The following is a 56,967-nucleotide window of genomic DNA, read 5'->3' on the forward strand; positions in this document are numbered from 1 at the left end:
TCGCCCGCCACCGCATCAGCGTCCTGTTCGCCATGCTCCGCGACGGCACCTTCTACGAACCACGCCTCCCCGAAGCAACCGCCGCATGACCAGCTCAGGCTTGACGAAAGACATAGAGGCACCCCCCGGGTCCTGGTGTTGCCCACGGCCATGGTCAGGTGCGTGGAGCGCTGCTGTACAGCACATCCTGTGATTGCACTGCGGCGCCCGCATCGAGGACTGCGACTGAAGATAGCCGGATCACATCCGTACCTGCCTTTTGCCTGCGCACTTCATTCGGGCGACGCTAGTCTGGAGAGTCAGTGATTCATGCTCTCAGGGGGACTGGCAATGCTTGAGGTGCTGGCAGGAAAGATCGCGGGGGCGGCGCTGGGCGCGGGCGCTGGTGCTGTCGTTAGGCGCGTAGTGCCAGGACCCGGCGCTGGCCTGGCACCCGGTCCCACGTTTCCACGCTTGCGACTAAGGCAACCCACCTCAATTGAGTCTGAAGACATTGACAAGCTTGCTAAGCACGTAGCCAAACGGCTGACTGAACTAGTTGCCAAAGAATTCAGAGAGCTTGCAGAGAATGAGAAGCAGGCCGCGGCGCATCTGGCTACCGACACTATTCTTGCTTCTGGTGTAGATATATGGGAATGCGATCTAAACCCGGAGCTTTATAGTCAAAAGGTCCTGAGAGGGTCGATAGCGTCCCGCGAATCAGCCGGACTGTCGGAATCGGCGCAGTCATTTTGCGAACTCCTTATCAGGGATATCGCAGTTCAGTTGGTGCAATTTGTTACCTCCTGGCCCACCTTTGCGGCGACGGTTGAACTGGAACAGCTCAACAGGCTACGCGTTCTGGCCGATGCTGTAGAAAGCGTCAACGCCAAAATGGGGCCTGATCTGCGTTTGGAGGATTTGGATTTCGAGAGTCGTTATTCCTCTCTAGTCGTCGACGCCCTAAACCGCTTGCAGATTTTCGGCCTCGACTTGGCTGACCGAAGGAATCGGTCCTACGATTTGTCGGCAGCCTACATTACGCTTAGCGTTGCTCCAGTTAGTCAACGGCGCGCGCCCACCCTCTCGGCGTCCCGCAATTCGACGAAAAATATACATGACTCGGATGATGACGACCCGACACTTCCTATGCACATGACCTCGGAGGCTGACAAAGGGGTCGGAATGCGTGCGGAGATTGCGGTCTCCCCCTATCAGAGAATACTGCTCCGCGGGGATGCTGGTTCAGGTAAGACCACTCTGCTCCAATGGCTGGCGGTTAACGCAGCGAATAGGAGTTTCCCTGCAGACCTGGCAGAGTGGAACTCGCTGGTACCGCTCATGCTGCCATTGCGCCGATACGCCAATGCTTCTCTTCCTAATCCTTCTCAGTTCTTTCCCGTCGTTGGGACTATGCTCTGTGAGGAGATGCCCGACAAGTGGGTGCATCGCATACTAAGAGCAGGGCGAGCCCTAATTTTGATTGACGGAGTGGACGAACTCCCGGATGAACAGCGCGATGTGGCTCGCGACTGGCTCCGATCTTTGATTGCCACTTACCCGAACGCTATTTATATCGTCACTTCCCGGCCAGCAGCGGCAGAGGTCGACTGGCTGGGCGAAGACGGGTTCGCGGTGCTTGATCTGCTCCCCATGAATCAAAAAGACGTGGAAAGGTTCGTCGAGCATTGGCACAATGCAGCCAGGAATGGCGAGGATGATGCAGCGGAGTTCGAATTACTGAATCAGGGTGAGACTGATCTAATCAAATCCATCCGAGAGGAGCGACAGCTGAGGAGGCTTGCGTCCAATCCGTTGCTATGTGCACTCCTGTGCACTCTCAATCGAGACCGGCATTCTCAGCTGCCTCGCGATCGCATGGAGCTGTATCGGGCAGCTCTCGATCTACTTCTTTTGAGGCGCGATCGAGAAAGGAAGATCAATTATCCTGCACCTGCACACCTGGGGGACTCGCAGAAAAAGTCAGTGCTGGGAGGCTTCGCGCACTGGCTGATCAGAAATGGCCTCACTGACGCTTCTCGCGATCAAGCAGTGAAGCAAGTGGGCATATCGCTTCAGTCAATGCCGGCGGTGGAGTCGGATGCTGCTGCAGTATTTGATTACCTACTCGTTAGGAGCGGCTGCCTCAGGGAGCCAGTCCCGGAACGTGTCGATTTCATCCACCGTACTTTCCAGGAGTATCTGGCTGCCGCACGCATAGTCGAGATCGATGATTTTGACAATCTTCTTGCCAATGCGCATCTAGATCAATGGCACGAAGTCTTCGTAATGGCAGTAGGTCACGCAAGGCCTAAAGAGCGCTCGATACTTTTGTCAGGCCTTATAAAACGAGGCGAGTGTGACACTGAGCATAAAAAACGGCTCCACTTGCTTGCTGCGGCATGCCTTGAGACGGCAACAGAATGTGACCCTCCGAACGTGTATACGCAAGTTCGTGAGATCACTGCGGAATTGATCCCGCCGCGGCGTATCACAGATGCGAAGGAACTGGCCGCCGCAGGTGACATGGTAATCCCGCTTATTCCGAAAAGAAGGCTATCAGCGAACGAGGCGGTGGCCACCATCAGAATGGCGGCAATTGTCGGCGGCGATGGTGCGCTCTCTCTGATCAGTCGCCATGCGCGCGACAAAAGAGTGACTGTGCAGCGGGAGATTCGGCAAGCATGGGAGTATTTTGATGCCGAAGAGTATGCGAGTATGGTGCTTTCGAAGAACCCTGAATACTGGGATTCCTTGGAAGTCTACCTCCCGCATATGCTTCCAGCTCTGCGTCATCTAACAGAGTTGCGTGAACTCACAGTTGTTTGTCCTTTTCAAGGGGCCGAATGGATGCGAGGGCTGGCAAAGCTTGAAGTACTGCATTTCCACAGAGGGGCTACAGGATTGGCTTTCGAGGACATAGCTGCGGCGCTTCCCCAGCTGCGCGGTTTGTCCATGATGACGCGAGAATCGGTAGGCTCCTTCAGTCACCTTTCAGGTTTGCAACATCTGGAATATCTGAACATCTTTCGCGGCAGGGGTGTGGATTTCGATTTGTCACCTTTCCCGCGTCTGCCAAGTCTGAAGCGACTGATGCTGCATAACCAGGTAGGAGATCTTGACTTCGCCAGCCTGGCCGAAGGGGCTCCCCAACTTGAGACGTTGTGGCTATCGCCCAACGGGTTCGTGGAACATCTGGCGGGTATTGGCAATCTGCGCAACCTTGAGCGACTTAATATCAGTGTGGGCGAGCAAACTGACCTAGCAGCATTGTCTGGACTTCACCGCCTGCGGTCGCTAACGATTCGCGTCAACTCGCCGGTGAATTTGGATGCTCTGGTAGAGATCAGATCACTCCGGGACGTTAGATTTTCCCCCAATGATGGGAATCGCGATATTAACCTCCCGGAGTTCGACCTCCGCCCCTTTATCGATTCGGGTCGCGAGTGGAGAATTCATGTCTCTGCGCGATTCGAGAATATATTTATCGGCAATGACCACCCTGCTGTGAGAGCTGATTTGATCACCGCAGGGACTCCGGCGTGGAGATTTCTGATCAATCAGCCCGAGGGGAACTAGCTGAGGTCGGTGGAGCGGCTTTGGGGTGGCGCTGCTTTGGCGCGAGTGATCATGGCCCCGTAAGCTTCCGGCGCGTCGGGCAGTCTGTGGACCTGCCCGGTAAAGCACGACGTTGGGGCCATGATCTTCGAGGCTCGCGCCAAAGTGGCTCCGTAAAGCCGTGGAGCCGACCGCCCCAGCCACGATGTACCCCTTCTCTGGCATCAGGCGGCTGATCGTTGTGCGCGCGGCACGGGCGCCGGCCGGGCTGGAGCGGGGCGGAGACAGGAGCGCAGGCCCGGCCGGGGGCCGGGCCGCGCGCGGGGAGCGGAGCGAGCCGCCTTGAACCCGCAAAGAAGGTTGTTACTCAGTAGTGGCTGCGATGCGCCACAAGGGAGCGTCGTACTGCTTCGGACGGCTGCTGATGAGCAGCTGGCGTAGGTCCTCGCGCAAGGAGCCGTTGAGGTTCAAGGCCTCTGTGATGCGGCGGAACGTCGTGTGGGTAACCCCGTGGCTCCCGGCCTCGGCTTCGAACTGGTCGAGCTGGGACAGTACGGCCTCAGGGTCGAGCTGCACGGGTGGCTGGTCCTTGAGCCACGCGGCCTTGTTGCGTTCGTAGTCGATTTCCGAGTAGCCGCAGATTTCGCGGCTGTGTGCCTCGACCTCGTCCAGGGTGGCGGTCGTCAGGATGGCGCGGGCCAACTGGTTGCGGGTGATCGCCTCGTCCAAGTCGACCTCATGGACCGTCGGTCCCTCGTCAGTGAGGGGCACCGGGAGGCCGGCGTCTCGCATCTCGCAGGTGCCGCGTACGCCTCGGGCTGTCGCTGCGAGCATCCCGGTTGCCTCGGAGGGGTGCCATTCCAGGACCGAGCTGATCGGCTCGGTGTCCTTCGCTGTGAGGGTGTGGATGAGCGGGCCGAGCGCTCCGCGCAGTTCGTCGAGAGGGAGTTCGCCATCGAGGGCGGGGCCCGTCACCAAGAGGCGGACGGGAGCGTTCACCTGGCAGCACGCGGCGAGTGTGACGGCGTCGGCAAGCGGGCTTTTCAACGTCGGCTCGTCGCCGCGGGCGAGGATGTCGCCGCCCACGTCCAGGAGGTCGATCGACTCTGGTGACAAGTGGTCGACCAGCTCTTCGAGTTGGCGGGTGACGCCCTCGACCCCAGAGCGCGGATCGATCAGCGCGAACGTGTGCCGGAGCTCTGCTGCGAGTCGGGGGAGAGTCGAGCCCGCCGGAGCGATCGGGCGGGCCTCGGCCGGCACTGCCCAGACTGCTGGTGTGAGGGGTTGGAGGCCGGTGAAGTTGTCCGGTCCTCGGGGACCCGGAACCGGGTCGATCAGGAGGCGGTCCCACGCGTACGTGAGGATCACCGCCTGGTCCTCGTCGCCGTAGAGGGCGGCGTGAATCATTGCGGCGGCGACTGCGTCGCCCCCTCCTCCTGCTGCGACGATCAACCGCGTCATGCGTCTCAGCGTACGGGGTGGAGGGTTGACCACTCACCCTATAGTGGCTAGAGGCCATAGCCACTTGTATTGAGAAGCAGGCCTCAGCTCGGTAGCGGGGTGCCCGACTACTCGCCTGGGGCTCGCCTTGGGTGAGGAGGACTGATGCCGCAGATCGAGGAGGCTCAGCCGAAGTATCTCCAGATCGCGCACTACATCCGTGATCAGATTCTTCGGGGTGACCTGCGACCGGGTGACGAGGTGCCGTCCGAACGGCAGTTGGCGGCGGACTGGAAGGTGTCCCGGCCCACGGCCGCACGGTCGTTGGAAGCGCTGAGTCATCAAGGGCTCGTCGAGAAGCGTCAGGGGTCGGGCACGTACGTGCGCAGCCTCGAAGTCAATCGGCGGGCTCGTGAGCTGTACGGGCGTGCTCGGCAGACCGGGAAGATCTACACACCGGGCGAGTACGCCGTGATCACCTCTGCTGGTTGGCTGGATGCGCCGGACCACGTGGCTGAGGCGCTGGGTCTGGTGAAGGACCGTCGGGCGGTGCACCGGCGGCGTGTGACCAACAACCAGGACGGGCCGATCACGCTCTCCACCTCGTGGTTCGCTCCGGATGTCGGTCAACGTGCGCCGAAGCTTCTGGAGCCGGAGCGGATCCAAGAGGGGACGCTGCTGTACGTCGAGAACATGACCGGACGGCAGGGGAGTTACGCGGAAGATCGCATGTGCGCGCGTGGGGCCACGGAGGAAGAGGCCGAGGACCTTCAACTTGAGGCTGGCTCCGCCGTGCTGATCGTGCACCACGTCGTCTTCGACCTCCAGGACCGGCCGTTGGAGTTCGCTGAGGCCACCTACCCGCCGCATCGTTGGGCGTTCGAGCAGGGCTACCCCCTCACCTGAGGGGGCCAGTTGCGGCGAATCGCTTGCGTCCGTCAAGTGGCTAATGCCACTATCCAGGAAGTGGCTAAGGCCACTTCACTGGGAGGAGGCGCGGTGTGACGAGTCAGCGGCCGGATCAGGGCACGCAGTTACCTTGCCGGGGTTGCCGGGGGCGCGGTTGGAAGCGCGTCGGCTCGCGAACGACCCTGGCGCTTGCCACCGTCGCCGACCGCACCCGCGCCACATCGAAGCGGCGCTGCCTCGACTGCGACGGTAGCGGCAGGAAGTGAGCACTTGATGGCCTACATGATCGACCGCTACCCGTCTGAGGAATCACCGCGCCTCGGTGCGATGACCTTGCACCCTGTCGCTGAGTCCGTACCGCGGGCTCGGCGTTGGTTCCGCAAGTTCATCGCCCCGTACAACCCGGCCTGCTCCGTCGACGACTGTGCGCTCATGATCTCGGAGCTGGTGACCAACGCCATCGCTTACGGCCGGTCGGACGAACCCTGGCTCGTACGGGTCGAGTGGTTCCGTGAGGGGACCTCGCTCCGGGTCGACGTGCACAACCCCGGCTTTCCGGCGAACGTGCGGCTGAGGCATCCCGACGCCAACGACTCCCACGGGCGTGGGCTGCTCCTGGTCGATTCCCTGGCCGAGTCGTGGCACGCTGCACCGAGCTGCTTCGGCGGAACCGTCGTCTCCTTCGTGGTGGCCGATGCCTGGCCCGGAAGGTAAGAGTTCGCTCCGCTTCTACTCCCACAATCGAAGATTCGCTAGTCTGGTTGACCAGTTGACTTGGCTAATCCCGACAGGCGGCGTTCATGGCGTATGAAGTGGAGCCACCGAAGTACGTGCGCCTCGCACAGACGATCCAGCGTCGCATCGAGGACGGTACGTACCCGCCTGGCACTCGGGTGCCCAGCGAGAATCAGTTGGTGCAGTCCTTCGGGATGTCCCGACCGACCGTCGTGCGGGCGCTGGAACTGCTGAAGCGTGATGGCTGGCTGGAGTCCCGGCAGGGGTACGGCACGATCGTTCGGGACCGGCCGGAAGTGGTCGAGCAGAAGGACAGGCGGGGGCGAGAGGCTCTGGAGCGCGATGAGTCCCAGACTCCGGGTCGCCTCGTGGAAGTCGCTGAAGTCGTTGTCCCGGCGCGAGTCGCCTCAGCGCTCGGCTTGCCGAAGAAGGCCAAAGTCCTCATGCGTCGCCTCCTCGTTGAGGAGGAAGGCGAAGCAGTTGAGCTGGTCTCGTCGTACTTCCCCGCCGGCCTGGCAGAGGACACTGAGCTGGCGAGCGCTGAAGTGCTCGCTGGCAGTGTGCGCGAGCACCTGGAAGCGAGGAAGAAGATCCGGTTCGACCATGTCACGGAGCGGGTCTCAGCTCGGCTCCCTGGGACAGGTGAAGCCGGGCTCTTGGGCCTGCCGGACGGTGTGCCCGTGCTGAGCGTCCTGGTCATCGCGTGCGACGCGTCAGGGCAGGCGTTGCAGGTTTCTGACGTGCTGCTTCCTGCTGACCGACAGGAACTCGAAGATACCTATCGGCTCAGCTGACGGGTGAACCGGTAACTGCGCCTCAGGCTCGAGGTCGTCGGCTGGCAAGTCGGTAGATCACGTACGTAAGCGCCAGGATGAAGTCGGCGGCTACCCAGAACGCGACGATCAGGCCCACCCCGATCGTGGTTCCGACGTCGCTCGCGTCCTCGCAGAGCTTCAGGTCCTCTCCCGTCAGGCCCCGGCAACCTTCGGGCGTACCGCTGGCCGTCGAGGCGCCCAAAATGACCCAGATCAAAAACAAGATCTGTACGGCGAGGAAGACCCACAGGAAGACCCGCCGCCGCCTCCTCGGCGGCGGTGCCGTACTGCCCTGGTACGGAGGCTGACTTGAGGGTGATCCTTGAGGCGCTCCCGGCCAGGTGCCCGGCGGCGGTGCTGCTCCTTGTGGAGTACGAGGGCCCCATGACTGTGGTTCTGGAGCGCGGTTCTTCTTACTCATTTTGCGCCCTCCCTTGCTGCTGAACTCCATGGTGCGCTCGGGGCTCCAGGGCCGCTCGCCGACCACCGCGAAGTCACTTGACAAGTCAACCTGGCATCCGTAGGAGCTTGCTAAGTCAACTTGTCAGGTTGGCAGGTTGATCGACTCAGAGGAGAAATCTGTGCGTGTGATCCGTATTGACGCCTCGGCCGCCACGATCCTGCTCACCGAAGCGCCGGCGCCGAAGGTGCGTGACCGGCAGACCGGTGAGATCGCCAAGGACGCCGTGAGCGGTGAGGCGCTGATGACGGTCGGCGTCGTGTACATCGACGAGGGCGAGTCGTCGCTGCTCCAGGTCACCGTCCCCGAGAGCGGTGTGACGGACGGACTGACCGTCGGGGCCCCGGTCTCGCTGCCGGGGCTCATCGCCCGGCCGTGGGAGAGCGTCTTCAACGGGCAGCAGCGGCACGGCATCGCCTACCGGGCGACCGCCGTTGCTCCCGGCGCCTTCCTGATGGAGCAGGCGGGCTGATCGTCGTGACCGACCTGGTGACGTGGGCCGAGCTGGGCGGGTCGCTCGCTGCGATAGGCGGCGCGGCCTACGCCCGGCATGCCCATCCGGCGGCGTACTGGTCCACGGTCGGGCTGCCCGTCTCTGTGGCCCGGCTGCTGGCCTCCTACACCTCCACCATGGACGCGTGCGGCCTGACGGTCGAGCCGCCCCGGTGGCGTGCCCTGGCCGTCAAGGCCACGACTCGCCGTGAGGTCCGGCCGGTGCCTCCTCGCCGGGGCATGATCCGGCCCACCTCGACCGGTCTGCGGATTCGGCTGCGGCTGGCTCCGGGCCAGGAACCGGCGGACGTGGCGGCCTCGGCCGAACGGCTCCGGCACGCCTGGGGCGTTCACGCCGTCTATGTGCGGGACGTCAAGCCCGGCGTCGTGGAACTGCGGCTCGTCGGCTTCGACGTCCTGCGGAACGTGCGGATGCCTCGCCGAACCGAAGCTGGTCCGCTCCGCGTGTCGGTGGCTCTGCGGGAGGACGCAACCGCCTTCGTACGGGACTACCGGGCCGTACCCCACGAACTCGTGCTCGGCGCCACGCTGTCCGGCAAGTCCATGTTCCTGCGGAACCTGCTCGCCGGGCTGGCCGCTCAGCCGGTGGTCCTAGTCGGGATCGACTGCAAGCGCGGTGTGGAGCTTGCGCCGTTCGCTCCCCGGCTTTCGGCGCTGGCGACCGACCCGGAGCAGGCGGCCGAGCTGCTGCCCGTGCTCGTCAAGGAAATGGAGGACCGATATGACCTGATCAAGGCGCGGCAGGGCGTCGCCCCTGGTACCCCGGATGAGCTGATCACCTCGGACGTCTGGGGCCTGCCGGAGGACGAACGCCCGGCTCCCATCGTGCTGTTCGTCGACGAAGTGGCGGAACTCTTCCTCGTCGCCACAAGGAAGGAGGAGGAGCGACGGGACGAGATGGTCACCCAGCTCATCCGGCTCGCCCAGCTCGGCCGTGCGGCCGGCATCTACCTGGAGGTCTGCGGGCAGCGCTTCGGGGCCGAGCTGGGCAAGGGAGCGACCATGCTCCGGGCTCAGCTCACCGGCCGTGTCTGCCATCGGGTGAACGACGAAGCGTCCGCGAAGATGGCGCTCGGTGACATCGCCCCTGAGGCTGTCGTGGCCTCCTGCGCCATCGCCGCCGAGTTGCCCGGCCTCGCCATCGTCGGCGACACGTCCGGCGGCTGGTCCCGCATCCGCACCCCTCACCTGTCCCTCGCCGACGCTGCGGCCACCTGCCGCGAGACGGCACACCTCGCCCCGGACGTTCCGGCGCTCGCACCGTTCCGCCCCTACGCCCCTCCCGTGCCGGTGAAGGAGTCCGGCCCCCTGGCCACTCCTCAGCCGATCACCGAGTAACCAACCCGCTCCCACGGTCGGCGCGGCCGTCCCGCGCCAAGTCCCTACCCCACCCATGCCCGGAACTGGAAGGAGTGGCCGTGCGCGCCCTGCCCGTCCGCGTGGACGCCGTGCTCGTTCAAGCGGTGATCGCCGCCGCGCTGTCCTTCGCTCACCTGCATGACCTGGCGCTCGCTGCCGGACAGGACGGCTGGAAGGCGTGGGCCTATCCGGTCTCCGTCGACCTGCTGTTGGTGGCGGCCTGGCGGCGCCTGCGCTCCGGTGAGTCGAAGACGGCCGGGTGGTGCTGGTTCCTCGTCGCACTGACGGCGTCCCTCGGCGCCAACGTCGCCACCGCCGGTCTGCTCGACCTGGAGAACGTACCGGCCTGGCTCCGCATCCTCGTCGCCGGTTGGCCCGCGGTCGCCTTCCTCGGCGGCACGCTGCTCGCTCACGGAGCAGCGCATCCCAGCGCGGACCCGGCGACGGCACCGGAACCACCTTCGACGGCACAGGCGCCAGGACCGACCGCCGCAGACATCGAGCCGCCCACGGCTGCGCCCGAACTGCCAGCCACCGCGCCGGAGTCGGCTTCGCCGCCTCCATCCCCGGTACCGCCCGCGCTCGTCACCCTCGCCCGCAAGGTCGCCGACGAACACCGCGCCCGGACCGGGACCGACATCGACACCTCGACCCTTCGCGCCCGGCTCGGTGTGCCCATGCCGCTCGCCGAAGCCATCACCACCCAACTCACCTGACCCGGAGGAGTCTCCCCCTTGCGCCCGTCCACGCTCCGCGCGCTGAAGCGCGCCGCCGAGCTGACCCGACAGAACCGCCTGACCGAAGCCGTGCTGATCGCAGAGCCGGTCATCCTCGCCGCCGACAGCTACGAGGGCGACGAGATCTTGCGCTGGCTGGCCGACCACGTCACCGACTTCACCGGCGAGACCGACAAGGAGATCCCCTGATGTCCGCCAACCGCCGTTTCCGCCGCGTCGTCCGCATCGGCCCCGTCCAGGTCGCCACCTACTACGACGGCCGGGGCCGCGAGAAGCACACCGCCGCCTGCACCGCTCCGCGGTGCGGCTTCTCCACCGACTACGACAGTCGCGCCGCCGCCGAGCTGGCCGCGCGCACCCACCGCTGCCGCGTCCGCTGAGGAGCTCCCGTGACCGTCTCGCTGCCGCTCGTCTTCGTCCTGGGCGTCATCGCCTGGGCCGCGATCAAGTTCCTCGGCATCCGCCTCTGGGTCGCCGTCGTGATCGCGCTGTTCGGCTTCTGGCTCTCACACACCATCCTCGCCCCGGCCATCGAGTCCGGCACCCGCTCCGGGGTCGACGTCGTCAACGGCACCCACGAATGACACCACGACCGACAAGGAGTCCCGCGATGTTCCGCCCCAAGCTGCCCGACACCCCGCACGTCCCGAGCATCACCACCCACATCCCGCAGGACCACGCCCCGGCTCCCTCCGCCGGCCGCTCCGTCGCCCCGTTCGTGGGGGTCGGCGCCGGTGCGGTGGCCGCCGTAGTGGTCGTCGGCGTCGTCCTCACCGCGCTCCTGGCGGCGGTCGCCGTCTCGGCCGTGTCCGTGGCCATCGCCGCCGTGGTCCTGCGCTCCCTCGTCACCGGCGCGAACAAGCACTGACCGGCCGCCGGGGCGGCAAACGCCGCCAAGCATCCCGCCGCCCCGGGGCCGTCCCTCCCAACCGCCGAAACAGCCGAAAGGAAGACCCATCATCACCCGGCAGACTCCGCCCCCGCTGGCGGAACTCTCCATGCTGGCCTCCCTCGGCACCATGCCCGAGCTGGCCCGCCAACTCTCCGGCCTGGGCGGCTGCACCAACCCCGTGCGCCTCGACGGCCACCGCACCGAGTACGCGGTCGACCGGACGACCGGAGAGATCGGGCGCGTCCTCCACCACCTCGACTCGTCCTCCCTGCCCGCCGGAAGTCTCCTCGTCCGCTGCAACAACCGCCGTGCCACCCGCTGCGCGGCCTGCGCGGAGGTCTACCGCCGCGACACCTTCCACCTGATCACCGCCGGACTCCGCGGCGGCAAGGGCACCGCCGAACAGGTCGGCACGCACCCTCGCGTGTTCGCCACCTTCACCGCGCCGAGCTTCGGCCCGGTCCACAACCGCCCCTCCAGCGGGCGGCCCTGCCGCTGCGGTACCCGGCACGACGACACAGACCCGGCCCTCGGCACGCCCCTCGATCCGGACACGTACGACTACGAAGCGGCCGTGCTCTGGAACGCCCACGCAGGCTCCCTCTGGCGGCGATTCTCGATCTACCTGCGCCGTGAGATCGCCAAGCGCGCCGGACTCACCCAACGCGCGTTTCGGCATCACGCGCGCGTCTCCTTCGCCAAGGTCGCCGAGTACCAGAAGCGGGGCGCTGTCCACTTCCACGCGGTCATCCGCCTCGACGGCCCGGAGGGTGGCGACACGGCTCCTCCGGCCTGGGCGTCCGCCGAGCTGCTGACCGACGCGATCCGTGCCGCAGCCACCGCCACACGCGTCAATGGACCGCACGTCGACGGCCGTGCCCACACCTTCGCCTTCGGCAGCCAGCTCGACGTGCGCACCATCCGCTCCGCCGACTTCGACGGCGGCCAGGAGCTGACCGAACGGACCGTAGCCGCGTACATCGCCAAGTACGCCACCAAGGGCGCCGAGACAGCGACCGGCACCCTGGACCGGCCGATCCGCTTCCTCGCCGAACTGGCACAGGCCCGGATCACCGACCACGCCCGCCGCATGATCCGAACCGCCTGGACCCTCGGCGCACGCAAGGACCTCGAACACCTCCGCCTGCGCGCCTGGGCCCACATGCTCGGCTTCCGCGGCCACTTCTCCACCAAGTCCCGCCGCTACTCCACCACCCTCGGCGCTCTCCGTAACGCCCGCGCCGCATGGCGCCGCGCCCAAGCCGCCACGGCCGCTCCCCAGGACGGCGAAACCACGCTCGTCCTCGCCCACTGGGTCTTCGCCGGAACCGGCCTCAGCACCGGTGAGCAATGGCTGGCCGCATCCCTCGAACCCGCCCCCGGAACGGAAGGAGAGCCCACTACATGAACGACCGGTACCTGTCCGTCGACCAGGTCGCCGAGCTGCTCGGTACGACTCCCCGCTTCCCCCGGCGGCTCATCGAGGAACGGCGCATCCGGTACGTGAAGGTCGGCCGGCATGTGCGCATCCCGGAGAGCGCCATCGAGGAGTTCGTTCGGTCCAGGACCGTCGAGCCGGTCAAGCCTCGTCGCGCCGCACTTCGGAGGGCTGCCTAATGGCGAACAAGAAGGGGAGGCGTCGCCGCTTCGGTGCGGTGCGGCAGTACAGGTCCGGCCGCTGGACCGCGTCATATCTCGGGCCCAACGGTGAGCGCATTCGCGCGGAGGATACCTTCGACACCAAGAAGGACGCCGAGATCTGGCTCTCCCAGGTAGAGGCGGACCTCAGCCGCGGGGACTGGCGCGCCCCGGACGCCGGAGCCGTCAACTTCCGCGTGTATGCCGAGAAGTGGGTCGAGGAGCGGGAGCTGTCCGTCCGTACCGACGACCTGTACAAGCATCTCCTTCGCCTGTACATCCTCCCGACCTTCGGCCCGCTCGACCTGGACGAGGTCACCGCTCCCCGAGTCCGCGAGTGGCGAGCCGAGCGACTCCGCACCACCGGAGCCAAGACAGCCGTAGCCAAGGCGTATCGCCTCCTCAAGGCCATCCTGGAGACGGCCGTGGACGACGACCTGATCAGTCGCAATCCGTGCCGCATCAAGGGCGCGGGCAAGGAGTCGGCCGCCGAACGTCGTATCGCCACCGTCGCCCAGGTCGACGCTCTCGCCGATGCGATCGGCATCCGCTGGCGCCTCATGGTCTACCTGGGCGCGTACGGTCCGATGCGACCGGAGGAGCTGGCCGGCCTTCGCCGCCGAGACGTCGACCTGGACAACCTCGTCATCCGCGTCCGCGTGGCCGAGCCCGAGCGGACGAACGGCAGACGCGCTCCCGGCGAGACCAAATCCGATGCGGGCATTCGCACGGTCGTCCTCCCGGCCTTCCTGCACAAGGAGGTGAAGCGGCACCTGTCTTGGTACGCGGAGAAGGGACCCGAAGGCCTGTTATTCGTGGGGGAGAAGGGCGCGCCCTTCCGGCGTACCTCCTTCGGCCGGAAGTGGCGCCGCGCTCGCACGGTCGCCGGTCTCCCGGACGGCTTCCGCTTCTACGACCTCCGGCACACCGGGCATACCCTTTCGACCCGCTCCGGCGCCACCCTCAAGGACACGATGGTCCGTGCCGGGCAATCCTCCGAGAAGGCCGCGCTGATCTACCAGCACTCCGACGAGGAGCGGCAGCGGGAGGTGGCCGCCGGGCTCGACGACCTGGTGCGCGCCGAGCGTGCGAAGTGCCACAAGGACGACCACGCGCGCCACAGCGAGGAGGCTGCCGGGGGCTAATGGTGCGGTTGTGGTGCGGGACCGGCTTACCGGTCTAGACAACAAAGAACCCCCGGGCATCTGACCTGGGGGTTTCACATGGAGCGGGTGACGAGAATCGAACTCGCGCTCTCAGCTTGGGAAGCTGATGTTCTACCATTAAACTACACCCGCGTAAGACGCCGACGGAGTCGGTGTCCGAACGGTCGCCACTTTACCTCATGCCAGGCCCCAGGTGTTCGCGCCGCGGGGCCTGAGGGTGTTGCAGGGGAGTGATGCGGCTGCGGGGCGCCGGAGTTGGGGCGTACGGTGGGGGCGTCGGCGAGGGTCCGGGCGGGACCGGAGTGCCGCCTGGAGGGTCGTCCCTTTGATCCCGTACTGTGGCTTTTGTCGTCAGGCAAGCAGCAGCCAGACGCGGCTCTTGGGGAAGGGACTCTTGGACTTGATGGAGCGCACCGTCGTCCGTTGTGCCGATGGGCACGTGTTCACCACCGCTTCGTTCCCGATGCAGCAGGCCGAGCGGCTCGGTCCCGGGCGGCTGCTTCGGTGCCCGCGATGCGCGCGGCTCCGGAGCGTGGTGCCCGTCAGCTATCAGAAGCGGTAGCAGCGGTAACGGACAAAGCAATAGGTATCAGGTACAAGGCGCGCGGAGACGTCCGGTTGTGGTCGCTCCGCGCGCCTTGCGTATCCTCGGGGCGTGCTTCTCTCAGACAAAGACATCCGGGCCGAGATCGATGCAGGGCGGGTGCGGATCGACCCGTACGACGAATCGATGGTGCAGCCGTCGAGCATCGATGTGCGCCTCGACCGATACTTCCGGGTGTTCGAGAATCACCGGTACCCCCACATCGATCCCGCCATCGAGCAGTCCGACCTGACCCGGCTCGTGGAGCCGGAGGGCGACGAGCCGTTCATCCTGCACCCCGGGGAGTTCGTCCTCGCCAGCACGTACGAGGTCATCTCCCTGCCCGACGATCTCGCCTCCCGGCTGGAGGGCAAGAGCTCGCTGGGACGTCTGGGGCTGGTGACGCACTCCACCGCCGGGTTCATCGACCCCGGGTTCAGCGGGCACGTGACCCTCGAGCTGTCCAACCTCGCCACCCTGCCCATCAAGCTCTGGCCGGGGATGAAGATCGGGCAGCTGTGCATGTTCAAGCTCAGCTCGCCCGCCGACTTCCCGTACGGGAGCGAGAGGTACGGGTCCCGGTACCAGGGGCAGCGCGGGCCGACGGCCTCCCGGTCCTTCCTCAACTTCCATCGGACCCAGGTGTGAGCGACCCGAAGATGAGCGACACGAGCATGAGTGACGTACGGGAGAACCTGACCTACGAGAAGTTCGGCGTCGCCGTGCGTGAGCTCGCGCAGGCCATCGCCGACGACGGCTACGAGCCCGACATAGTCCTCAGCATCGCCCGCGGCGGCGTCTTCGTGGCCGGCGGGCTCGCCTACGCCCTCGACTGCAAGAACATCCACCTGGTGAACGTGGAGTTCTACACCGGTGTGGGGACGACCCTCGAGATGCCCGTCATGCTCGCCCCCGTCCCCAACGTGATCGACTTCTCGCAGAAGAAGGTGCTGATCACCGACGACGTCGCCGACACCGGCAAGACGCTCAAGCTGGTGCGCGACTTCTGCCTCGACACCGTCGCCGAGGTGCGCAGCGCCGTCGTCTACGAGAAGTCGCAGTCGCTGGTCAAGTGCGAGTACGTGTGGAAGCGGACCGAGGACTGGATCAACTTCCCATGGAGTGTCGAAGCTCCCGTGGTGCGGCGGGCCGGCCAGGTGCTCGACGCCTGACCCGCAGGACCACGACGCCTGACCCGCAGGAATCACAGAGAAGGGGCTCCCCGTGGGGAGCCCCTTGTCCGTGCCGTCCGGTCTCTCAGACCGTGCCGAGCTTCACGATCGACAGCAGTGCGATCAGCTGGATCGCCGACGCGCCGAGGGCCTTCGGCCAGGGCAGGTCGTGGGAACGGCCGACCATGAGGGTCAGCAGGGCGCCGCCCGCGACCCAGGTGGCCCAGCCCAGCAGCTGGACGAACATCGCGTCGCCGCCCGCGAACATCGCGAAGACCAGGCGGGGCGCGTCCGTGAGGGACATGATCAGCATGGACAGGCCGACCGTGGGCTGCCAGGCACCGTCACCGCCGAGCTGGCGGGCCAGGGTGTGGGTGACCACGCCCAGGACGAACGCGCTCAGCACCATCGCGACGGCCGTCGTCAGGACGATCGGGACCGCGTTCGACAGTGTGGCGTTTATCGCATCCTTGCGGGCGCCGTCGAAGCCGAAGACGGCGAGCAGGCCGTAGAGGAACGTGACGATGAGAGCCGGGCCCCACATCGAGTAGTCCCGCATCTGAAGGAACGTCTGGTTGGGGGCGAGGACGATCCCCCGGAGCAGGGCCTTCCAGTGCAGGCGCGGGCCGACCGGGCCGGACGGCGCGGCCGCCGAGCCGGCGCGGTAGGTGTCGCCCTGGGTGTAAGGGTCCTCGCCGACCGAGAAGGCCTGGGTGTGGCCCGGGTTGTTCGCCGCGTACGGGTCGGGCGGACCCTGCGGGCCGGGCGGGTACGCGCCGTCGCCGAAGTACTCCGGCTCGCCCTGGCCGCCGTAGCCCCCGCCGTGCGCGGCGTTCGGCTGCGGCCACGTGGGGCCGCCGCCGTTGCCGTACGGCTGCGGCGCCTGCGGGTACGGCTGCGGCGCCTGCGGGTAGCCGTACGACGGCCCCTGCGGCGTCTGCTGCCCGTTCGGAGGGTTGTGCGGTCGCGTCTGAGGAGCGCCGTTGTTCCGGCCGCGTCCGATCCTGAATCCAGCCACGTCTTCGAACGTACCTGGTCCCCGGCGGTGGCGTGCCGGGCCCGGGCTTCCGGGCCCGGCTTTGCGGCCGAGCTGTGACATCCCTTAAGGGGCAGGGGCTTTGGGCGTCCGTGGGACGTCAGGGTTGGGCCGTACGGGCCTCGCCCCGGTCCCTGTTCCGTGGCGTGGGTCGGAGCACGTCCTGGCCCGGCCCCTCGGGTAGCCGGTCGTGGACATGTCGAGCGAACCGGGTCAGTGCGGCCGGCCGCCGAGCCGCGCAGCACGGTTGACGCTGCCGGCGATCTCGGCTGTGCCGACGGTCAACGCCCTCCCCGTCCGGGTTGGGCCGACCCGGGGCGGCGTGCACCGGGCCGGCCCCGTGCACGTCAGTCGGGAAGCGACCCGCCGAGCTCCGGCAGGATGATCGCGCCGGTCTTCGTCGGGACCGTGCTCGTGCCGCGCATGAGCAGCGCGCCGCTCGCCGCGCCGACGGCCAGGTCCGCCTTGCCGTCGGCGGTCAGGTCGCGCAGCCGGACGGTGTAGCCGAAGGCGGTGTGGGAGTCGGCCGCGCCCAGCACCGTCTGCGCGATCCACGAGGAACGCGCGCCACTGAGGCCGCCGGAGCCGCCGCGGAAGACGTGGACGCCGCCTTGGTCCTGGTCGCCTGCGACGTCCTCGTGCGGGACGCCGACCGCGAGGTCCGCGTAGCCGTCGCCGTTGGTGTCGGCGGCCGAGATCGCGTAGCCGAAGTTGTCGTCGGCCTCGGGGGTGCCGGAGACGCCGGAGGTGGCCTGGGTGAGGGTGACCGACGTGCCCGGGCCCGACGCCGTGCCGCGCCAGATGGTGACCGCGCCCTTGCCGTTGTCCTTGTCGGGCACGCCGAGGGCGATGTCGCCGTGGCCGTTCTTGTCGAAGTCGCCGATGACCGGGCTCGGGTAGAGGCCCTGCTGCCGGTCGCTGAGGGTCTTGGACGCGCCCGAGGAGAGGCCGGAGGAGGTGCCCTTCTTCGGCCGGAAGCGGTGGTGGTCAGGAGTTGAGTGCGGTCCCGTAGCCCGGGGCGCCGGCCGTCGAGATGCCCGTCGTGCCCGGTCCGAAGCTCGTCGAGCCGGAGGTCGTGAGGCCGGTCGCCGTGGCGCGCAGGGACCAGACGGCGCCGTCGCCGGCGTTCTCGCCCGGCGCGGAGACGGACAGGTCGGCGCGGCGGTCGCCGGTGTGGTCGGTGAGCGTGACGCGCTGGCCGAAGCGGTCGCCCTGCTCCGAGGCGCCGGGCACACCGGCGGTGTTCTGGCTGTACGACATGGCGCCCTTGGTGGTGAGGCCGGACGCCGAGCCGTACAGCACGGTGACGGCACCGGCGGAGCTGTTCTCGCCCGCGGTGCCGATCGCCAGGTCGGCGTGGCCGTCGCCGTTGATGTCGCCGAGCGAGACGCCGCTGCCGAAGCGGTCGCCCTTCTCGGAGGCGCCGGGCACACCGGCGGTGTCCTGGGTGAGGACGAGCGGGGCGCGGTCCGGGTCCGGGCCCTCCGGGCCGCCGTAGACGACGCTGACCTTGCCGCCGAGCGCGCCCGCCGGGTCGGCCGACGTCTCCCGGTCGTTGCCCACGGCGATGTCGTCGTGGCCGTCGCCGTCGATGTCCCCGACGGCGGAGACGTAGCCGGCGGGCAGCTTCCGCAGCCAGTCGCTGTAGTTGCCGATCTTCATGTCGGCCAGGGCGGTCGTCGCGTCGTCGGTGTGCGCGGCGCGGCCGTGCAGGACCACCCGGGGGTGGCCGTCGCCGGTGATGTCGCCGGCGGACAGGTGGGTGACGCCGTAGGAGGAGGCCCACCAGTCGTTGCGCGAGCCCGAGCCGCCGTTGGAGGCGCTCGTCCTGGTGATCGGGCCGCTCACCAGGGAGAGGGTGACCGGCCCTGTGGAGCCGACGGCGACGTCGGTGTCGCCGTCGCCGTCGAAGTCGCCGGCGGCGAGGGTCTGGCCGTAGCGGTCGTAGTCGGTGCTGAAGAAGCTGAACAGCGAACGGGCGCCGGACAGGCCGGAGGCGCCGCCCCAGACGATGGTGACGGTGCCGTCGTTGTTGTCGCTGCCGTCCTCGCCGGGTGTGCCGATCAGCAGGTCGGCGTAGCCGTCGGTGTTCAGGTCGGCGGAGGCGAGCGCGGCGCCGAACGCGTCGTCGGCCTCGGCGGCGCCCGGCATGCCGGCGGTGTTCTGGGTGAGGAGTGTGCGCGTGGCGCTCTTCGGTCCGCTCGTGCTGCCGTAGACGACGGTCACGGCGCCCGCCTTCGCCTGCCCGGCGACCGTGGCGCCCGGCGCGCCGATCGCGAGGTCGGTGCGGCCGTCGCCGTTGAAGTCGTAGGGGGCGGCGGCCGTCGCGGCGTGCGCGGCGGGGGCGGAGAGGGTGAGGGCGAGCGGGGTCAGGGTCGCCGCGAGGACGGCGGCGGTGATACGGGTGCGCATGGCGGTGGGTGCCTCACTGGAGGTTCGACGGGGCGTCACTGGGCGAGGACCGAGCCGAGGTAGGCGCCGCCCTTGAGGGAGACGGCGGTGGTGGTGATGCCCTGCGCGCCGCTCGTGGTCAGGCCGGAGGCGGAGCCGCGCAGGGTCCACAGGCCGCCCGTGGAGTTCTCGCCGTCGACACCGACGACGAGGTCCGCCTTGCCGTCCTTGGTCACGTCGGTCAGATCGACCGCCGACCCGAAGCGGTCCCGGGCCTCGGCGGAGCCGGGCACCCCGGCGGTGTTCTGGGTGTACGACTTCACGCCGGTGGTCTTCAGGCCGGAGGCGGAGCCGAACAGCACGGTCACCGAGCCCGCGTCCCGCGCCGAGCCGATGTCCTCGCCCGGGGCGGAGACGACGACGTCGGCGTACCCGTCGCCGTTGATGTCGCCGGTGCTCACCGCCGAGCCGAAACCGTCCCCGGCCTCGCCCGCGCCGGGCACGCCCGTGGTGTCCTGGTGGACGACGGTCGGCTGCTGCGCCGGGTCGGGGCCGTTCGGGCCGCCGTACCAGACGGTGATCTGGCCGCCCTTGTGGCCGCCGGGCTTGAGGTCGTACGGGTCCCCGTGGTCGCCGAGGACGAGGTCGCCGTAGCCGTCGCGGTTGATGTCGCCGATGGAACCGGGGTAGCCGTCGGCGTTCGGCAGATCGGCCATCTTGTACGTCGTGCCGGTCCAGCGGAAGTAGTCGATCTGGCCGCCGGTGTCTCCGTCCACGTTGAACGGGTAGACGCGCTCGGCTGCGCCGTCGCCGGTGAGGTCGCCGGCGATCACCTCGAACGTGGTGCCGAGCTCGCCGACGCGGGTGTGGGTCAGCGGGCCGCCGGTGCGGGTGAAGGGGCCCTGGTAGAGGCGGGTGTGGCTCTGGCCGGTGAGCGTGACGTCGGTGTCGCCGTCGCCGTCGAAGTCGCCGGTGGCGATGCCCCGGGAGAAGCCGCCGTACTCGGAGAGCGTGGTCGGCTGCGGCAGGCCCTTGCCGCTGGTCAGTCCCGACTTGCTGCCCCACAGGACGGTGCCGGAGCCGACGCCGTCCCGGTCACCGATGCTCTCGTTGCTCGCGCCGACGACGAGGTCGGAGTAGCCGTCCCGGTCCAGGTCGCCGGTGGCCAGGGAGGAGCCGAACAGGTCGCCCGGCTCGGCGGTGCCGGGCACGCCCGGGGAGTTCTGGGTGATGACGGCCCTGCGGGTGGCGGAGACACCGGACGCCGAGCCGTACAGCACGACGACGGCACCGGCGCAGGAGGCCGAGCCGACGGTGGTGCAGGCGGCGCCGGCCGCGATGTCCCGGTATCCGTCGCCGTTGAAGTCCCCGGCGAGACCGGAAGGGGCGGCGGTGGCGGGGGTGGTGGTGAGCAGGCCGGTGGTGAGCGTGGCGGCCAGCAGGAGGGTGCGCTTGCGCAAGGTGGGGCTCCGGGTGGGGAAGGGGCCGGACCTGGAAGGCCCGGTCCCGAAGGGGGATGCGGGGTGGCTCCGCCGGCGCGGGTGGCTGGGGCGGTGCGGGGTGGCTGCGCCGGGCGCGGGTGGCTCGGCCTGTGTGGGGTGGCTGCGCCGGGCGCGGGCGGATCGGCCTGTGCGGGGTGGCTCAGTCGCCGATGCCGTCGCCGTTGAAGTCGGCCCGCGGGGCGTGCGTGCCGTCCGCGGCCGTCGCCGTGCCGGCCGTGGCCGAGAGCAGCGTGCCGGTCAGGGCGGCCGCGGCCGCCCCCGCCAGGGCGAGCCGCAGGCGGGGGCGGCGGGACGGGTGAGCGGGTGCGTGACGGCGCCCCGAGGGGCGCTCGTGCTGCTGCATGCGGGGTCTCCTGCTGCATGCGGGGGATGCCTGGCGGACATCCACAGTCGATGGAGGGCCGGACTGTCCGTGTTCGCTGGGAGTTGTCCGGGCGTTCACGGGTGGTCGGCGATCAAGAGACCCGCGGAGGGACGTAAGGGTTGTACGTGAGTTCGGTTGGTCTGCGGGGCTGCGGGGAGTGTGCGGCACTCGGCACGCAGAGCAGCCCGGTCTCGTCGGTCAGCCCGCGCGCCCGGAGCTGCCGGCCGATGGTCGGGGAGAAGCCGTCATGGCTGCCGCCGGACCCGGTAGCGCAGGTGCAGCACCCGGTCGCCCCGGATCACGACGTGCGGGTCCTCGAGCAGGCGCCGGGCGTCGACAGACCCGAAGTACCACTTGCCCGAGCCGAAGACGACCGGCACCACGTCCATCGCGACCTCGTCGACCAGGCCGAGCGCGAGCGCCCGCCCGCCGACGTCGCCCGCGGCCACGCCGATGTCACGGTCCTCGGCAGAAACTCACGCGACCCTCGTCAAAACCGTGCGATAGAAAGGGCGTTCGGTCGTAGGGCACGGCCTTGACGCATCCCTGTGGGGGGACCTTGTTCAGAACCCGGGCGGCTTCGGCCGCCATCGGTGTCGTGGCACTACTGGTGACCGGTACTCCGGCCGCGAACGCCGCGGAGGCGCAGGCCCCTGACGTCCGGTGGGCGCACAGCGCCTCCGGCGATCTCGGCACCCTGGAAGTCGGCATCAGCTCCGACAGCGCCATCACGGGAATCCGGGCCCATATCGTCTCCGCCGCCACGCAGCAGGAGGTCGCCGTCGTGGAGTACGAGGCGTTCGGCCTCGCCTCCGGCACGGCGGACAACGGTGTGTGGCGTACGAAGCAGCCTCTCGACCTTGCCCACCTGGGTCGCTACGACGTCCGCGTCGAGGCCACGGACGCCGACGGCGACCGCACCGTCGACAACTCCGCGGGCACCCTCGCCTATTACGTCGCGGCGGTGTTCGAGGGCGTACGTCCCGACCGCACGGAGATCGACACCGACCACCGCCAGGTTCGCGTCGACGGCACCCTGAAGGGGCGCTGGCCGGCGACCCGCGAGCTGAAGCCCCTGGCGGATCACCGGGTGGACCTGGACGTGGACTACTGGACGGAGAACACCGTCCGCACCGACGTGGAGGGTCACTTCTCCGGCACGGTCACCGTGAACGACGCGGTGTCGGTCCAGGCCGTCTACCGGCACGACAACGCCAACCCGTACGTGCTGTACGGCGAGTCCGAGTCGACGCAGATCGACATCCGTCAGGTGGTCACGCGCTGGACCTTCCAGGCCCCGGCGGAAGCCCGGACGATCGACTTCGGAGACGAGGTCGCCGTCACGGCCACGCTGGAGCGCGAGACTCCGCAGGGCTGGGTCCCCTTCGAGGGCCAGAGCGGTGGCGTCCTCTACGAGGCCTCCTCCGGCGGCAACTGGACCAGCGTCGGCTACTTCACCACCGGTGCGGACGGCAAGGCCGCGGCCTTCACCCACACCCCGGGGGAGACCGGCACCTTCCGCATGGCCTCGCACAGCGACGACCCGTTCATCGCCTCGGCCTCCGCGAACAGCGCCGAGATCACCGTCCTGCGCGCCTCGTTGTTCACCTCGTTCTCGGCCACCCGCACGCAGGACCGCGGCGTGCACGTCGAGGGCTCGATGGACTTCCCCGACAACTGGACGCCCGCGGACATCCCGGTACACATCCAGTACTCGCGAGACGGCAAGCGGTGGACGGACCTGCTGACGACCCAGGCCGGGGCCGGTGACGGGCACGCCTTCTCGGCGGACATCGCCGATGCGCGGGCGGGTTACTTCCGTGCGCACTTCGACAAGACGGAGTCGTTCCGCGCGGCGACGTCGGAGGTCGTGAGGGTAAGCCGCTGAGGCCCCTGGGGTGCCGCGCTCACTGCGCCGGCACCCCCCTTCGGCTGCTGTATGCCGCCGGTGCTGCTTGCTCAAGGCCTTTCGGTGACCGGCACCGGGAGGTTCGCCTTGCGCGTGCCCCAATGGGTGGTACGGGCCTGGGTGAGGGCCCAGTGACGACGCGGGCCGTCCTTCTCGCCTGACGCAGGCTCGGCGGAATCTCTCAGGCGATGTCGTGGACGTTGTGCTCGGTCAGGTCGGATGCGTGCCGAGCTACGGCACGGTAGTCGGCATCGTCGTGGCCCCCAGACCCGAGCGCGCAACAATGCCTTCGCCTACGCTCCCTCGTCCGAGTCCGATGGCGTCTCGGGGCGCTCCGCGACGAACGACCCCAGACCGACCTCTGCCCGGACGAGTCCTTCCGCCTTGAGGTGAGTCAAGGCCTTCTGCGCTGTCGAGGCGGCGATGCCGAACTCGGTGGACAGTTCGACGACGGACGGCACCCGACTGCCCACGGGATACGACCCGTCGGCGATGCGATCGGCGATGACTGCTGCTACCTGCCGCCAGACGGGGCGGGTGCGATCAAGCTCGGGACTCATGCAGTGGACGCTAAAACTCTGCGGTAGACCGCGCGACCGCAGTAGACTGCGGTAGACCGCGATGGATGTGGAACGCAGAAACCCCCGCGACGGGTGGAGCCGTCCGGGGGCGTGGCCACCAGCGAAGCCGAACGGAGCTGATGACGTGCTCGACCTTATCCGCCGTCTCCTGGTGTGGGTGGGCCTCTTGGCCCCTCCACCCCGTAGACACTGCGCCACCGCTCATACGCTGCGGACCATGCCCGCTGCACCTTTTCCGCAGCGGGCGCCACTTCCCGCGCACCGCAGCCCGTACGGGCTGGGAGCCCTTATCGACGGTGCTTCCACCGTCACCGTGCGCCCCTACCTCGCCGCTCACGGCAGCGCCAGAGGCGTCGCGAGCTGGCCATGGCGCCTTGGGGACCGGACCTGCCGGGGCCCTACCGGATCGAGCGGACGGAGGTCGCTTGATGAGCGCGGGCTTCGAGTCGAGAGAGCCGGAGGCGGGACAGCGGTTGCGCGAAGCGCGTCTCCTGCCCTGGTCCAGCCTTGAGGGCAAGTCGAGCTACCTGATCACCGACGACCGTGGGGGACGCCTGTCCCGTCTGGCCGACCTCGCCGAAGCGACCCAGCTCGGCATGGGTGCCCGGCTCCTCGCCCATGCCGACGACATGCTTCCGAACGCCACCGAGACGCAACTGCGCTTCCTGGCCGAGCGGCTGACCGAGGCGCTGCGGGACATCCTCCGCGTTGCCGAGAGCCGGGGCCGTACGCCGTAGGGAAAACGCCGACGCCCCCTGCCCGATGACTCAGGGCAGGGGGCGTCGAGAACAACCCGCGAGAACCGCCTACTTCACCGGCTCCGGCTCCGGCGCGCTCGTAGAGTCCGACGTGCCCGCCGGCGGCTCACCGTCGTCGCCGTCGTCCTCGCCCTCCGGCACGACCGGCGTCTTCACCGAGTCCAGCAGCAGCTGAGCGACGTCCACCACCTGGATGGACTCCTTCGCCTTGCCGTCGTTCTTCTTGCCGTTGACGGAGTCCGTGAGCATCACGAGGCAGAACGGGCAGGCCGTCGACACGATGTCGGGGTTCAGCGACAGCGCCTCATCGACACGCTCGTTGTTGATGCGCTTGCCGATCCGCTCCTCCATCCACATCCGCGCACCACCGGCGCCGCAGCAGAAGCCGCGCTCCTTGTGGCGGTGCATCTCCTCGTTGCGGACGCCCGGGACGGCGGCGATGATCTCGCGCGGAGGGGTGTAGATCTTGTTGTGGCGGCCCAGGTAGCACGGGTCGTGGTACGTGATGATGCCCTCGACCGGCGTGACCGGGATCAGCTTGCCCTCGTCGACGAGGTGCTGGAGCAGCTGCGTGTGGTGGATGACCTCGTAGTCGCCGCCGAGCTGCGGGTACTCGTTGCCGAGCGTGTTGAGGCAGTGCGGGCAGGTAGCGACGATCTTCTTGGCCGACTTGGGCTTCGCCGACTCGGCGACGACCTTGCCCTCGTCGTCCATCTCCTCGCCGAACGCCATGTTCAGCGCCATGACGTTTTCCATGCCGAGCTCCTGGAACAGGGGCTCGTTGCCGAGACGTCGTGCGGAGTCACCGGTGCACTTCTCGTCGCCGCCCATGATCGCGAACTTGACGCCCGCGATGTGGAGGAGTTCCGCGAAGGCCTTCGTGGTCTTCTTGGCGCGGTCCTCCAGGGCGCCGGCGCAGCCGACCCAGTACAGGTACTCGACCTCGGACAGGTCCTCGATGTCCTTGCCGACGACCGGGACCTCGAAGTCGACCTCCTTGAGCCACTCCAGGCGCTGCTTCTTCGCCAGGCCCCAGGGGTTGCCCTTCTTCTCCAGGTTCTTGAGCATCGTGCCCGCCTCGGACGGGAACGACGACTCGATCATCACCTGGTAGCGGCGCATGTCGACGATGTGGTCGACGTGCTCGATGTCCACCGGGCACTGCTCGACACAGGCGCCGCAGGTGGTGCAGGACCACAGGACGTCCGGGTCGATGACGCCGTTCTCCTCCAGCGTGCCGACCAGCGGACGCTCGGCCTCCGCGAGGGCGGACGCGGGGACGTCCTTGAGCTGCTCCTCGGACGCCTTCTCCTCGCCCTCCATCGTCTTGCCGCCGCCGGCCAGCAGGTACGGCGCCTTGGCGTGCGCGTGGTCCCGCAGGGACATGATGAGCAGCTTGGGGGAGAGGGGCTTGCCCGTGTTCCAGGCGGGGCACTGCGACTGGCAGCGGCCGCACTCGGTGCAGGTGGAGAAGTCCAGCAGGCCCTTCCAGGAGTACTGCTCCACCTGGGACACGCCGAAGACGTCGTCGTCGCCCGGGTCGGTGAAGTCGATCGGCTTGCCGCCGGACGTCATGGGCTGGAGCGCGCCGAGGGCCGTGCCGCCGCTCGCCTCGCGCTTGAACCAGATGTTCGGGAAGGCGAGGAAGCGGTGCCAGGCGACACCCATGTTGGTGTTGAGCGACACCACGATCATCCAGATGAACGAGGTGCCGATCTTGATCGTCGCGACCAGGTAGACGAGGTTCTGCAGCGCGGAGACGCTCAGCCCCTTGAACGCGAGCACCAGCGGGTACGACGCGAAGTACGACGCCTCGTAGTGGTCGACGTGGTGGAGCGCGCCCTCCAGGCCCCGCAGCACGTAGATCGCCAGGCCGATGGTGAGGATGACGTACTCGACGAAGTACGCCTGGCCCGCCTTGGAACCGGCGAAGCGGGACTTGCGGCCGGCCCGCGAGGGCAGGCTCAGCAGCCGGATCACCATGAGCACCGCGATGCCCAGGACCGTCATCACACCGATGAACTCGATGTACAGCTCGAACGGCAGGAAGCCGCCGATGACCGGCAGCACCCAGTCGGCCTGGAACAGCTGGCCGAACGCCTGGGCGAGGGTCGGCGGCAGCGTCAGGAAGCCGACGGCGACGAACCAGTGCGCGACACCGACGATGCCCCACCGGTTCATGCGCGTGTGGCCGAGGAACTCCTTCACCAGGGTCACGCTGCGCTGGTAGGGGTTGTCGGTCCGGGTTCCGGCCGGGACCGGCTGGCCCAGCTTGAAGTACCGGACGAACTGGCCGATCGCGCGCGCGAGAAGCGCGACGCCGATCACGGTCAGTACCAGCGACACGATGATCGCGGCGAGTTGCATGGGGGCTCCTCGGGCCTGCGAGGGGTTTCGTCGGGGGGACCTGGTGTTTTCCAGGGTTCCCCGAAATTACTAAGCGGTAACTTATGCAGTCCGTCTGAGACTACCCTCATCCTCCGCCGCACTGTAGCCGGGTGGGCAGTGATCTGAATCGCTGAGGGTTGCCTCAGAAACAGACCGGATCCGGTCGGGATCTCATCGCGATCCCGCCGTGTTATTCATACCGAAATGTCATAGTCCCGCCTAACTTATATCCGTGCTCTACGGGATCACCGCCGCCGCCACCGCCCTCGTCCTCACCGCCCTGCTCGCGGCCGTCCTGCGGGCCCCCGCGCTGCGGCTGCGGCTGGTCGAGCGACGGCGGACGCGGGACGTACCGCTGTCCGGGGGTGCGGCCGTCGTGCTCGTCACGGGGCTGGTCGTCGGTGCCGGGGGGTGGCTGGGGGTCGCGCCGCCCGCCGACGGGACGCGGGGGGTGCTCGTCGCGGCGGGCGCCGTCGCGCTGCTCGGGCTCGTCGGTGACGCGTGGCGGCTGCGGCGGCGGGTGCTGGCCGCCGGCACGGGCGTGGCGGCCGCGTGTGTCGTGCCGTACGGGGAGACGGGGGTGGGGACCGGGATGCTGGCCGTCGTGTGGGTCGTGGCGGTGGTGCTCGGGTTCCGGGGGCTCGATCACGCCGACGGCCTGGCGGGTACGGTCGGGGTCGTCACCGCCTTCGGGGTGGCGGCCTGTGCGGCCGTCGAGGTGATGGACGGGATCGCGGGGCTGATGAGTGTGCTGGCCGCCGCGTTGACCGGGTTGCTGCTTCACAACTGGCACCCCGCGCGCGTGGCGCTGGGAAGCTGCGGGTCCATGGCCGCGGGGTTCGTGATCGCCGTGGGGGCCGTGCACGCCCGGGCCGGGTTCGGGATCGGGGAGAGCGCGGGGGTCCTGTTCGCGCTGACCGCCGTGGTGGGTGCCGATGCCGTGCTCGTCCTGGTGTCCCGGCGGTCGGCCCGGCGGGGCGTGCTGCGCGGCGGGCCCGACCATCTCGCGCATCGGCTGCGGCGGCTCGGGCTGACCGCGCCGGGGGTGAGTCTGCTGCTGGGAATCGGGGCGTTGTCCGGGGTGCTCGTCGGGGTACTCGCGCATGCCGGCCGGATCGGGGCCGACGCCCTGTGGTGGGTGGCGGGAGGGGCCCTCGTGGTGGTGTTCGCTCTTTCGCGTGTTCCTGTGTACGGGCCTGGACGCAGCGTATCGCCGCAGGTCGGAGCACCATTGCGTGTAAGGAACGGATAAGAGTTGAGCCTGCCCGACTCAGCTCTGTTGACCGGTTGGGGGCCGTCGTGCACACTTGAGTCCGTTCCACTCAAGTCAGCTGGAGGAATCAACCATGGCACGTGCGGTCGGCATCGACCTGGGCACGACTAACTCCGTCGTCAGCGTTCTGGAGGGCGGCGAGCCCACCGTCATCACCAACGCCGAGGGCGCCAGGACCACGCCGTCCGTCGTCGCCTTCGCCAAGAACGGTGAGGTGCTCGTCGGAGAGGTGGCCAAGCGCCAGGCGGTCACGAACGTGGACCGGACCATTCGCTCCGTCAAGCGTCACATGGGCACGGACTGGAAGATCGAGCTCGACGGGAAGCCCTTCAACCCGCAGCAGATCAGCGCCTTCGTGCTCCAGAAGCTCAAGCGGGACGCCGAGTCCTACCTGGGCGAGAAGGTGACCGACGCGGTCATCACCGTCCCGGCGTACTTCAACGACTCCGAGCGCCAGGCCACGAAGGAGGCCGGCGAGATCGCCGGTCTGAACGTGCTGCGCATCGTCAACGAGCCGACGGCCGCCGCCCTGGCCTACGGCCTCGACAAGGACGACCAGACCATCCTGGTCTTCGACCTCGGTGGCGGTACGTTCGACGTCTCGCTGCTGGAGATCGGCGACGGTGTCGTCGAGGTGAAGGCCACCAACGGTGACAACCACCTCGGCGGTGACGACTGGGACCAGCGCGTCGTCGACTACCTCGTCCAGCAGTTCCAGTCCGGCCACGGCGTGGACCTGGGCAAGGACAAGATGGCCCTGCAGCGTCTGCGCGAGGCCGCCGAGAAGGCGAAGATCGAGCTGTCCTCGTCCACCGAGACCTCGATCAACCTGCCCTACATCACCGCCTCCGCCGAGGGCCCCCTGCACCTCGACGAGAAGCTCACCCGCGCCCAGTTCCAGCAGCTGACCGCGGACCTCCTGGAGCGCTGCAAGACGCCGTTCCACAACGTCATCAAGGACGCCGGCATCTCCATCAGCGAGATCGACCACGTCGTCCTGGTCGGCGGCTCGACCCGTATGCCCGCCGTCGCCGAGCTCGTCAAGGAGCTGACCGGCGGCAAGGACGCCAACAAGGGCGTGAACCCGGACGAGGTCGTCGCCATCGGCGCCGCCCTGCAGGCCGGTGTCCTCAAGGGCGAGGTCAAGGACGTCCTGCTCCTCGACGTCACCCCGCTGTCCCTCGGTATCGAGACCAAGGGCGGCATCATGACCAAGCTGATCGAGCGGAACACGACGATCCCGACCAAGCGGTCCGAGATCTTCACCACCGCCGAGGACAACCAGCCGTCCGTGCAGATCCAGGTCTACCAGGGCGAGCGCGAGATCGCGGCGTACAACAAGAAGCTCGGGATGTTCGAGCTGACCGGTCTGCCGCCGGCGCCCCGCGGTGTCCCGCAGATCGAGGTGTCCTTCGACATCGACGCCAACGGCATCATGCACGTGACCGCCAAGGACCTGGGCACGGGCAAGGAGCAGAAGATGACCGTCACCGGCGGCTCCTCGCTGCCGAAGGACGAGGTCGACCGCATGCGCCAGGAGGCCGAGCAGTACGCGGAGGAGGACCACAAGCGCCGCGAGGCCGCCGAGTCCCGCAACCAGGGCGAGCAGCTCGTCTACCAGACCGAGAAGTTCCTCAAGGACAACGAGGACAAGGTCCCGGGCGACATCAAGACCGAGGTCGAGGAAGCCGTCGCCGAGCTGAAGGAGAAGCTCAAGGGCGAGGACTCCGCCGAGATCCGCACCGCCACCGAGAAGGTCGCGGCCGTCTCCCAGAAGCTCGGCCAGGCCATGTACGCCGACGCGAACGCCGCGCAGGCAGCCGGAGGCGACTCGGCCGGGGCCGGAGCGGCGGGTGCCGGTGACGCCAAGGCCGACGACGACGTCGTCGACGCCGAGATCGTCGACGAGCCGCGTGACCGGAAGGACGGTGCCGCGTGACGGAGGAGACCCCGGGCTTCGACGAGCAGCAGCCCGACGTCCCTTCCGGCGCCACCTCCGACGACGCCGAGCCGAAGGCCGCCTCCCCCTCCGCGGAGGAGGGGGCGGCCCCGGCCGGGGACACGGGCCAGGACGCGGCCCTGGTGGCCCAGCTGGACCAGGCCCGCACGGCGCTCAGCGAGCGCACGGCGGACCTCCAGCGCCTCCAGGCCGAGTTCCAGAACTACCGCCGCCGGGTCGAGCGCGACCGGATCGCGGTCAAGGAGATCGCCATCGCGAACCTCCTGACCGAGCTCCTGCCCGTGCTCGACGACATCGGCCGGGCGCGTGAACACGGCGAACTGGTCGGCGGCTTCAAGTCCGTCGCCGAGTCGCTGGAGGGCACCGCGGCGAAGATGGGCCTGCAGCAGTTCGGCAAGGAGGGCGAGCCCTTCGACCCGACGATCCACGAAGCCCTGATGCACAGCTACGCGCCGGACGTCACCGAGACGACATGCGTCGCGATCCTGCAGCCCGGCTACCGGATCGGCGAGCGCACCATCCGCCCCGCGCGGGTGGCGGTGGCCGAACCCCAGCCGGGGGCGCAGACGGTCAAGGCGGACGAGTCCGCCGACGCCGACGACAAGGAGAGCGGTGGCCCGGACGAGGGCTGACGTCATCAACGAAGGGAAGGAGGGGCGTCGAGGATGAGCACCAAGGACTTCATCGAGAAGGACTACTACAAGGTCCTCGGCGTCCCCAAGGACGCCACCGAGGCCGAGATCAAGAAGGCGTACCGGAAGCTCGCCCGCGAGTTCCACCCGGACGCCAACAAGGGAAACGTCAAGGCGGAGGAGCGCTTCAAGGAGATCTCCGAGGCCAACGACATCCTCGGCGATCCCAAGAAGCGCAAGGAGTACGACGACGCGCGCGCCCTCTTCGGCAACGGCAGTTTCCGCCCGGGGCCGGGCGGCGCGGGCGGCTCCTTCAACTTCGACCTGGGCGACCTCTTCGGAGGCGGCGCCCAGGGTGGCGGCGGCCAGGGAGCCGGCGGCTTCGGCGGCGGACTCGGTGACGTTTTCGGGGGCCTGTTCAACCGCGGCGGCGCGGGCGGGCCGGGGACGCGTACGCACCCCAGGCGCGGCCAGGACATCGAGTCCGAGGTCACGCTCAGCTTCACGGAGGCGATCGAGGGCGCGACCGTCCCGCTGCGGATGTCGTCGCAGTCACCCTGCAAGGCATGCTCGGGCACCGGCGACAAGAACGGCACACCGCGCGTGTGCCCGACCTGCGTCGGCACCGGGCAGGTCGCCCGGGGCAGCGGCGGCGGCTTCTCCCTCACCGACCCCTGCCCGGACTGCAAGGGCCGCGGTCTGATCGCGGAGAACGCCTGCGAGGTCTGCAAGGGCAGCGGCCGGGCCAAGTCCTCGCGGACCATGCAGGTGCGCATCCCCGCGGGCGTCAGCGACGGCCAGCGGATCCGGTTGCGCGGCAAGGGAGCGCCGGGCGAGCGCGGCGGGCCGGCGGGCGACCTCTACGTGGTCGTGCACGTCGACTCCCACCCGGTGTTCGGCCGCAAGGAGGACAACCTCACGGTCACCGTCCCGGTGACCTTCACCGAGGCGGCCCTCGGCGGCGAGGTGCGGGTGCCCACCCTGGGCGGCCCGCCCGTCACGCTGAAGCTGCCGCCGGGCACGCCCAACGGGCGCACCATGCGCGCCCGGGGCAAGGGCGCGGTCCGCAAGGACGGCACCCGCGGCGACCTCCTGGTCACCGTCGAGGTGAGTGTTCCGAAGGACCTGACGGGGAAGGCTCGTGACGCACTCGAGGCGTATCGCGAGGCGACCGCGGGTGAGGATCCGCGGGCGGATCTGTTCCAGGCCGCGAAGGGAGCATGAGTCAGATGGACGGTCGTCGGCGCAATCCGTATGAACTGACCGAGGAAACCCCGGTCTACGTCATCTCGGTGGCGGCCCAGCTGTCCGGCCTGCACCCCCAGACCCTGCGCCAGTACGACCGGCTGGGCCTGGTGTCCCCCGACCGCACCGCCGGCCGGGGCCGGCGCTACTCGGCCCGCGACATCGAACTGCTGCGCACCGTCCAGCAGTTGTCACAGGACGAGGGCATCAACCTGGCCGGAATCAAGCGCATCATCGAACTGGAGAACCAGGTCGCCGCGCTCCAGGCCCGGGTGGCCGAGCTGGAGGACGCGCTCGACGGCGCGGCGGCGGCGATGCGCCAGCGCGAGGCCGCGGTGCACGCGTCGTACCGCCGTGACCTGGTGCCGTACCAGGAGGTGCAGCAGACCAGCGCGCTGGTGGTGTGGCGGCCGAAGCGGCAGCAGCAGTCCGACTGACGCGCATGCGCCCGTGAAAGGGCCGGAAAAGGGCCGGGAGGCAACTCCCGGCCCTTTTCGTATACCTTGACCCGATTTTGCCGGGTCTCCTGTGGATGACTGCGCAGTGCATGTTGCTTGAAGGCCATTCCGCAGAGTCTTCACAAGTGCTGCGGAGCGTGGTGTTGTCATCTCGTTAAGTGCTTCCGCTTGACGCTGGGGGGCGCGGAAGCGTTGGCTTTTCAGTCACATGGGCACCAAAGCTGTGCCCACGTCCGAATCACACGCGAAGTGAGCTCCGCATGCGTCGTATCGCCATATCCGTGGCAGCCGCCACGATGTCCGTCACGCTCGCCGGTTGCGGCGCGCTCAACGCGGCGGGGAGCAGTGACGACGCGAGCCCGGCGAAGGGCAACGACATCACCGTGGGACTGCTGCTGCCCGAGAAGGCGAACACGCGGTACGAGAACTTCGACTACCCCATCATCAAGCGCAAGGTCGAGTCGCTCACCAACGACAAGGGCCGCGTCGAGTACGCCAACGCCGAGGCGAACGCGGACAAGCAGGCGACCCAGATGCAGCAGATGATCGACGACCGGGTCGACGTGATCCTGCTGGACGCGGTCGACTCGCAGGCCATCGCGAGCGGCGTGAAGAAGGCGAAGGAGGCCGGCATTCCGGTCATCGCCTACGACCGGCTGGCCGAGGGCCCGATCGACGCGTACATCTCCTTCGACAACGAGCTGGTCGGCGAGGTCCAGGGCCGCACCCTGCTGGAGGCCATCGGGGAGGACGCGAGCCTCTCCGACAAGATCGTCATGATGAACGGCTCGCCCACCGACCCCAACGCCAAGCAGTTCAAGGCGGGGGCGATGTCCGAGCTGAACGGCAAGGTGACGATCGCCCAGTCGTTCGACACCAAGGACTGGAAGCCGGAGAACGCCGAGGCCAACATGGCCGGCGCGATCGAGAAGATCGGCAAGGGCAACATCGCGGCGGTGTACTCCGCCAACGACGGCATGGCGGGCGGCATCGTCAAGGCCCTGGAGGCCGCGGGCGTGACCGAGCTGCCGCCGATCACCGGGCAGGACGCGGAACTGCCGGCCGTGCAGCGGATCATCAGCGGCGAGCAGTACATGAGCGTGTACAAGTCGTACCCGCAGGAGGCGGAGAACGCCGCGGAGATGGCCGTCGCCAAGGTCCAGGGCCGCGACATCCAGTTCGCCGCCCTGGCCCGCGACAAGGTCGACAGCCCCACGGACAAGGGCATCCCGGCGCACCTCGTGCCCGTGGTCGCGCTCACCAAGGAGAACATCAAGGACACGGTGGTCGCCGACGACATCTACAAGCTGTCGGACATCTGCACGGCCGAGTACAAGGCGGCCTGCCGGACCATCGGCCTGAAGTAGCCGCGTCCCGAGCCGGGTTCACCCACCCCTGGCCAGCTGCTGCGACGTGCCGGTCCGAGGCTCGGAGATACCGGTGCCAACCGGTGGTTTCCGGTGCGCGTCGCGCGGGGAGCCGTGTTGCGGAGCACGTCTGGTCCGCGCATAGTTGCGCTGCGGAAAGACGGCGAAACCGGGGGTGGGATGGGCGATGGCCGGGCACGGGGCGGATGAGCATCCCCATGGTGCCGACCGACTGTGCGAGGCCGGGGATCGCGTGTATTCCCGGGCCGTACGGCGCGGCCGGGTGCCGCGCCGGGACGCGGAACCGGTGCCCTGCCTGCTGGAACTCGCCCTGCTGCACCCGGACCCCGACGACATGGACTGGCTGGTGCCGACCTCCCCGCAGGAGGTCATGACCCGGCTGCTGCGCGGGATGTACGACGAGGTCAGTGCGAGCCAGCGGCGGATGGGCTCGGCCGTCGAGGCAGTCGAACGGTACGCCGGGCTGGGCCGCCAGGTGCGGCCGGCCGCGTCGGCGGCGGAGGGCCCGGCGATCCGGGTCCTGGACGGACTCGCCCGGATCCAGGCCGCGATGGACGAGGCGACCCAGGCGTGCACGGCCGAGGTGCTCACGGTCCAGCCCGGCGGCATCCGCCGCGAGGCGGAGCTGTCCGAGGGGCTGCACCGGGCGCTGGCGCTGCGCGGCCGGGGTGTGCGGATGAGGGACCTGTACACGCATGTCGCCCGGCACGGGCAGGGGTTGCTGACCTATCTGGAGCTGATGGGCGACGCGGTGGAGGCGCGCACGCTGGACGAGGTGATCGACCGGCTGATCCTCTTCGACCGGACGGTGGCGTTCATCCCCGCCAACACCGACCGCACGATGGCCCTGGAGCTACGGCACCCGGCGATCGTCGCCTACCTCGTCACGGTCTTCGAACGGCTCTGGCGCCTCGGCATCCCCCTCACGGCCCCGCTCCCAGACACCGGCATCGAGGGCATCTCCCACCGGGAGCAGTCGATCGCCGCCCTGCTGGCGGAGGGGCACCAGGACGCGGTGATCGCCGAGCGGCTGGGCATAAGCGTCCGGACCTGCCGGGCGCACATCGCGCGCCTCTCCGAGACGCTGGGGGCGGCGAGCCGTACGCAGCTGGGCGTGCGGATCGCCCAGGCGGGCCTGGACGGCCCGCAGCACTCCACCACGCCCCTCAGCGTTCCCGGTCAAGAATCCCGGACTGCCCGATGAGATACCCGAGCTGCGCCCTGCTCTGACTCCCCAGCGTCGCGGCGAGCTTGGCGATGTGGACACGGGCGGTGCGGACGTTCATGCCGAGCCGGTCGGCGATGACGGCGTCGGTGTGGCCTTCGACGAGGAGGGCGGCTATGGCGTGTTGGCGGGGGGTGATGCCTTCGTGGGAGGGCTGGGGGGCGGCGGCCTTCGGGTGCATGGGGGTGGCTAGGCGCCAGAGGCGGTCGAAGGTGGTCGTGAAGTGGGAGATGAGGGCGGGGTGGCGGACCTCGAGGGCAAGGGGCGTCCTTGTCGGCGGGGATGAAGGCGACCGAGCCGTCGACGAGGATGAGGCGGTCGGTGACCTCGTCGAGCGTGCGTGCCTCGGCGTCGCCGCGCAGTTGCTCATAGCGCGCCAGGGCGATGGGCACGTGGCGGATCGTGTGCGGGTAGAGCGTGCGGATGCGGCCGCCTCGATCCAGCAGTGCCTGGTCCCGGGCCAGAGCGATGGGGTGGGCTGCCTGCCCGCGCTGATCGCTGTAGTGGATGTTGGGTTGGATGCAGAGCAGTTCCTTCGTCGCGTCGGCCATGGCCTCGGTGATGGCCCGGTTGATGCGTTCCGAGCCGCTGAGGACGGTGAGCGACGGGGAGTCCTCCGCGTCGGTACGGGGCCGGTGTCGATCCGCATCAACGGTTGGAACAGCGCGGCGAGCCGTTCCTCGCGCCGGCGTTCCCGGGCGATCCGGTTCTCGGAGAGCCGCAGAAAACGATGGAGCGCGACAGCCGGTGCGGCGGGCTCCAGGCTGCTCAGATCGTGGGCGGCCGGGTGCAGCAGACCGAAGTCGATCAGGCAGGGTGCGGCGCGCGCCTCCTCTGCGGGCACCTGGCCTCACGCAGGGCCCGTGCGTACAACTCCGTTCCTTCGGGGCACAGGTCGTCGACGTCGTGCTCCCGGTGCGGCCGCGAGGTCAACCGGCGGCTCCTTCCTGGTCCTGCTTCAGGATGCCGGACTGGGCGATGAGGTAACCCAGTTGGGCACGGCTGCCGCTGCCCAGAGCGGACGCGAGCTTGGCTATATGGGCCCGGCAGGTGCGCACGTTCATGCCGAGGCGCCGGGCAATGGCTTCGTCGACGTGTCCCTCGACCAGGAGCTTGGCTATGGAGTACTGGATCTCCGTGATGCCGTCGCGGGCGGTCTCGTACGGTGTGCCGGTGCTGAGCGGAACCGACCGGTCCCACAGGTACTCGAAGAGCTTGATGAGGTAGCGGACCAGGCCGGGGTGGCGCAGTTCCAGGGCGACTTGCTGATCGTCGCGGGCGGGGATGAAGGCGACGGACTCGTCGCAGATGATCAGCCGCTCGACGAGTTCGTCGATGGTGCGGTACTCCGCCTTGCCGTTGGAGAGCTGGGCGGCGTAGGCCAGCTGTTCGGGGTTGTAGCGGGCGGTGTGCTGGTACAGGGTGCGGATGCGCACACCGCGTTCGATCAGCGGCCGGTCACGCTCCAGGCCGCGCAGGAGGCTGCGCTCGGACATCCGGTCGGTTGGCTGGACGGTGAGCATCTCCGCCTGGCACTGCAAAGTGGCCATGTTGAGCGCGGCGTTGATTCGTTCGCCGCCTTCCAGCACAGTGATGGCGTCACTGGCTGCGGCCAGCTGGGTGCCCAGGGCCATGAACGGCTGAAAGGTCTCGGCGAGTCCGGTCGCCACGCGCCGACGGTCGGCTATCTCCTGCTCCAGCGGGTTGAGCTGCCGGGAGAGGGCAACCGCGGGGGGCACCGGCCGCAGCCAGTTCGGGTCGTCCGGGTCGGGGTGGAGCAGGGCGAACTCCATCAGGCACGGAGCGGGCTCCACGTCCTCGCGTGCGATGCGTCCGGCGCGCAGTGCGGCGGCATACAGGCGGCCGCCCTCATCGCACCACTCGGTCATCGCATGGGGATGTGTCTCCTTAGTCCGGTTCGATGCCAAATTTCCACCCCCCAGGGTCCTGAACATGCAGGAACATGATGCATCGATTGTGTGGCCATGACGTGCCCGAATGAGCCATCGTCGTACTCGACGGGGGAAAAGGGGACCTTCAAGTGAGGACGAAGCCGACTATGCGTAACAGAATGCTTCGCTCGGTGCTTGTCGCCGCCTTCTCCGCCGTTGTAGCCCTCGGTGTGCTGAGTGGCTTCTCCGATGTGAAGGACGATGCTCGGGCGAACAGCAGCTGGCCGTCCGTCGCCGTGAACAGCGCTCACGGAGCGGAGAACAGCAGCTGGCCGAGCTCCGGGGCAGCCGGATCCGGGAGCTGACCGTGACCACTCCACCCGACGACCGCTCCTTCCGTCGTGAAATGGCCACCGCCTACCGCTCCGGCTGGCACTTCATCGACCTGGTCACCGCCATCCCCCACAGCGGTGACTCGTTGATGGTGACCGTTTTCGGCGAGCCCGTGGTCGTCACGCGGGACGACGACGAGGACGTACGGGCGTACCGGTGTCTGCGGCGGCCTCGGGGGGCGCCGCAGCCAGTTCGATGTGCCGTACGGTACGGAATGATCTTTGTGAACCTGGACCAACGGGACCACCAGCAGGTGGAGTCCGACTCCCCTGCCCCTAGGACCATCTCTGCCACCCCCCGCAGTGCCTGACGCGATTCCCCCGTCGTAACAGATCGCTCAGGTGCTTCCCCCCGCAGCGGCGTCACCGTGACCTGAACACGGTGACGCCGCTGCAGTTTCCGGGGACATTTCCGGGTATCGAACCAATCCACCGATGGCCGGATCCAGTCGATCACCGGTGTGGATTTTCACTTCAGTCAACCTCGCCCCATCGCCCGCGTCAGGTGGATCTCGATCACCACGCGCGCCGGATTCGGCGACGGTGTCCTGCCGTAGCGCTCCGCATAGCGCCGCTCCGCCTCGGCGACCCGGTCCGGTTCGTCGCGGACGAAGGCCCGGCCCTCCAGCGTCGCCCAGCGGCGGCCCTCCAGCTGGCAGACGGCGACGGCCGCCCCCTGCTCCCCGGCGGCCCGCACATACCGCACCTTCGCGCTCGCCCTGTTGGTGATCACCCGAGCAAGACGCGCCTCGGGATCGTATGTGACCCCGACGGGTACCAGATGCGGAGTGCCGTCCGGGCGGGGAGTCGTCAGGGTGCACAGGTGCCGCTCCCGCCAGAAGCTGAGATACGACGGGTCCGGAGCGCCGGGGTCGACGGAGTACTTGGTCGCCATGCCCCGGAACTTAGCCCCCCGAGCCTCCCGGAACCGTCCTTGAGTGCACTAGACTCAACTTTGTGCAAGCCGTTCGGGTCAGTGCAAGGAGGAGAACGCGAACGTGGACGCCGAGCTGACCAACCGGAGCCGGGATGCGATCAACGCTGCCAGCAACCGGGCCGTGACCGAGGGACACCCCGACCTCACGCCCGCCCATCTGCTGCTCGCGCTGCTCCAGGGCCAGGACAACGAGAACATCACCGACCTGCTCGCCGCGGTCGACGCCGACCAGGCCGCCGTACGCGCCGGAGCCGAGCGCGTGCTCGCCGGGCTGCCGAGCGTGACCGGGTCGACCGTCGCGCCGCCCCAGCCCAACCGCGAGATGCTCGCCGTCGTCGCCGACGCGCAGGCCCGCGCCAAGGACCTGGGTGACGAGTACCTCTCCACGGAGCACCTCCTCATCGCCCTCGCCGCGAAGGGCGGCGCGGCCGGCGAGGTGCTGTCCCAGCAGGGGGCCGACGCCAAGAAGCTCCAGGCCGCCTTCCAGAAGACACGAGGAGCGCGCCGGGTGACCACGTCCGACCCCGAGGGCCAGTACAAGGCCCTGGAGAAGTTCGGCACCGACTTCACCGCCGCCGCGCGGGAAGGCAAGCTCGATCCCGTCATCGGGCGGGACCAGGAGATCCGGCGCGTGGTGCAGGTGCTCAGCCGCCGTACCAAGAACAACCCCGTGCTCATCGGTGAGCCGGGTGTCGGCAAGACCGCCGTCGTCGAAGGGCTCGCCCAGCGGATCGTCAAGGGTGACGTGCCCGAGTCGCTGAAGGACAAGCGGCTCGTCGCGCTCGACCTGGGGGCCATGGTCGCGGGCGCGAAGTACCGGGGCGAGTTCGAGGAGCGGCTGAAGACCGTCCTCGCCGAGATCAAGGACTCCGACGGGCAGATCATCACCTTCATCGACGAGCTGCACACCGTCGTCGGAGCCGGTGCCGGCGGTGACTCCGCCATGGACGCCGGGAACATGCTGAAGCCCATGCTGGCCCGCGGCGAGCTGCGCATGGTCGGTGCCACCACGCTCGACGAGTACCGCGAGCGGATCGAGAAGGACCCCGCCCTGGAGCGGCGCTTCCAGCAGGTGCTGGTCGCCGAGCCGAGCGTCGAGGACTCCATCGCGATCCTGCGCGGGCTCAAGGGCCGCTACGAGGCCCACCACAAGGTGCAGATCGCCGACAGTGCGCTGGTCGCCGCCGCGAGCCTGTCCGACCGGTACATCACCTCCCGCTTCCTGCCCGACAAGGCCATCGACCTCGTCGACGAGGCGGCCTCGCGGCTGCGCATGGAGATCGACTCCTCGCCCGTCGAGATCGACGAACTCCAGCGCGTCGTCGACCGGCTGAAGATGGAGGAGCTGGCGATCGGCAAGGAGACCGACGCGGCCTCCCGCGAGCGCCTGGAGAAGCTGCGCCGCGACCTCGCCGACAAGGAGGAGGAGCTGCGCGGCCTCACCGCCCGCTGGGAGAAGGAGAAGCAGTCCCTCAACCGCGTCGGTGAGCTGAAGGAACGCCTCGACGAGATCCGCGGCCAGGCCGAACGCGCCCAGCGCGACGGCGACTTCGACACCGCCTCCAAGCTGCTCTACGGCGAGATCCCCGCCCTGGAGAAGGAGCTGGAGGCCGCCTCCGAGGCCGAGGAGGAGGTCGCCAAGGACACCATGGTCAAGGAGGAGGTCGGCTCCGACGACATCGCCGACGTCGTCGCCTCCTGGACCGGCATCCCCGCCGGGCGGCTGCTGGAGGGTGAGACCCAGAAGCTGCTGCGCATGGAGGACGAGATCGGCAGGCGGCTCATCGGCCAGACCGAGGCCGTGCGCGCGGTGTCGGACGCCGTGCGCCGCAGCCGTGCCGGGATCGCCGACCCCGACCGGCCGACCGGGTCGTTCCTCTTCCTCGGCCCGACCGGTGTCGGCAAGACCGAACTGGCCAAGGCCCTCGCCGACTTCCTCTTCGACGACGAGCGGGCGATGGTCCGCATCGACATGTCGGAGTACAGCGAGAAGCACAGCGTGGCCCGGCTGGTCGGCGCCCCGCCCGGATACGTCGGCTACGAGGAGGGCGGCCAGCTCACCGAGGCCGTGCGCAGGCGGCCGTACTCCGTCGTCCTGCTGGACGAGGTGGAGAAGGCCCACCCCGAGGTCTTCGACATCCTGCTCCAGGTCCTGGACGACGGGCGGCTGACCGACGGGCAGGGCCGGACGGTCGACTTCCGCAACACCATCCTGGTGCTGACGTCGAACCTCGGCAGCCAGTTCCTCGTCGACCCGATCACCAGCGAGCAGGAGAAGAAGGAGCAGGTCCTGGAGGTGGTGCGGACATCCTTCAAGCCGGAGTTCCTCAACCGCCTGGACGACCTGGTCGTCTTCGCCGCTCTGACCAAGCCCGAGCTGGAGCGCATCGCGAAGCTCCAGCTGGAGCGCCTGGCCAAGCGGCTCGCCGAGCGGCGCCTCACCCTGGACATCACGCCCGAGGCCCTGGCCTGGCTCGCCGAGGAGGGCATGGACCCGGCGTACGGCGCCCGGCCGCTGCGGCGGCTGGTCCAGTCCGCCATCGGCGACCGGCTCGCCAAGGAGATCCTGTCCGGGGAGATCAAGGACGGCGACACGGTCCGGGTGGACCGCGTCGAGGACGGACTGCTGGTCGGGCCCGCGACGGGCAAGACGCTGTAGGGCGAAGGCCCCGTGCTACATCGTGAACGCCGAGAAGCGCACCAGCGCCGTCTCGGCGTTCTCGTACTCCACCCTCACCTGCACCACATGCGCCTCCGCCGAGCCGGGGAGGCCGTTCTCGTGGGTCACGTCGAGGCAGAGCGCTCCGCAGGAGCCGTCGCCCGTGCGGGGCCCCGGGGCGTCCGGGTAGGTCGTGCGCAGCCAGGGCCGTACGTCCTCGCGAGGCATCCGCAGCACCGCCGAGTACGCGGTGTCGATGCCCCGCTGCACCGTGCAGTCGTGCACGTCCGCGCCCCCGGGGCGGACGGCGCCGCCGAAGGCCAGGGCGTCGGTGCAGCGGGCCTTCGACGCGCCTCTGGCACCCGGGTCGTCTTTGTCGGTCAGGGCCCACATGAACACGCCGATGACGAGGAACCCGAGAAGGAGAACCGGCACTGCCAGAAACGGCAGGATCAGCCTCCACCGGGTGTGCCCTCTGCCCGCTGCCGCCATGTCCACCACCTCTGCCGTCCGTCACTGGGAGAGACGGGTTCCGGCACCCGGGGGTTGCGGTTGACCGGATCGTGTCAGCCCAGGGCTGACAGGGTCTGTCGGGGCTTGCCACCCCCCTCCCCGCATGGGGGAGGATGGCGGAATCCGTACGAAGGGAAATTCACGGTGACCATCGACCCGTCCTCGATTCCGAACTTCGGGGGCCAGCCCGAGCCGCAGCCCGGCGGCCCGGCCGGCCCCGTCGTCCCGGATCAGGACCTCGTGAAGCAGCTCCTCGACCAGATGGAGCTCAAGTACGTCGTCGACGACGAGGGTGACCTCGCGGCGCCGTGGGAGCAGTTCCGCACCTACTTCATGTTCCGGGGTGAGGGAGACCAGCAGGTCTTCTCCGTGCGGACGTTCTACGACCGGCCCCACGAGATCGAGGCCAAGCCGCAGATCCTCGAGTCGATCGACGACTGGAACCGCCGGACCCTGTGGCCCAAGGTCTACAGCCACACGCACGACGACGGCACGGTCCGCCTGATCGGCGAGGCCCAGATGCTGATCGGCATGGGTGTCAGCCTGGAGCACTTCGTCTCCTCGACGGTCAGCTGGGTGCGCGCCGCGATCGAGTTCGACAAGTGGCTCATCGAGCAGCTCGGTCTCGAGGAGGAGATCAACGAAGCGGAGAAGCCCGAGGACGAGGAGTAAACCTCAGCCGGCCCCGCAGCGGCGCGTCGGCGCGTACGAGAAGGTACGCGCTGTACGCGCCGTACGCCTTTTCGGGCGCCGCTGCCTCCCCTCGGGCGCCGCTGCCTCCCCTCGGGCGCCGCTGCCTCCCCTCCCTCGCCGAGGGGGCGGCTGATCAGATCTCAAGACGCAGCTCCGCCCATACTGTCTTGCCCACCGGGCTGCGGGGCGTCGACCCCCAGCGCACGGCCAGGGCGTCCACCAGGAGCAGCCCCCGCCCCGACTCGCCATCGGGGCAGGAAGAGGGCGCGGCCGTGGGTAGCCGCTTCGCGGAGGCGGCGTCCGCGACCTCCACACGCAGCACGCCCGCGGCCCGGTCCAGGGCGAGCCGGAGACCGAACTCCCGGCCGGGAACCCGACCGTGCTGTACGGCGTTCGCCGCGAGTTCGCCGACGACGAGGGCGACCGCGCAGGAGACGTCCGACGTCGGCGGGTGGCCCCGTTCCCCCATCCACCGGACGGCGTGACGCCGGGCGAGCCGCGCACCGCGCGGGGAGGAGGGGAACCGCAGCGTGAGCGACTGGAGTTCACGCTGCGGCATGTCTCCCGGGGTGGCGGTTTCTGTCAGCACGGCCTGTCCGTCCCTTTCCGTCGGCTCGAAGCGCTCCGTTGCGCACACGAGTCATCACGTTCCGTACTCAAGAGTCGGCCGATCGTCCTACGCTCGACAGGGGGCGCAGCCTTACTTGTGCAGCCGTAAGGAACGGAAGTGATGCCTTGGCCAACGGAATTGACCCCAGTGCGTCGATGGCCGCGCTGTTCGGTGCGCGGGTGCGCAGGCTCCGGACGGCGGCGGGGCTGACCCAGGCCGAGCTGGGCGACCGGACGCATGTGGTGAGCACGCGGATCACGCAGATCGAGCGCGCGTCCGGAGCGAAGCCGACGCTGGAGCTGGCGCGTGCGCTGGACGCGGCGCTCGGTGCGGAGGATCTGCTGGTGGAGCTGTGGCCGTATGTGTACCGGGAGGCGTTTCCGGACTGGTCGCGGAAGTTCATGGAGTACGCGGAGCGGGCGGTGGCGGTCCGGCAGTATGCGGCTCATGTGGTGCCCGGCTTGTTGCAGACGGAGGACTACGCGCGTGCGGTGCTGAGAGTCGGTCGGACGCTCGGCAGCGAAGAGCAGTTGGAAGAACGAGTCACCGTTCGTCTGGGACGACAGGAGCGGCTCGGCATGCCCGATCGGCCCGAGCTGTGGGTGGTTCTCGACGAGGCGGTGCTCCGGCGTCCCGTTGGTGGCCAGGGGGTGATGCATGAGCAGTTGGAGCGACTGCTCAGGACCAGGGCGGAACCTCACATCACCGTGCAGGTACTGCCGTTCGACCAGGGCGAGCACGAGGTCATGGGCGGTTCGCTCACGGTGCTCACCATGCCGGACGGCTCGGAGGTCGCCTACACGGAAGGCGCGCATTACGGCCAACTCATCGAGGATCCGGACGAGGTCAGGAGTTTCGCGCTGACTTACGATCGGCTGCGGGCGGCAGCTCTGCCCCCGCTCATGTCCCTGGACATGATCCGATCCGTGAGGGAGGACAACCACCGTGGAGCGAAACTCCCGTCCCGATCTGAACGGCGTCGCCTGGCGCAAGAGCAGCTACAGCAATCAGGAGGGGGGCGACTGCGTGGAGGTGGCCGACGGGTTCCGGGCCGTCGTCCCGGTCCGTGACAGCAAGGCCCCGCAGGGCCCCGCGCTGTGCTTCGAAGCCGCTGCTTGGGTCGCCTTCATAGGCGAGTTGAAGGCCGGGCACCACCGCCCCTGAGGCGGCTCCCGGACGCACCGGGCCCTTGTCCGCGAGGGTCCGGTAGGCCACTGACCTCCTGAAAGAACCGGGGAAAGAACTACCCGCCCACCCACCCTCCCCGCGCCGGAAGGCGGGCGTCACCCGTCCGAGTGACCGGCTTGCAGGGGCGGGTAACGGGCCGTTACGTTCGCCGCGACAACCGCAAACAGATACGGCCCCCGGCCGGGACGGCAATCCCGAACGAGGGCCTGACCGATCAGGAAGTGAACGCCTTCCCGATGGCTGACCCGCAGTCTAACGCGCGTCTGCGCGCCGACGCCGGAGCTCCGACTACCGGCGTGATCCACGTACGCACCCGCCTCACGGCCGACTTCACGGTGATCTCCAACGCCCTCGCCCAGCGGCGCGGCAGCGCCGTCACGGTCGGCGTCGCGGCGTACATCGCCTCCCTGCCCGACGGCTCCCCCGTGACCATCGCCGCCCTGTGCGAGCACTTCAGCGAGGGCGAGATCCTCATCTCGCGGGCGCTCAGAGAACTCGAATCGGCCGGATACCTGGAACGCCGCCGCGAACGAACGCCCACCGGGCAGGTACGCACCCGGACGTACTCCTACGACGTACCGCGCGGCGAAGGCCCCGACGACCCGCCCGAGCCGCCGAAGCCCCGGCCACGGAGGCGGCCCACCGTCCCGGAAACCCGACGGGAGACGGCGCCCGCTCCCGCTCCTGAGGAGCCCGGCGGCCCGGCACCCGCCCTCGCCGACGCCGACCCCGAGGCGGTCGCCGTACTGACCGCCCTGCGCCGGGTCGACCCCCGCCTGGTCCTGTCCGCGCAGGAGGCCGCCCGACTGGCACCGGCCGTCGCCGAGTGGCTGGCGGCCGGTGTCGGGCCGCGGGAGATCACGGAGCTGCTGACCGCACGGCTCCCCGACCGCTTCCGGGCCCGCCCGGCGAGCGTCCTGGCCTTCCGCCTCCGTGAAACCCCGCTGCCGTTGCCCTCCCGCGCGCTGCTCCTGCCGAGCGTCGAGCGACCGGCCGTACTGCCCTTCCAGACCTGCGACGGCTGCGAACGTGCCTTCCGCGCCCCGGGGCCCGGACACTGCCGGAGTTGCCGGGACCGCCTCGGCGAGGAACACCTGCGTGCGGCCGGCTGAGCCGGTGGACAGGTGTGCTGTCCGCTCCTCGAATCTGTAGAGGGCAGCGACCTCCGTCGTTAGGGTGACTGCGACTCACAAGCCGCAGAATCATGGGGATGCATACCTAGGGGACGTCCGCTTCGTTGGGCCTGCGCAGGAGCGGCCACGGTGCTCATGGCAGGGGCGGGGTGCACAGATCGTGAGGGACGGACGCCGGGACCCACCGTGTCGGCCGAGGCTCGGTCCTACCTGTCCACAGCGCTGGACACGATAGAGAAGCGCTCGCTGATGCGTCACGAGGTCGACTGGGCGCAGGTCCGCAGCGAGGTGTTCTCGCACGCCGATGGTGCGCGGAACCCGGAAGACACGTACGGGGCGATCCGGTCGGCAGTGAGTCTGCTCCACGACGGGCACAGTGGTTTCTTCGCGCCGGAGCAGGCCGAGGAGCTCGAGGATCCGGTCGAGAGCTTCGACGGCCTGCGGGGCCGCTCCCTGGAGGGGCGCTTGGGGTACGTGTCCCTGCCAGGAGTGCAAGGGGCCGAGCAGTCGTACGAGCAGTATGTGCGGCGAGGTCGAAAGGCCGTCGCGGAGGCGGATCGGTCACAGGCGTGTGGCTGGGTGGTTGACCTGCGCCGTAACAGGGGCGGAAACATGTGGCCGATGCTTGCCGTCGGCGCTCCGATGCTGGGCGACGGCAAGGTCGGTGGGTTCGTGGACTCCGACGGTGAGAGATCGGTATGGACAGTCGAGGACGGTAGCCCGCGCTACGACGGCGAGTCCGTCGACCGGCCGGCCGGCGACCCGGTGAGCAACGGTCACCCGCCGGTGGCGGTGCTGACGGGCAGGGCGACCGCCAGTTCCGGGGAGGCGGTCGTGGTGGCCTTCCGTGGTCGGCCGGACACACGCTTCTTCGGTGAGAGCACCCATGGTGTCCCCACCGGAAACGTGCCTCACCGACTCTCCGACGGAGCCATACTGAACCTCACCGAAGCCAAGTTCCTGGACCGTACGGGCCGCATGTATGACGCGCCCATTCCTCCGGACGAGGAGGTCTTCACTGAACGGCGCACCGTGGGAACCAGCCGGGACCGCGTCCTGGAGGCAGCGAAGAACTGGCTGGCTGAACGGCCGGTGTGTCAGTGAACCCGAGCAGGTCGACGAGGTATGCCGGGCAGCGGTTCGCCTTGCCGCTTGAGTTCAGGGGCTGAGGTCCAAGGTGCGTACCGGCTGCTCCTTCCACGTGTGCGGCCTGGTGGTCGCGATCACCGCACCGTCCGGCCGGTCGGGACTGGGATGGGCGGCATAGAGGGTGTGGGCATCGGCCCATGTGGTCGCACGGGCCACCGACAGGGCAGCCGGCAGATCCAGATCGACGATCGTGATGCCGGGCAGGGCGGCGATGTGCTCCGCAGTGCCCGGCCGGGCCCGGTCGGCCTCGACCAGGGCGCACACGCTGACATACAGGAACCAGCCCGGCTCAGTGTGAGCGCGGTGGATGAGCCGGGAGGTCAGGACGCTACCCCTCCCTGCGGCCACCATCGCGCTGTCATCGAGGAACACATGCACATCACGGGTCACGTGGCACCCGCTTCCGCCATACGGCGGTCGAGTTCGGTGTCCAGCTCGGCCTGCTCGCCCGCGTCCGGGTCGTATCCGTTCCACTCCCGCAGAACGGCCCGTGCCTTCTCGGCCCGCTCGGCCCGCTCGGCTGGGGTGAGCAGGCTCTCGGCGAGTCGGGCAAGGTAGGCGCGTAGGGACAGCCCTTCCTCAGCCGCTATCTCGGCAAGCCGATCGCGGGCCTCGGCGGGAATACGGATGTTGGCGTCCGACATCTTGCGGGCTCCCTCTTCACTCACCATCGCAGATCGTGTATGGGTACGTACCCGTACCCGCACTGTCACTCTAGCTGCCGAAGCGCCGCCCGCCCACAAGTTCGCGGCGGGCGCCCCCTAAGGTGGCGGCCGAACGGCAGCGCTTCGCGGAGCGGGCGCAGCGTGGGGACATCGCCTACGATCAGCAGGCTCTCGAAGCGATCATGAAACGGCGGCTGACCGGCCGCGCGCTGTCCGGCTCGGCCCGGGTCGAGCCACAACTGCCCGTCATGCTCCGCCCCCGGACGACGAACTGCGCCGACCGGCGGGGAGTCGACGACCGTGGCGCAGTTGCGCGGACTCACCGAGTGGACGGGCCAGGGCGGCCGCCCCGTGACGGCCACGGGACGGCTGCGGATGGCGGATGCCCGCGAGTCGGTGGACCTGCTCGGCACCGGCGACAAGACCGACGGGGTGCGCTCTTCGGCCGACCTGCCGCGGCTGGGACTGCTGGTGGAGTGGGCGAAGAAGGCGCGCCCGGCCCGGGTGGTCAAGGGGCGTCTGTGTGCGGTGGCCAAGGCCCGGCCGGTGCTGGCCGACCTGCTTCGGCTGTGGCTGCGCGCCTTCGACTCGTGCTTCGAACTGCGGCAGGCCCTGATCGGGCCACGCAGTGGCTGGCACGTCGAGTCGATGCTTTTCGACGTTAGGCGAGAGCGTCATGGGGTGGACGGCGGCGTGGACTTCGGTTCGCTCAGTGCCATATCGATTCTGCTCATATCCAGCCCCGCTCCCGGGCCAGCAGTGCCGCCTGGAACCGGTTGGCAGCGCCGAGGCGCTGCATGAGCGAGGCCACGTGTTTGCGGTAGGTGCGGACGGCGATGCCCAGCTCGCGGGCGCCTGCCTCATCTTTTTCCGCTGTGGACAGGGACTGAAGCACCTGGCGCTCCATGGGGCTGGCGAAGTCGGCAGACGTTAACTCCCCGTCGTCGGTTGCTGGGAGGTCATGCGCTGTGCCCCACATCCGGTCGAAGAGCGACACCAAGGCGGCTACCAAGCCCGGATCGCGAGTGAGGATCGCGCCCTTGGAGGTGTGGGTGGGATCGATGGGCGTCAGGGCCGCGGCGCGGTCACAGATGATCAACCGCTCCAAGGGCTGGTAGGAGATGCGTACGTGGGCGCCCTTGGAGATCAATTCACGTAAGTAACCCATGGTGGTCGGGTCGTCCAGGGCGGGAGAAGCCAGCAGGGTGCGCATGTGCACGCCGCGGCGCAGGACACGGGTGTCGAGGATGCGGGCGTGGTCGATGGTGTCCGGGCTGAGCACTCCGGTCGGACTGGTGGTCAGGTTCTCGGTCCGGGTGAAGAAGGTGAGCTCGTCGATGACGGCCCGTACCGCCGCCATCCCCTCGATGTGCTGGACGGAACTCTGGGGGGCGGTCAGTCGACTGCCGTTGTCCAGGGACTTCTCGTGCTCTGCGAGAAGCGAGTCGACGATGCCGCTGGTGATCGCCTGCTCCTCCAACTGAGTCCGCAGGTGACCTACACCGTGCTCGATCAGCCCTTCGACTGCTTTGGCCGGTGACACGGGGGCCAGCAGGCCGCCGGGTGTCTCGGTGGCGAGTCCCAGTGACGTGAGTCGTCGGTAGACGGATCGCGGGTCCTGACTGATGAGCGTCTCGTCGGCCAGATAGCGAGGGACTTCGGCTTGGTCGAAACCGCCCCGGCGCAGCAGTAGTCGGTACAGAGCCTCGTCGTCGGGGTCCACACCCAGAAATCTCAGGTCTGCGTGGGTCACCTGTTCTCCTTGCTCTGCTGCGAGTGTCCCCACAGCACCAGCTAATTCTGAGACAGAGTACAAGATCAAGAAACCGAGTGATGGACTTGTCGGGGCAATTCGGACAGAGGCTCAGTGAGTGGCGGGTGTGTGTGGCTCTTCCTGCCGGCGTGCAGCATGTGGCCGGAGAGCTTGCAGGAAGCTGAGCCGGGTTTGTACCCAATCGCAGCTTGAGGCGCGGCAGAGTTGCCTTGCAACGAGATCGCAATAAACGACTTCCGATGAGACGGAGTAAATGTGCGCCGCGTAACTCGTTCCTGCATGAAGTCCGCCCGCTCGAACAAGGCCATCCGTGTTGCCCTTGGTTCGATCGTTGGGGCGGCGTCCCTTGCATTCGTCGGCGCGGGGACCGCGACAGCTGCGACCACGGCGGAGGAATCCGGGCAGTCGGCGGTCGTCATGGCAAAGGACGTCAACGACTGGGGCTGAGCCCACGGGCTAGCCGCACATCGTTACCTGCCGCCTTGTGAGGGGAGCCGTCATGTCAGCCACGTATCGGGTGCGAATCCGCACCGTCAATAGCGCTCCGCCCGAGACGGCTGCGGTGCGGCTGATAGCTCTCCTTCCTGATCAGTGGGCCGCAGCCCTGCTCTGCTGCACTGAGGGCACGGTGACATTAGCGCTCGCGCCACCCAATAGTCCGTCTTCCGCCGAGGTGGCGAGCGTGATCGACGAGGTGTTGGTCAACTCCGCGATGCGCGGATGGATTCGCGACGAGGTGGCGAGTCCGCGCATCGGAAGGAGCGAGGGGCAGGGAGAGGGCTGACTGCGGGTGTTGAGGTCGCGCCCGCCTTTCATTCTGCCTTGCCGGCGAATGATTGAGCTGCTCCGGAAACAGTCGATCGGTCGCCTGGATGATTTCGTGCCAGTGGCGCATTCTGTTCGGTCGGTGAATTTCGTGGCGCCGTATCGGTGTCAGGAATAAGGAGAACCGTGACTGAAATTCTGCTTGAGAGTAAGTCGGCCGAGGGCGACGCACCCCCGCCGTTGCTCAGCACATCCGTGGTCACTCCGTCCGAATCGCTGGACGGGTGGGTCGTGGTCGACTCTCTGGTCGACGGCATGGCTATGGGCGGGACGCGCATGACCGGGTCGGTGAGCGAGGCGGAAGTCCGCGCGCTCGCTCGGGCGATGACCGTCAAGCTCGGCCTCGTCGGGCTGCCGATCGGCGGCGCCAAGGCCGGTATCGTCGCGGTCCCCGGGCGACGGGAGCAGGCGCTGCGCTCGTTCGGCCGCGCGGTCGCCCCACTGCTCCACGGCGGCGTCTACCTGGGCTGTGACCAGGGCACGACGCACGCGGACCGTGACCTCTTCTTCGCCGAGGCCGGCTACGACTTGAAGCGGAACACGCGGGCTTCCCGGCTGCCCACCGACTGGGCGAGCTTCTGGACCCACCTGGTCGACATCACCGGATTCGGGGTCAGCGTGGGTACCCTCACCGCGCTCGAAGCCGGTGGCTGGACCACCTCTCGCCGCGTCGCCATTCAGGGGTTCGGCACTGTGGGCCGCGGAGTGGCCAAGACTCTTGAGGCCCGTGGCCACCGCATCGTGGCTGTCGCCGACGTGGCCGGCACCGTTTCCGACCCCTCGGGTTTGCCGGTTCGCGACCTGCTCGCCATCACCGACACCGCCGGCACCATCGACCGCTCGAAGCTCCCTGACGTGGTGACCGTGTCGGCCGAACCGGAGGCGTGGCTCGATGTGGACGCGGATGTCCTCATCCTCGCCGCCGGCGGGGACGCGATCCGCAGCGACAACGTGCGCCGAGTAAGCGCCGACCTGGTGGTTGAAGGCGGCAACCTCTGCTGCAGTCCGCAGGCCAAGGAACGTATGCGCTCCGCCGGCACCGTCGTCCTGCCGGATGTCGTGGCGAACGTCGGCGGCGCTGCCGTCACCGGCTGTGTGCTCACCGGGGCCGTCCCGGAACTTCCTCTGAAGGAGACCGTCAACTGGCTCTTCGACTGGGTGGAGCAGCGAGTGCGGCGCAACAGCCGTGACGTGCTGGAGATAGCCCGGGGCGGCACGGGCGACCCGGTGCCGGGCCTGCTGGCCGACCGCAGGCGAATGGGCTGGTGACATGACCCAGCTCGGCGCTCAGGAGGCGACAGTCCGACGCGGCTGGGGCGAAGTCGACGTACTCATCACACACACGCGGATGTCTCCGGTGCTTCACGACGAGCTGACCGGCACGCCCGGCGTGCGGCTGCACCTGGGGGAGGAGCCCGGGCCGGACTCTCGTGAAGTGGATGTCGTCGTCGGGTACCAGTTTCCGCCCGGGAGCCTCAGCGATCTTCCGAATCTTCGCTGGCTGCACCTGACCGGTACCGGTACCGACCACCTGGCGGCCGCCGGCCTGTCTCCCGACGTACTGGTCACCACGTCGGCGCGCGTGCCCGTGGACGCGGTCGCCGAGTACGCGGTGACGGGGTTGCTGCACGTCCTCAAAGGGCTGCCTGATCTTGCGGCCGGGCACCAGAACGACTGGTACACGTCCGACGCGCTGATGCTGAGCGGGAGCAGGGTCGCGGTGGTGGGGACGGGGCGGATCGGCCGTGCGGTGCTGCAGCGTCTGAGCGCGCTGGGTGCCCACACCGCGGCCGTGACCCGTCCCGGGCGGAACTCTCGGATACCGGGCGCTGACCGGCACGTCCCCTCCAGCCAACTTGCCTCTGAGGCGAGCACGTTCGACCACATGATCCTCTGCTTGCCTGGCGGCCCCGACACCCGGCGACTGATCAGCCGACAGGTGCTGGACGCGCTGCCGGAGCACGCCACGGTCGTCAACGTGGGCCGCGCGGAGACTCTCGACACCGACGCCCTCTATGCGGCGCTGCGGGAAGGGCGGCTGCGCGGAGCCTTCCTCGACGTCCACGACACCGAGCCACTGCCTGCGGACGACCCCGCATGGCGGGTGCCCGGGCTCGTTGTCTCACCGCACCGGGCGTTTGCCTTCCCCGACGAACCAGCCCAGGTGGCCCAGGCGTTCCTGGCCAACCTCTACGACCTGCGCAGCATGCGGGCGCCACGCGACATAGCTCTCTGGACCGGCGAAAGGACCGCGAAGTGACGGCCATCCAGCCCCTCGACGCACATTCGGTGTCCCCCGCGGTGACGCCGGCGGCCTTCGACGAGGGCCTGGGTCGGTTCACCGCCGCACTCGACAGCGAGGCCCGACTGCGACCGGAGGACGTCGATCCGGTCCTGCGTTCCGTGGAACGCGGTCGGCAGGTGCTCAGGGACACTGCCGTGACCCTTCAGGAGCAGCCGAAGATCGCCGGGATCGACCTGGGACGGCCGGTGTTTGTCATCGGCTTCCTGCGTACCGGCAGCACCTTGCTGCACAACCTGCTCGGCCGTCACGAGGATCTGCACAGCCCACTGCTGTGGGAACTCGCCAATCCCGTGGAGACCGGACAACAGCCGCATAACCATGCCGAGTTGCGTACCGCCGCGCAGGCTTACGTGAACGACTACTACGCCAAAGCCCCGGCATTGCCCGGCATCCACTTCATCGACGCGGGCCTGCCGGATGAATGCCACCGGCTGCTCGCCAACACCTTCCACAGCATGGTCCTGGAGATGCGCTACCGCGTGCCTTCGTACGGGGACTGGCTGCACCAGCAGAGCCTGGTCGAGCCTTATCGGTGGCACCGCAAGCAGCTTCAGGCGCTGATGTGGGCGCACCGGCGGCCGGACGGGACGGCGCCGACCCCGGTGCTGAAGTGCCCCTTCCACACCTGGTTCCTGCGCGATCTGGCTCGTGTCTACCCCGAGGCCCGCTTCATCCATCTGCACCGTGATCCGGTACGGGTGGTGGCGTCCACGGCGAGCCTGTGCCGCACCGTGCGCGGGGCCCGCAGCGACCAGCAGGACCTCAAGGAGATCGGCGCCCAGTGGTTCGACCGCATCACCGGTCTCTCGGCTGAACTCGCCGAGAGCAGGGACGACATGGTCGCCGGGCAGCCGGTCATGGACCTGCCCTACGGACGCCTGGTGGCCGACCCGGTCGAAGTCATGCGGGAGATCTGCGCGTTCCTGGAGATTCCGTTCACTCCCAGCTTCCAGGCCGGAATCGACGACCATTTGAGCCGCCATGCGCAGAAGGCTCACGGATCCCACCGTTACGGGCCCGCCGAGTTCGGACTTTCAGAGTCCTCGATCTTGCGTGCTACCGAGTCCTACCGCAGCCGGTTCGCAGTGTGAGCGCCCGCACCCCCAACCCCTCCCCGGAGCAGTACCCGGATCGCAACAAGGAGCGGATCCCCGTGTCAGCAACGCAACAGCCGCAGGATCACGCCGCGCGAGCGGCCGAGCTCGTCGAAGCCCACAACCGCACCGTGGGTGCGGACGCCCTTCCTGTCGGCATCCTCACTCCGCTCACTCTCCCCGGCGACCCGACGGCGGGGGAGCTGGCCGTACGCGGAGCTGTGCTCGGCGCACGTTACGCCGCCGAACACGGTGTGGGTCCCGGTATCCGGTTCGTTCTGGAGAACGACCAGCGGGGAGCGAACGAGGAGCACATGTCCCGGTCGGCCGTCGGCGGCCTGGCGAAGCTGGCCTTCGTGGACCGGGTCGCAGCCGTGGTGGGCCAGTGGCATCTGCGTACCACCCCGACCGTGGCTGCCGCGGCCGAGGAGATAGGTCTGCCGCTGTTCATCGAAAACGGGCACAACACGGCCACCAGCAACCGGCGTTACGTGTTTCGTACGTACTTCTCCATCGCGGACCGCGCACCGCTCATGGCCACCTTCGTACGGGAACAAGGCTTCAAACGCATCGCTCTGGTGGCCGCGGACACCGTCTTCGGGCAGATGCTCGCTGACACCCTGGCCGAGGAACTGCGCAGCACGGTCCCCGGCGCCGAACTGCACAGGATTGACTTCGCACAGGACGGCGTCAGCAACCTCGACGACCAGTTGCGGTCGGTGGCGGCCTTCGGGCCGGACCTGCTGCTCAACATCGGGGTCGTACGCACCAATTACATGCTGATCGAGTCCGCGGTCAGGGCCGGGGTGCTGCCGGGTACTCCGATGATGGTCTGCTTCCCGTTCCCGATGCGCTCCGACGACTACTGGCGACTGGCCGGCAAGGCCGGAGCCGGCGTCGTGTGGCCGGCGACCCGGTTCAGCGGCACCTGGCCCGGTCTCACGCCCATCGGGCAGTGGTTCGTGGACCACTATCAGCAGGAGTTCGGCAGCTTCCCGCCGGACAACTCGCTGAACGCCTTCACCGACGTCACGATCCTCGCCCAGGCGGCCGCGGCCGCCGACGGCACGGGACGTACGGACATCCACCGGGCCCTCGAATCCGAGACGTTCGTCACCTGGCGCGGCCCGGTCTCCTTCCCCTGGTCCGAGGACGACGCGCCGCACCACCAGCCGCCCGAGATCGTGCTGATGCACTACCGGAGGTTCGGTGACACGGTGGATGACGCGGTCGTCGTCTGGCCGCAGGAGTCGATCAGCGGTCCCTACCACCCCACGGGTGAGTGAGCCATGACGGTCACTGCGCCTCATGCACTCGAAGCCGGCACCGCAGCACCACCGACCGGCACAGTCACTCACGAAGTGCTGCGCTTCTTGCGGTCGGAGCTCGACTGCGACCGATTGTTCACAGTTCCCGGCGAGGCGTTCCTGCCACTCCTCGGCAGGGCCTGGGAGGCCGGACTACGCCTGGTGACCGTGCGGCACGAGGCGGGTGCCGGCTTCGCGGCCCTGGCTGACGCGCGGCTGACCGGACGCGCCGGAGTGCTCGCGGTCAACCGCTCGCCCGGAGCGGCGAACGCGGCCATCGCGCTCGACGCGGCTGTGGCCGACCCCACCCCGCTGTTGCTCATCGTCGGCGGCGCCGAGCGCGGTTGTGACCCACGCACCGGATTCCAGGCCACCGACATCGAAGCGTTTCTCGGCGGCATCGTCCCCGTGGTGACCGTCACTGATGCAGGGGAGCTGGCCGACGCACTGCAGCGGTGTGCCGAGGAGCTGCGGGCGCCGGTGCCAGGGCCCGTGGTACTGGTGGTGCCCGAGGATCTGTGGGAGGAGCCCGCCGCGCAAGCGACCGGGGCGGGCCTGGTGCAGGGGGTACCGGAGGCTCATACGGGTTCGGAACGGCCTGGCTCCGATGCGCTGTCCGATCGAGGCCAGAGGCTGCAGCGCAGGGCTGCCGCCCGTGTGCGCGAGGAACTGCTCACGGCCCAGCGGCCCGTTCTGCTGGCCGGGCGCCTTCTGAGGTGTGGCGCGGGCGCGGATGCCGAACCGGGCGCGCTCCTCGCGCGGTTCGCAGAGGCCGCCTGCCTTCCCGTCCTGCTCGGCAACAAGCAGCAGGACCTGCTGAACAACCACGCTTCTCACTACGCGGGCCATCTGCACCTGGGGTCCCCCAAGGCAACCCGGGACCGTCTGGCGCAGGCCGACCTCGTCATCGTCCTGGGCGACAGAGCCGACGACATCCACCTGCACGGTCCACGCATTGACAATCAGAGGATTCTCACCGTGCATCCAGCACCTGCCGGACCGGGGGAGATGCTCACGGCCGACGCGGTTCCGGTGCTAAGGGAGTTGGCCAGGGCGCCGTGGCCGACCGCCCCTGCGGGGCGGCAGGAGTGGGTCGGGGGCTGGCGGGCCCTGGAGACCGGTCTGCGCGAGGTCGTACCGCAACCGCGCGACGACGGTGTGGACTTCGCGGAGGTGGCCACGGCGCTAGGCCGTCGACTGCCCGAGAACGCCGTGCTCACGCTCGACGCCGGAAACTTCAGCAGCTGGGTCCATCGGTACATCGCCCTGGGCGCGGGACAGCGTCTGCTCGCCCTGTCCGGCGGCTCGATGGGCTTCGGTGTGCCGGCGGCGGTCGCCGCCGCCCTGCGCCACCCCGATCGCACCGTCGTCGCCGTGGTCGGGGACGGAGGACTCCTGATGACCGGGAACGAGCTGGCCACCGCCCGCGCCGAGGGCCGGATGCCAGCTGTGATCGTCGCCGACAACGGCTCGTACGGCACGATCCGGGCCCACCAGGCCCGAGCCTTCCCGGGCCGGGACTGCGGGACTGATCTGGCCAACCCGGACCTGGTGCGCTGGGCCGAGTCCTTCGGCCTGCCCGCCGAGCGCGTGGAGGCGCCGCATCAGGTGGATCCCGCGGTTCGCCGGGCCCTGGCCTCCAGGGGCGGCTATCTCCTGCATGTCCGTACGAGTCTGCAGGCCGTGCACGCCAACTTCGATCTGCCCAGCCGACGTTAGGACCCCGGTGCCCCCCTCCGTATCCACCACCGAACCGCAGCACACACGTGGAACCACCCCTGCCGCCGAGTCGCCCTCCGTCATCGATCACGCGCACGTGCTGGCCGAGATCGTCGGCGAGGAGCATGTTCTGATCGGCCCCGGCCTACCCGCCCGTTACACGCAGGACCTGTGGGGCAGTGACCGGGAGGGTGTGGCGAATCTCGTCGTGCGTCCGGGGAGCCCGCAGGAGGTCGCCCTCGTACTGCGGTACTGCCATGAGCACCGGCAGCCGCTGGTGGTTCAGGGAGGCATGACCGGACTCGTCTCCGGCGCAGTGCCCGGCGCGGACGAAGTGGTCCTGTCCACCGAGCGGCTCGACTCGATCGGCGAAGTGGACACCGCCGCCGGCACGGTCACCGCCCAGGCGGGCGTGACCCTCGCCGGACTCCAGGCCGAGGTGGACCGGCACGGTCTGGTCGTACCGATCGACCTCATCCCCAAGGAGTCCGCGACCATCGGCGGCTGTGTGGCCACCAACGCCGGCGGGGTCAAGGTCGTCGGATACGGCATGACCCGACAGCATGTCCGGTCGCTTCAAGTCGCTTGTGCAGACGGCACGTTGATGGACCTGTCGACGCCGCTCGTCAAGGACAACGCCGGCTACGACCTCAAGCAGCTGTTCATCGGCAGCGAGGGAACCCTCGGCGTGGTCACCTCCGCCACGTTGGCGCTGCGCCCGGCCGCTCCCGACCGACTGGGGGCCTTCTGCGCGGTCGCCGACATCCCGGCCGCCCTTCGACTGCTGGGGGCGGTCCGGACCGCGCTGCCCGGAGCGCTCACGGCGTTCGAGGTGATGTGGGCGGACGCGTACGCCGTCCTCGAAGGCACCGGGGTGCAATTACCGCTACCGCAAGGGCACCCGCTCTACATCCTCATCGAGTGTGAATCCACCCGGCCCGACGCCGACTTGACCGCGCTGCTCGGCTGCCTGGACGAGTTGTCCGATGTGCTGTTGGACTCGGCGGTGGCTGCGGACACGTCCGATCTGCGTGCGTTCTGGCAGG

The 56,967-nt window shown here is 68.6% G+C and carries 55 protein-coding genes, 1 tRNA gene and 2 pseudogenes (1 of these 58 only partly in view); 40 read left to right on the forward strand and 18 right to left on the reverse strand.

Annotated features, from left to right (window positions below):
- Positions 1-330: 330 nt before the first annotated feature.
- Positions 331-3,558, forward strand: a complete 3,228-nt coding sequence (locus G3I77_RS35390) for an NACHT domain-containing NTPase (RefSeq protein WP_248510514.1) — start codon at positions 331-333, stop codon at positions 3,556-3,558.
- Positions 3,559-3,900: 342 nt separating this feature from the next.
- On the opposite strand, the gene G3I77_RS35395 is transcribed toward G3I77_RS35390, so the two are convergent.
- Positions 3,901-4,944 (reverse strand): DUF1152 domain-containing protein, encoded by a 1,044-nt coding sequence (locus G3I77_RS35395; RefSeq protein ID WP_248510723.1) that lies wholly within the window; start codon positions 4,942-4,944, stop codon positions 3,901-3,903.
- Positions 4,945-5,142: 198 nt separating this feature from the next.
- Here G3I77_RS35395 and G3I77_RS35400 point away from each other — a divergent pair, with 198 nt between their 5' ends.
- The 13 genes from G3I77_RS35400 to G3I77_RS35460 all read left to right on the forward strand — a co-directional run bounded on the left by G3I77_RS35400 (position 5,143) and on the right by G3I77_RS35460 (position 14,180).
- Entirely contained in the window at positions 5,143-5,883 is a 741-nt protein-coding gene (locus G3I77_RS35400; protein WP_248510516.1) for a GntR family transcriptional regulator, read from the forward strand.
- Between the two features lie 276 nt (positions 5,884-6,159).
- The gene (locus tag G3I77_RS35405) at positions 6,160-6,600 is read left to right on the forward strand and encodes an ATP-binding protein (RefSeq protein WP_248510518.1); all 441 of its coding nucleotides are present in this window, start codon (positions 6,160-6,162) and stop codon (positions 6,598-6,600) included.
- 86 nt (positions 6,601-6,686) lie between these two features.
- The gene (locus G3I77_RS35410) at positions 6,687-7,415 is read left to right on the forward strand and encodes a GntR family transcriptional regulator (protein ID WP_248510520.1); all 729 of its coding nucleotides are present in this window, start codon (positions 6,687-6,689) and stop codon (positions 7,413-7,415) included.
- Positions 7,416-8,017: 602 nt separating this feature from the next.
- Positions 8,018-8,368, forward strand: coding sequence for a hypothetical protein (locus G3I77_RS35415; protein ID WP_248510522.1), 351 nt, complete (start codon positions 8,018-8,020; stop codon positions 8,366-8,368).
- 5 nt (positions 8,369-8,373) lie between these two features.
- A complete protein-coding gene (locus G3I77_RS35420; RefSeq protein WP_248510523.1) occupies positions 8,374-9,747 on the forward strand; it encodes an FtsK/SpoIIIE domain-containing protein in 1,374 nt (457 codons plus the stop codon).
- Positions 9,748-9,827: 80 nt separating this feature from the next.
- Positions 9,828-10,484 carry a DUF2637 domain-containing protein gene (locus G3I77_RS35425; protein ID WP_248510524.1) on the forward strand — a complete coding sequence of 219 codons (657 nt, stop codon included), beginning with the start codon at positions 9,828-9,830 and terminating at the stop codon, positions 10,482-10,484.
- Between the two features lie 18 nt (positions 10,485-10,502).
- Positions 10,503-10,694, forward strand: a complete 192-nt coding sequence (locus G3I77_RS35430; RefSeq protein ID WP_030868215.1) for a hypothetical protein — start codon at positions 10,503-10,505, stop codon at positions 10,692-10,694.
- Positions 10,694-10,885, forward strand: coding sequence for a mobile element transfer protein (locus G3I77_RS35435; RefSeq protein ID WP_030868218.1), 192 nt, complete (start codon positions 10,694-10,696; stop codon positions 10,883-10,885). The genes G3I77_RS35430 and G3I77_RS35435 overlap by 1 nt, the downstream gene beginning before the upstream one ends.
- Before the next feature lie 9 nt (positions 10,886-10,894).
- Complete coding sequence (locus G3I77_RS35440) at positions 10,895-11,089, forward strand: hypothetical protein (protein WP_030246370.1); 195 nt, start codon at positions 10,895-10,897, stop codon at positions 11,087-11,089.
- A gap of 26 nt (positions 11,090-11,115) precedes the next feature.
- Positions 11,116-11,373 (forward strand): SpdD protein, encoded by a 258-nt coding sequence (locus G3I77_RS35445; protein WP_248510526.1) that lies wholly within the window; start codon positions 11,116-11,118, stop codon positions 11,371-11,373.
- Between the two features lie 130 nt (positions 11,374-11,503).
- Complete coding sequence (locus tag G3I77_RS35450) at positions 11,504-12,805, forward strand: replication initiator (protein ID WP_248510528.1); 1,302 nt, start codon at positions 11,504-11,506, stop codon at positions 12,803-12,805.
- A complete protein-coding gene (locus G3I77_RS35455; RefSeq protein WP_248510531.1) occupies positions 12,802-13,014 on the forward strand; it encodes an excisionase family DNA-binding protein in 213 nt (70 codons plus the stop codon). Before G3I77_RS35450 ends, G3I77_RS35455 begins: the two co-directional genes overlap by 4 nt.
- Positions 13,014-14,180: a tyrosine-type recombinase/integrase gene (locus G3I77_RS35460; protein WP_248510533.1), complete on the forward strand. Its 1,167-nt coding sequence runs from the start codon at positions 13,014-13,016 to the stop codon at positions 14,178-14,180. The genes G3I77_RS35455 and G3I77_RS35460 overlap by 1 nt, the downstream gene beginning before the upstream one ends.
- Positions 14,181-14,259: 79 nt before the next feature.
- Here the strand turns inward: G3I77_RS35460 and G3I77_RS35465 are convergent.
- Positions 14,260-14,333 (reverse strand) — tRNA-Gly (locus tag G3I77_RS35465).
- A gap of 523 nt (positions 14,334-14,856) precedes the next feature.
- Between G3I77_RS35465 and dcd the strand changes: the two genes are divergently transcribed.
- Both dcd and G3I77_RS35475 read left to right on the forward strand, forming a co-directional pair.
- Positions 14,857-15,432 carry a dCTP deaminase gene (dcd, locus tag G3I77_RS35470; protein ID WP_248510535.1) on the forward strand — a complete coding sequence of 192 codons (576 nt, stop codon included), beginning with the start codon at positions 14,857-14,859 and terminating at the stop codon, positions 15,430-15,432.
- A 26-nt stretch (positions 15,433-15,458) separates the two neighbouring features.
- Positions 15,459-15,956 (forward strand): phosphoribosyltransferase, encoded by a 498-nt coding sequence (locus G3I77_RS35475; RefSeq protein WP_248510537.1) that lies wholly within the window; start codon positions 15,459-15,461, stop codon positions 15,954-15,956.
- An 85-nt stretch (positions 15,957-16,041) separates the two neighbouring features.
- Here the strand turns inward: G3I77_RS35475 and G3I77_RS35480 are convergent, their stop codons facing one another.
- The 6 genes and pseudogenes from G3I77_RS35480 to G3I77_RS35510 all read right to left on the reverse strand — a co-directional run.
- Complete coding sequence (locus G3I77_RS35480; RefSeq protein ID WP_248510539.1) at positions 16,042-17,055, reverse strand: Yip1 family protein; 1,014 nt, start codon at positions 17,053-17,055, stop codon at positions 16,042-16,044.
- Between the two features lie 284 nt (positions 17,056-17,339).
- Positions 17,340-17,831 (reverse strand): FG-GAP repeat protein, encoded by a 492-nt coding sequence (locus G3I77_RS35485; RefSeq protein WP_248510540.1) that lies wholly within the window; start codon positions 17,829-17,831, stop codon positions 17,340-17,342.
- A gap of 148 nt (positions 17,832-17,979) precedes the next feature.
- The gene (locus tag G3I77_RS40755) at positions 17,980-19,404 is read right to left on the reverse strand and encodes an FG-GAP-like repeat-containing protein (RefSeq protein WP_282574341.1); all 1,425 of its coding nucleotides are present in this window, start codon (positions 19,402-19,404) and stop codon (positions 17,980-17,982) included.
- A gap of 35 nt (positions 19,405-19,439) precedes the next feature.
- The gene (locus tag G3I77_RS35500; protein WP_248510542.1) at positions 19,440-20,843 is read right to left on the reverse strand and encodes an FG-GAP repeat protein; all 1,404 of its coding nucleotides are present in this window, start codon (positions 20,841-20,843) and stop codon (positions 19,440-19,442) included.
- 181 nt (positions 20,844-21,024) lie between these two features.
- Complete coding sequence (locus G3I77_RS35505; RefSeq protein ID WP_248510545.1) at positions 21,025-21,228, reverse strand: hypothetical protein; 204 nt, start codon at positions 21,226-21,228, stop codon at positions 21,025-21,027.
- Between the two features lie 266 nt (positions 21,229-21,494).
- Positions 21,495-21,719, reverse strand: a pseudogene (locus tag G3I77_RS35510) (dihydrofolate reductase); the annotation flags it as partial.
- A 128-nt stretch (positions 21,720-21,847) separates the two neighbouring features.
- Between G3I77_RS35510 and G3I77_RS35515 the strand changes: the two are divergent.
- Positions 21,848-23,137 carry a hypothetical protein gene (locus G3I77_RS35515; protein WP_248510547.1) on the forward strand — a complete coding sequence of 430 codons (1,290 nt, stop codon included), beginning with the start codon at positions 21,848-21,850 and terminating at the stop codon, positions 23,135-23,137.
- A 314-nt stretch (positions 23,138-23,451) separates the two neighbouring features.
- Here G3I77_RS35515 and G3I77_RS35520 read toward each other — a convergent pair whose 3' ends face one another.
- A complete protein-coding gene (locus G3I77_RS35520) occupies positions 23,452-23,718 on the reverse strand; it encodes a GntR family transcriptional regulator (protein ID WP_248510548.1) in 267 nt (88 codons plus the stop codon).
- A 449-nt stretch (positions 23,719-24,167) separates the two neighbouring features.
- Here G3I77_RS35520 and G3I77_RS35525 point away from each other — a divergent pair, with 449 nt between their 5' ends.
- The gene (locus tag G3I77_RS35525; RefSeq protein ID WP_248510550.1) at positions 24,168-24,476 is read left to right on the forward strand and encodes a hypothetical protein; all 309 of its coding nucleotides are present in this window, start codon (positions 24,168-24,170) and stop codon (positions 24,474-24,476) included.
- 69 nt (positions 24,477-24,545) lie between these two features.
- Here G3I77_RS35525 and G3I77_RS35530 read toward each other — a convergent pair whose 3' ends face one another.
- Positions 24,546-26,864 carry a (Fe-S)-binding protein gene (locus G3I77_RS35530; protein WP_248510552.1) on the reverse strand — a complete coding sequence of 773 codons (2,319 nt, stop codon included), beginning with the start codon at positions 26,862-26,864 and terminating at the stop codon, positions 24,546-24,548.
- Positions 26,865-27,117: 253 nt separating this feature from the next.
- Between G3I77_RS35530 and G3I77_RS35535 the strand changes: the two genes are divergently transcribed.
- The 7 genes from G3I77_RS35535 (at position 27,118) to G3I77_RS35565 (ending at position 35,045) form a co-directional block, all read left to right on the forward strand.
- Entirely contained in the window at positions 27,118-28,137 is a 1,020-nt protein-coding gene (locus tag G3I77_RS35535; RefSeq protein WP_248510553.1) for an MraY family glycosyltransferase, read from the forward strand.
- A gap of 94 nt (positions 28,138-28,231) precedes the next feature.
- Entirely contained in the window at positions 28,232-30,097 is a 1,866-nt protein-coding gene (dnaK, locus tag G3I77_RS35540) for a molecular chaperone DnaK (RefSeq protein ID WP_248510555.1), read from the forward strand.
- Complete coding sequence (grpE, locus tag G3I77_RS35545) at positions 30,094-30,750, forward strand: nucleotide exchange factor GrpE (protein ID WP_248510556.1); 657 nt, start codon at positions 30,094-30,096, stop codon at positions 30,748-30,750. Before dnaK ends, grpE begins: the two co-directional genes overlap by 4 nt.
- Before the next feature lie 33 nt (positions 30,751-30,783).
- Positions 30,784-31,974: a molecular chaperone DnaJ gene (gene dnaJ, locus G3I77_RS35550; RefSeq protein WP_248510558.1), complete on the forward strand. Its 1,191-nt coding sequence runs from the start codon at positions 30,784-30,786 to the stop codon at positions 31,972-31,974.
- Between the two features lie 5 nt (positions 31,975-31,979).
- Positions 31,980-32,432 (forward strand): heat shock protein transcriptional repressor HspR, encoded by a 453-nt coding sequence (locus G3I77_RS35555; RefSeq protein ID WP_031142455.1) that lies wholly within the window; start codon positions 31,980-31,982, stop codon positions 32,430-32,432.
- Positions 32,433-32,713: 281 nt separating this feature from the next.
- Entirely contained in the window at positions 32,714-33,820 is a 1,107-nt protein-coding gene (locus tag G3I77_RS35560) for a sugar ABC transporter substrate-binding protein (protein WP_248510560.1), read from the forward strand.
- A 187-nt stretch (positions 33,821-34,007) separates the two neighbouring features.
- Positions 34,008-35,045, forward strand: a complete 1,038-nt coding sequence (locus G3I77_RS35565) for a LuxR C-terminal-related transcriptional regulator (RefSeq protein WP_248510561.1) — start codon at positions 34,008-34,010, stop codon at positions 35,043-35,045.
- Here the strand turns inward: G3I77_RS35565 and G3I77_RS35570 are convergent.
- A pseudogene (locus G3I77_RS35570) lies at positions 35,008-35,999 on the reverse strand (helix-turn-helix transcriptional regulator). The gene G3I77_RS35565 and the pseudogene G3I77_RS35570 sit on opposite strands and share 38 nt — an antisense overlap.
- A complete protein-coding gene (locus tag G3I77_RS35575; protein ID WP_248510563.1) occupies positions 35,996-36,955 on the reverse strand; it encodes a helix-turn-helix transcriptional regulator in 960 nt (319 codons plus the stop codon). The pseudogene G3I77_RS35570 and the gene G3I77_RS35575 overlap by 4 nt, the downstream one beginning before the upstream one ends.
- Before the next feature lie 370 nt (positions 36,956-37,325).
- On the opposite strand from G3I77_RS35575, the gene G3I77_RS35580 reads away from it, so the two are divergent.
- A complete protein-coding gene (locus tag G3I77_RS35580) occupies positions 37,326-37,661 on the forward strand; it encodes a hypothetical protein (RefSeq protein WP_248510565.1) in 336 nt (111 codons plus the stop codon).
- Between the two features lie 167 nt (positions 37,662-37,828).
- Here the strand turns inward: G3I77_RS35580 and G3I77_RS35585 are convergent, their stop codons facing one another.
- A complete protein-coding gene (locus G3I77_RS35585; protein WP_248510567.1) occupies positions 37,829-38,245 on the reverse strand; it encodes a pyridoxamine 5'-phosphate oxidase family protein in 417 nt (138 codons plus the stop codon).
- A 103-nt stretch (positions 38,246-38,348) separates the two neighbouring features.
- Between G3I77_RS35585 and clpB the strand changes: the two genes are divergently transcribed.
- Positions 38,349-40,946 (forward strand): ATP-dependent chaperone ClpB, encoded by a 2,598-nt coding sequence (clpB, locus tag G3I77_RS35590; protein ID WP_248510568.1) that lies wholly within the window; start codon positions 38,349-38,351, stop codon positions 40,944-40,946.
- Between the two features lie 15 nt (positions 40,947-40,961).
- On the opposite strand, the gene G3I77_RS35595 is transcribed toward clpB, so the two are convergent.
- A complete protein-coding gene (locus G3I77_RS35595) occupies positions 40,962-41,438 on the reverse strand; it encodes a hypothetical protein (protein ID WP_248510570.1) in 477 nt (158 codons plus the stop codon).
- Between the two features lie 165 nt (positions 41,439-41,603).
- Between G3I77_RS35595 and G3I77_RS35600 the strand changes: the two genes are divergently transcribed.
- The gene (locus G3I77_RS35600; RefSeq protein ID WP_031142427.1) at positions 41,604-42,131 is read left to right on the forward strand and encodes a YbjN domain-containing protein; all 528 of its coding nucleotides are present in this window, start codon (positions 41,604-41,606) and stop codon (positions 42,129-42,131) included.
- Between the two features lie 154 nt (positions 42,132-42,285).
- Here G3I77_RS35600 and G3I77_RS35605 read toward each other — a convergent pair whose 3' ends face one another.
- A complete protein-coding gene (locus G3I77_RS35605; RefSeq protein ID WP_374388080.1) occupies positions 42,286-42,741 on the reverse strand; it encodes an ATP-binding protein in 456 nt (151 codons plus the stop codon).
- 176 nt (positions 42,742-42,917) lie between these two features.
- Here G3I77_RS35605 and G3I77_RS35610 point away from each other — a divergent pair, with 176 nt between their 5' ends.
- The 4 genes from G3I77_RS35610 (at position 42,918) to G3I77_RS35625 (ending at position 46,187) form a co-directional block, all read left to right on the forward strand.
- Complete coding sequence (locus G3I77_RS35610) at positions 42,918-43,832, forward strand: helix-turn-helix transcriptional regulator (protein WP_248510571.1); 915 nt, start codon at positions 42,918-42,920, stop codon at positions 43,830-43,832.
- Entirely contained in the window at positions 43,795-43,926 is a 132-nt protein-coding gene (locus G3I77_RS35615; protein WP_248510727.1) for a DUF397 domain-containing protein, read from the forward strand. The genes G3I77_RS35610 and G3I77_RS35615 overlap by 38 nt, the downstream gene beginning before the upstream one ends.
- Before the next feature lie 260 nt (positions 43,927-44,186).
- Positions 44,187-45,062 (forward strand): hypothetical protein, encoded by an 876-nt coding sequence (locus G3I77_RS35620; RefSeq protein WP_248510574.1) that lies wholly within the window; start codon positions 44,187-44,189, stop codon positions 45,060-45,062.
- Positions 45,063-45,269: 207 nt separating this feature from the next.
- Complete coding sequence (locus G3I77_RS35625) at positions 45,270-46,187, forward strand: S41 family peptidase (RefSeq protein ID WP_248510576.1); 918 nt, start codon at positions 45,270-45,272, stop codon at positions 46,185-46,187.
- Between the two features lie 54 nt (positions 46,188-46,241).
- Here G3I77_RS35625 and G3I77_RS35630 read toward each other — a convergent pair whose 3' ends face one another.
- Together G3I77_RS35630 and G3I77_RS35635 are read right to left on the reverse strand one after the other, a co-directional pair.
- On the reverse strand, positions 46,242-46,583 hold the full coding sequence (locus tag G3I77_RS35630) for a hypothetical protein (protein ID WP_282574353.1): 342 nt from the start codon (positions 46,581-46,583) through the stop codon (positions 46,242-46,244).
- Positions 46,584-46,618: 35 nt separating this feature from the next.
- Positions 46,619-46,876, reverse strand: a complete 258-nt coding sequence (locus G3I77_RS35635; RefSeq protein WP_248510732.1) for a hypothetical protein — start codon at positions 46,874-46,876, stop codon at positions 46,619-46,621.
- A gap of 321 nt (positions 46,877-47,197) precedes the next feature.
- On the opposite strand from G3I77_RS35635, the gene G3I77_RS35640 reads away from it, so the two are divergent.
- Positions 47,198-47,698 carry a hypothetical protein gene (locus G3I77_RS35640; protein WP_248510579.1) on the forward strand — a complete coding sequence of 167 codons (501 nt, stop codon included), beginning with the start codon at positions 47,198-47,200 and terminating at the stop codon, positions 47,696-47,698.
- Here the strand turns inward: G3I77_RS35640 and G3I77_RS40970 are convergent.
- Positions 47,628-48,650 carry a LuxR C-terminal-related transcriptional regulator gene (locus G3I77_RS40970; protein WP_248510581.1) on the reverse strand — a complete coding sequence of 341 codons (1,023 nt, stop codon included), beginning with the start codon at positions 48,648-48,650 and terminating at the stop codon, positions 47,628-47,630. The genes G3I77_RS35640 and G3I77_RS40970 overlap by 71 nt on opposite strands.
- Positions 48,651-49,170: 520 nt before the next feature.
- Between G3I77_RS40970 and G3I77_RS35650 the strand changes: the two genes are divergently transcribed.
- The 7 genes from G3I77_RS35650 to G3I77_RS35680 form a co-directional block, all read left to right on the forward strand.
- Positions 49,171-49,455 carry a hypothetical protein gene (locus tag G3I77_RS35650; RefSeq protein ID WP_248510582.1) on the forward strand — a complete coding sequence of 95 codons (285 nt, stop codon included), beginning with the start codon at positions 49,171-49,173 and terminating at the stop codon, positions 49,453-49,455.
- Positions 49,456-49,622: 167 nt separating this feature from the next.
- Positions 49,623-50,765: a Glu/Leu/Phe/Val dehydrogenase dimerization domain-containing protein gene (locus tag G3I77_RS35655; protein ID WP_248510583.1), complete on the forward strand. Its 1,143-nt coding sequence runs from the start codon at positions 49,623-49,625 to the stop codon at positions 50,763-50,765.
- 79 nt (positions 50,766-50,844) lie between these two features.
- Complete coding sequence (locus G3I77_RS35660; RefSeq protein ID WP_248510584.1) at positions 50,845-51,756, forward strand: NAD(P)-dependent oxidoreductase; 912 nt, start codon at positions 50,845-50,847, stop codon at positions 51,754-51,756.
- Positions 51,753-52,892, forward strand: a complete 1,140-nt coding sequence (locus G3I77_RS35665) for a sulfotransferase (RefSeq protein WP_248510585.1) — start codon at positions 51,753-51,755, stop codon at positions 52,890-52,892. The genes G3I77_RS35660 and G3I77_RS35665 overlap by 4 nt, the downstream gene beginning before the upstream one ends.
- A gap of 62 nt (positions 52,893-52,954) precedes the next feature.
- Positions 52,955-54,181, forward strand: coding sequence for an ABC transporter substrate-binding protein (locus G3I77_RS35670; RefSeq protein WP_248510586.1), 1,227 nt, complete (start codon positions 52,955-52,957; stop codon positions 54,179-54,181).
- A gap of 3 nt (positions 54,182-54,184) precedes the next feature.
- Positions 54,185-55,921, forward strand: a complete 1,737-nt coding sequence (locus G3I77_RS35675) for a thiamine pyrophosphate-dependent enzyme (RefSeq protein WP_282574342.1) — start codon at positions 54,185-54,187, stop codon at positions 55,919-55,921.
- A 7-nt stretch (positions 55,922-55,928) separates the two neighbouring features.
- Positions 55,929-56,967: the 5' portion of an FAD-binding oxidoreductase gene (locus G3I77_RS35680; RefSeq protein WP_248510588.1), read on the forward strand. 434 nt of this gene lie beyond the right edge of the window; the window shows 1,039 of its 1,473 coding nt (coding positions 1-1,039); it begins with the start codon at positions 55,929-55,931; its stop codon lies beyond the right edge, outside the window.

It is taken from the genome of Streptomyces sp. D2-8, from assembly GCF_023184515.1.
Taxonomy (GTDB): domain Bacteria; phylum Actinomycetota; class Actinomycetes; order Streptomycetales; family Streptomycetaceae; genus Streptomyces.

Coding starts and splice junctions, on each gene's coding strand:
- G3I77_RS35390 (WP_248510514.1), top strand. CDS start 331: ATGCTTGAGGTGCTGGCAGGAAAGATCGCGGGGGCGGCGCTGGGCGCG.
- G3I77_RS35395 (WP_248510723.1), bottom strand. CDS start 4,944: ATGATTCACGCCGCCCTCTACGGCGACGAGGACCAGGCGGTGATCCTC.
- G3I77_RS35400 (WP_248510516.1), top strand. CDS start 5,143: ATGCCGCAGATCGAGGAGGCTCAGCCGAAGTATCTCCAGATCGCGCAC.
- G3I77_RS35405 (WP_248510518.1), top strand. CDS start 6,160: ATGGCCTACATGATCGACCGCTACCCGTCTGAGGAATCACCGCGCCTC.
- G3I77_RS35410 (WP_248510520.1), top strand. CDS start 6,687: ATGGCGTATGAAGTGGAGCCACCGAAGTACGTGCGCCTCGCACAGACG.
- G3I77_RS35435 (WP_030868218.1), top strand. CDS start 10,694: ATGTCCGCCAACCGCCGTTTCCGCCGCGTCGTCCGCATCGGCCCCGTC.
- G3I77_RS35445 (WP_248510526.1), top strand. CDS start 11,116: ATGTTCCGCCCCAAGCTGCCCGACACCCCGCACGTCCCGAGCATCACC.
- G3I77_RS35450 (WP_248510528.1), top strand. CDS start 11,504: ATGCTGGCCTCCCTCGGCACCATGCCCGAGCTGGCCCGCCAACTCTCC.
- G3I77_RS35455 (WP_248510531.1), top strand. CDS start 12,802: ATGAACGACCGGTACCTGTCCGTCGACCAGGTCGCCGAGCTGCTCGGT.
- G3I77_RS35460 (WP_248510533.1), top strand. CDS start 13,014: ATGGCGAACAAGAAGGGGAGGCGTCGCCGCTTCGGTGCGGTGCGGCAG.
- G3I77_RS35475 (WP_248510537.1), top strand. CDS start 15,459: ATGAGTGACGTACGGGAGAACCTGACCTACGAGAAGTTCGGCGTCGCC.
- G3I77_RS35480 (WP_248510539.1), bottom strand. CDS start 17,055: ATGTCACAGCTCGGCCGCAAAGCCGGGCCCGGAAGCCCGGGCCCGGCA.
- G3I77_RS40755 (WP_282574341.1), bottom strand. CDS start 19,404: ATGCGCACCCGTATCACCGCCGCCGTCCTCGCGGCGACCCTGACCCCG.
- G3I77_RS35505 (WP_248510545.1), bottom strand. CDS start 21,228: ATGCAGCAGCACGAGCGCCCCTCGGGGCGCCGTCACGCACCCGCTCAC.
- G3I77_RS35520 (WP_248510548.1), bottom strand. CDS start 23,718: ATGAGTCCCGAGCTTGATCGCACCCGCCCCGTCTGGCGGCAGGTAGCA.
- G3I77_RS35525 (WP_248510550.1), top strand. CDS start 24,168: ATGAGCGCGGGCTTCGAGTCGAGAGAGCCGGAGGCGGGACAGCGGTTG.
- G3I77_RS35530 (WP_248510552.1), bottom strand. CDS start 26,864: ATGCAACTCGCCGCGATCATCGTGTCGCTGGTACTGACCGTGATCGGC.
- dnaK (WP_248510555.1), top strand. CDS start 28,232: ATGGCACGTGCGGTCGGCATCGACCTGGGCACGACTAACTCCGTCGTC.
- dnaJ (WP_248510558.1), top strand. CDS start 30,784: ATGAGCACCAAGGACTTCATCGAGAAGGACTACTACAAGGTCCTCGGC.
- G3I77_RS35555 (WP_031142455.1), top strand. CDS start 31,980: ATGGACGGTCGTCGGCGCAATCCGTATGAACTGACCGAGGAAACCCCG.
- G3I77_RS35560 (WP_248510560.1), top strand. CDS start 32,714: ATGCGTCGTATCGCCATATCCGTGGCAGCCGCCACGATGTCCGTCACG.
- G3I77_RS35565 (WP_248510561.1), top strand. CDS start 34,008: ATGGCCGGGCACGGGGCGGATGAGCATCCCCATGGTGCCGACCGACTG.
- G3I77_RS35575 (WP_248510563.1), bottom strand. CDS start 36,955: ATGACCGAGTGGTGCGATGAGGGCGGCCGCCTGTATGCCGCCGCACTG.
- G3I77_RS35585 (WP_248510567.1), bottom strand. CDS start 38,245: ATGGCGACCAAGTACTCCGTCGACCCCGGCGCTCCGGACCCGTCGTAT.
- G3I77_RS35595 (WP_248510570.1), bottom strand. CDS start 41,438: ATGGCGGCAGCGGGCAGAGGGCACACCCGGTGGAGGCTGATCCTGCCG.
- G3I77_RS35610 (WP_248510571.1), top strand. CDS start 42,918: ATGGCCGCGCTGTTCGGTGCGCGGGTGCGCAGGCTCCGGACGGCGGCG.
- G3I77_RS35620 (WP_248510574.1), top strand. CDS start 44,187: ATGGCTGACCCGCAGTCTAACGCGCGTCTGCGCGCCGACGCCGGAGCT.
- G3I77_RS35630 (WP_282574353.1), bottom strand. CDS start 46,583: ATGGTGGCCGCAGGGAGGGGTAGCGTCCTGACCTCCCGGCTCATCCAC.
- G3I77_RS35635 (WP_248510732.1), bottom strand. CDS start 46,876: ATGTCGGACGCCAACATCCGTATTCCCGCCGAGGCCCGCGATCGGCTT.
- G3I77_RS35650 (WP_248510582.1), top strand. CDS start 49,171: ATGTCAGCCACGTATCGGGTGCGAATCCGCACCGTCAATAGCGCTCCG.
- G3I77_RS35660 (WP_248510584.1), top strand. CDS start 50,845: ATGTCTCCGGTGCTTCACGACGAGCTGACCGGCACGCCCGGCGTGCGG.
- G3I77_RS35675 (WP_282574342.1), top strand. CDS start 54,185: ATGACGGTCACTGCGCCTCATGCACTCGAAGCCGGCACCGCAGCACCA.